The sequence below is a fragment of the Microvirgula sp. AG722 genome (assembly GCF_003269145.1).
In the GTDB taxonomy this organism is placed as follows: Bacteria; Pseudomonadota; Gammaproteobacteria; order Burkholderiales; family Aquaspirillaceae; genus Microvirgula; species Microvirgula aerodenitrificans.
Genome location: NZ_QLTJ01000001.1, coordinates 515,277 through 570,003, shown reverse-complemented (window position 1 = coordinate 570,003; position 54,727 = coordinate 515,277). Strand labels below are relative to the sequence as shown.

Here is a 54,727-nt window from a genome sequence, read left to right as displayed (position 1 = left end):
ATTCGTTTTCTGCCCGTCATCGCGCTGGCCTTCGTCACCCTTGCCCATGCCGGCGACAACAGCGGCGAATACAACCGCAACTATGAATGGAAGCCGGACGAGGTCAAGCAGGACACTGCCGTCACCCTGCCGGCCTGGGTCGCCGACGACGGCTGGCTGCCGTACAACGCCGGCCGCATGCACAAGAACCGTTATTTTGTCGCGCCGTCGTCAATCTCGCTGGTGGCCGACGGCAGCGTGCGCTATGCGCTGAAGGTGGTCAGCCCCGAAGGCGCGCAGAACTATCTGTATGAAGGCATGCGCTGCGAAAACAGCCAGACCATCCGCTATGCGACCGGCCGGCCGGAATCGAAGAGCTGGCGGATGAGCCCGAAGTCCGAATGGCGCAAGCTGATTCCCGGCGACGTGCCGCAGGTGCAACTGAAGTATGACGTGTTCTGCCCGGACCAGGACCGGCCGGTGGTGTCGGTCGAGCAGGCGGTCAAGCTGCTGCAGAACAACCGCTGACCGGTGGCGCTGGACATCCTGTACCGCGATGACGATCTGGTCGCGGTCCACAAGCCGTCCGGGCTGCTGGTTCACCGCTCGGACATCGACCGTCACGAAACGCGCTTCGCCGTGCAGAGCGTGCGCGACCAGCTCGGCTGCCGGGTCTACCCGGCCCACCGGCTCGACAAGCCGACTTCCGGCGTACTGCTGTTCGGGCTGACGCCGGCGGCGGGCCGGGCGCTGTCGCAGGCGTTCGAGGCGCAGACCGTCGACAAGCGCTATCTGGCGGTAGTGCGTGGCTGGCCGGACGAGGGCGGGGAAATCGATCATCCGCTGCGGCGCATCGTCGATCACTACGCGCCGGGCGAAGTCCACGACGACAGCCCGCCGCAGGCGGCGCTGACGCGGTTTCGCCGGCTGGCGACCATCGAGCTGCCATGGGCGGTCGACCGCTATCCGAGTTCGCGCTACGCGCTGGTCGAACTCGATCCGCAGACCGGCCGGCGCCACCAGCTGCGCCGGCACCTGAAGCACGTCAGCCACCCGATCATCGGTGATGCGACCTATGGCAAGGGCCGGCACAACCGCGCGTTTGCCGAGGCATTCGGCGTGTCGCGGCTGCTGCTGGCCTGCACGCGGATGTCGTTCGCCCATCCGGTCGATGGCCGGCCGCTGACCGTGGCGTGTCCGCTGGCCGCGGATTTCCTGCAGGTGGTCGACGCGCTCGGCTGGCGCGACGCGCTGCCGGACTGACATGGTCGGGTTACCGAGGGAACCGGGCAACCACGCCCGCAGTGCCCATCGTGGCGAGTCCCGGTATTCTCTCTCGTGACGGGTTCTGACTGGCGGTAAAAATGATGCTGAATCGGCTTGAAATCAAGAATTTTACTGTCTTTGCCGAAGCGGATCTCCGCTTTGGCAAGCAGCTCAACCTGATCGTTGGAGAGAACGGTGCAGGAAAGACACACCTGCTCAAACTGGCCTATGCACTTTTGGCCACCAGTTGGGAGGAAGGCAGCAAACCCCATGCGACCGCGCCGACCAAGACCGTGCTGCAGGCAAGCATCGCCGAAAAGCTGACCGGGGTATTCCGGCCGGAAGCATTGGGACGTCTGGCGCGGCGCAAACAGGGGCGTGAACGCTGCGACATCCAGTTCGCATTCGACCAGCCGGATCTGGATATAAATTTTGGCTTTGCGACCAACAGCAAATCGGAAGTCAGCATCGCGCAACTTCCCGAGCAATGGCTGAATGCGGCACCTTGCTACCTGCCGACGCGAGAATTGCTGACAATTTATCCGAACTTCCTTGCTGTTTACGACAATCATTATCTGGAATTCGAAGAAACCTGGCGCGATACCTGCCGTTTGCTGGGTGGGCTGTTGCAAAGAGGCCCCAAAGAAGCCCGTGTCAGGGAACTGCTGGAACCTCTGGAGGCCGCCATGCAGGGCAGCATGGAGCTGGACCGGAATGGACGCTTCTATCTGCGCAACGCCAGTGGGCGCATGGAAATTCCACTTGTGGCTGAAGGCCTGCGCAAACTGGGCATGCTGGCACGCCTGATTGCGACCGGTGCCTTGCTGGATCAGGGGTATCTGTTCTGGGATGAGCCGGAAGCAAACCTCAATCCTCGCCTGATCAGGCAGATCGCCAGAACCATTGTTGAATTAAGCGAGAACGGCATTCAGGTATTCATTGCCACGCACAGCCTGTTTCTGTTGCGTGAGCTGGAAATTGTGCTGGCAGAAAGGCCATCATCGCTCGATACGCGATTCTTTGGTTTGCAGCGGCTGGACAATAGCGTGACCGTCCAGCAAGGACCAAGTCTGTACGATATCGGTGACATTACCGTTCTCGAAGAGAGCCTGCTTCAGTCAGACCGTTATCTGGCAACGGGGGATTGAAAATGCTGACGCTGAATATCGACGGTCTGCTCTTTCACTTTCCCGCAGGCTGGCTGGCGAGCAAATATGATGAATGGACGTTTTACCGCAAACACTTCTCCCGGCAGCGGGGAGGCATCAAGGCCGTTGATGTATTGGCGCTGTCAGCGGAAAACGTCGCGTATCTGATTGAGGTGAAGGATTATCGTCACCCGGATACGGAACGGCCATCGGCGTTGCCGACAGCCATCGCCGACAAGGTGCTGCACACCCTGGCCGCCCTGCTGCCAGCCAGACTGAATGCCAACGAGCCGGCTGAGCAGGCGTTGTGCAAGGCGGTGCTGGGCTGCTTGAAACTGCGCGTGGTCGTACATATCGAGCAGCCTGCCCGGCACAGCCCGATCGTGGACCCTGCCGATATTCAGCAACAGCTCAAGCGGATGCTGCGGGGTATCGACGAGCATCCGAAAGTGGTCTGCACAGCAAAGCCGGGCAAGGTCGGCTGGAGTGTTGCCTGCTGAGGATGACGGGGCCGGTACGCGCTATCGCTGGCAGGCCCGATTTCATCTTCAGTCCGGGTTGTACACGTACGGCTTCTGCGCCACGGCCGAGGCGCGGAAACGGCGCTGCTCGTCGATATCCAGGTTGCGGTCCCACAGCGTCAGGCGGAATGCCTGCCGGTCGGCGACGACCTGCGGGTTCTTTTCCAGGAAGGCGTTCATGAACTGGGTCAGGTCGGACTGGTAAGCGGCCATGGCGGGGATCTCGTGTTGGGGACGGCTGACGGAAGCGGCATTGTACCGCAGCGCCGCCGTGTCGCGGCCCGACCGGCGCCACAACTGCCGTATACTCTGGGCTTTCCGTTCCATCGGGTTTCAAGGGGTTGTCATGAGCGATAACAAGGCGTGGTCGGGCCGCTTTGCCGAGCCGGTTGCCGAACTGGTGAAAACGTATACCGCCTCGGTGGGCTTCGACAAGCGCATGGCCGAGTTCGACATTCAGGGCTCGCTGGCCCACGCGACCATGCTCGCCCGCGCCGGCGTGCTGTCCGACGCTGATCTGGCCGCGATCCGCGACGGCATGGAAGCCATCCTGGCCGATATCCGCGCCGGTCGTTTCGACTGGTCGGTCGACCTCGAAGACGTGCACATGAACGTCGAAAAGCGTCTGACCGACAGGATCGGTGATGCCGGCAAGCGCCTGCATACCGGCCGCAGCCGCAATGACCAGGTCGCGACCGACATCCGCCTGTACATGCGCGACGCCATCGACCGCATCGTCACCCATATCCGCGAACTGCAGACCTCGCTGCTGGATCTGGCCGAGCCGAATGCCGCCACGGTGATGCCGGGCTTCACCCACTTGCAGGTCGCGCAGCCGGTCACCTTCGGCCATCACCTGCTGGCCTATGTGGAAATGCTCGGCCGTGACGCCGAACGCATGATCGACGCCCGTCGCCGCGTGAACCGTCTGCCGCTCGGCGCTGCCGCCCTGGCCGGTACCACCTACCCGATCGACCGCCACTACACCGCCGAACTGCTCGGTTTCGACGATGTGTGCCAGAACTCGCTCGACGCCGTGTCCGACCGTGACTTCGCCATCGAAGTCACGGCGGCCGGCAGCCTGGTCATGCTGCACCTGTCGCGGCTGTCCGAGGAACTGATCCTGTGGATGAGCCCGCGCGTCGGCTTCATCGATATCGCTGACCGCTTCTGCACCGGCAGCTCGATCATGCCGCAGAAGAAAAACCCGGACGTGCCGGAACTGGTGCGCGGCAAGACCGGTCGCGTCACCGGTCACCTGATGGGGCTGCTGATGCTGATGAAGGCGCAGCCGCTGGCCTACAACAAGGACAACCAGGAAGACAAGGAACCGCTGTTCGACACCGTCGACACCCTGGTTGATACCCTGCGCATCTACGCCGACATGATGCGCGGCATCACCGTCAAGCCGGAAGCGATGCGCGCTGCCGTGCTGCAGGGCTTCGCCACCGCGACCGACCTGGCCGACTATCTGGTCAAGAAGGGCGTGCCGTTCCGCGACAGCCATGAAGTGGTCGCCCGTGCGGTCAAGCTGGCCGATACCCGGGGCTGCGATCTGGCCGACCTGTCGCTCGACGTGCTGAAGGAGTTCTCGCCGCTGATCGAGCAGGACGTGTACGCGGTACTGACGCCGGAAGGCTCGCTGGCCCAGCGTGACCACGTCGGCGGCACCGCCCCGGCCCAGGTCCGGGCGCAGATCGCGCGCTGGCGCGGATTGCTGGCGTAACGGCCGCGCATGAACAAAGAGGGCGCCTTCCGGGGCGCCCTCAGGCTGTCCATCCACCCCGCCCACGAAGAACGGACGAGCGAAGCGGGGTTTCCCCGCGGCGGCGGGGACGGAAGAGGCCGGGTTCAATCAGGCAGACTGCCGTGCTCACGGCAGATCCTGTCAGTCGGGCATGCACCGACGCCACTGTGAATGTCGGTGCTCACCTTTATGAGCAGTCTGAGGGCGCCTTCCGGGGCGCCCTCTTTGCTGGTGGGCAGGACCTAACCGCTGTTGCGCAGTCCGGCGGCCAGACCGTTGATGGTCTGGTGGATTGCATGCAGGTGGCCGTCGTGCTCCGGCGCTTCGCGCAGCGCGCGCAGGAACTCGATCTGCAGCAGGTTCAGCGTGGTGAAGTACGGCAGGCGTGAAGCCAGGCTGCGTGCCAGCGTCGGGTTGTCGGCCAGCAGGTGGTCGGCGCCGGTGATGGCGAAGTACATGTCGCGCGACAGCTCGAATTCCTTGCGGATCATGCCGAACACCCGGTTGCCGAGCTCGGCGTCCGGCACCAGTCGTGCGTACTCGGCGGCGATGGTCATGTCGGCCTTGGCCAGCACCATTTCCATGTTCGACAGCGTGACGCGGAAGAAGGCCGAATCGCGGTACAGCGCCTTCAGGCGAACGATGCCCTGCTCGCCGTGGCGCTCGATAAACGCGGCCACCGCGCTGCCGACGCCGTACCAGCCCGGCAGCATCACCCGCGACTGCATCCAGCTGAACACCCACGGAATCGCGCGCAGATCGGTAATCGACGACAGCGTCTTGCGCGATGCCGGCCGGCTGCCGATGTTGAGCTTGGCGATCTCGTTGATCGGGGTGGCAGTCAGGAAATAGTCGATGAAGCCGTCGGTGTCGATCAGCCGCCGGTAGGCGTCATAGCTGTCGCGCGCCAGCTCGGCGAAGATCGACTCGTCGGTCGGGCAGGCCGGCACCGGCGCCAGACTGGCTTCCAGCGTCGCGGCGAGGATGGATTCCAGATTGCGCAGGCCGATGTCGCGGTCGGCATACTTCGACGCGATGACCTCGCCCTGCTCGGTGATGCGGATCTGGCCCTGCACGGTCCCGGCCGGCTGGGCGACGATGGCCTCGAAGCTCGGACCACCCCCACGGCCGACCGAACCGCCCCGGCCATGGAACAGGCGCATGCGCACGCCGGCCGTGTTGAAGACGGCGACAAGCTGTTTCTCGGCCGCATACAGGCCCCACTGGCTCATCAGGTAGCCGCCGTCCTTGTTGCTGTCCGAGTAGCCGAGCATGACTTCCTGCACATGCTGGCGGCTGGCGAGCAGCGCACGGTAGAACGGCAGCGCAAACAGCGACTGCATCACTTCGGCGGCGTTTTCGAGGTCGGTAATGGTCTCGAACAGCGGAATGATGTTGGCGCGCGCCTGCGGGGCGCCACTGGCGTCCAGCGGCAGCAGGCCGGATTCCTTCATCAGCAACGCCACTTCGAGCAGGTCACTGGCCTCGGCACAGTTGGAAATGATCAGGTTCGGCAGCGCGCCCTCGCCATAGCGGTCCTGCATGTCGCGGGTGGCGGCAAACAGGTCGAGTTCGCGGCGGGTGCCGTCCGAATAGTCGACGAACGGCGACATCAGCGGCCGGGCATGGGCCAGCTCGGCCAGCAGCCATTCGCGCTTGCCGGTTTCGTCGAGTCCGGCATAGCCGGGCTGGCCGGCGGCGGTGAACAGCTCGGCAACCGCGCCGCCGTACAGGTCGGCGTGCTGGCGCTGGTCGAGCGGCATCAGGAAGAAACCGAACACGCCCACCGCGCGGCGCAGCCGGCGCAGGCGGCCGTCGGCCAGCAGGCCGCTGCCGTGCGAGGTCAGCGAGTCGGCCAGCGCCTTCAGGTCGGTGGCGAAGGCATGGCGGTTCGGGTACGGCTCGCCATCGCCGAAGCGCGAGCGGAAGGCGACCTCGCGCTCATGGGCGGTGGCGGACAGCCGGGCGATGATGGTGGCGATCGCGCGGCGATACGGTTCCTCGTCGCGGCTGACGGCGGTATCGGGCGAGATCGCCGCCAGTTCGGCCACGGTGTCGCTGACCGCGACCAGCCGGTCCGACAGCGACAGTTCGCGGTACAGCCCTTCCAGCTCGTAGCCGTAGTGGTCGAACACCACCTCGGCCTGGCGGCCGAGCGCGTAGCGCAGCAGGCCGGCATTGACGTTCGGGTTGCCGTCGCGGTCACCGCCGATCCAGCTGCCGATGCGATAGAAGTTCGGCAGATCGAGCCGCACGCCATACGCGCGCTCGATGGTGTCCTCGGTCTGCGCGTACAGCGCCGGCAACGCATCGAGGAAGGTCAGCGGGTGATAGGCGATGCCGTTTTCGATCTCGTCCTTGACCGTCAGCTTGAACGGGCGGATTTCCGCCGTCTGCCACAGGGTCAGCAGTACGCGCTTGAGCTTGATTTCGAGTTCGGCGACTTCATCGTGGTCGAGCTCGGGCTGGCCGAGCTGGATCAGGAACTTGCGGATGGCACGCTGGCAGTCGAGCGTGGTCTGGCGCTGGACCTCGGTCGGGTGCGCGGTCAGCACCGGCACGATCTGGGCATGCTGCAGCAGCGACTCGACGTCGGCGGCGCGCACGCCGCGCTGCTTGAGCACGACCAGCGCCCGCTCCAGGCTGCCGGCCTGCGGCGGTGAGCCGGCACGCTTGTGGGCCAGCCGGCGCCGGTTGTGGTGCAGGTCCTCGGCCAGATTCTCCAGCTGGGCCAGCAGTCCACAGGCGCGCAGCAGCGTGTCGGTGACTTCCGGCGACAGCGTGGCCAGGTGGGCGCGACAGTCGGCCAGACTGTCGACATGGCTGGCCAGATCCGGCACGCTTTCGACTTCGTCCCAGATCGCGTCACCGGTCTGCTCTCGCACGACATCGGCCAGCAAACGGGCCAGACGCCCCCGGTCCCGCGTCAGCGGGACATCCTTGTCAAGTTCAACACTCATCGGTCTGCGTTATCCTTGCGGGTGATCGGTCGCCGTGCATGTTCCCTATCGAACATCCGGACGGCCATGATGTTGGATTGGAAACACGTTAACACAGGAAAAACCCTCATGACGCAACTCGTGATCGCCAGCCGCGAGAGCCCCCTGGCGATGTGGCAGGCCGAGCATATCCGCGACCGCCTGACCGGGCTGTATCCGGACCTGCAGGTGTCGATTCTCGGCATGACCACCCAGGGCGACCAGATTCTCGACAAGACGCTGAACAAGATCGGCGGCAAGGGGCTGTTCGTCAAGGAGCTGGAACAGGCGCTGGCCGACGGTCGTGCCGACCTGGCCGTGCACTCGATCAAGGACGTGCCGATGGAGCTGCCGGACGGTTTTGCGCTGGCGGCGATCTGCGAGCGCGAAGACCCGCGTGATGCCTTCGTGTCCAACTCCTACGCCAGTCTGGCCGAACTGCCGCCGGGCAGCGTGGTCGGCACGTCGAGCCTGCGGCGCGAATGCCAGTTGCGCGCGCGTTTCCCGCAACTGGACGTCCGGCCGCTGCGTGGCAATGTGCAGACCCGGCTGCGCAAGCTCGACGAGGGCGAGTACGACGCGATCCTGCTGGCTGCGGCCGGCCTCAAGCGGCTGAAACTGGACGCCCGCATCCGCGCCGAGCTGTCACCGGCGGACAGCCTGCCGGCCGTGGGCCAGGGGGCACTCGGCATCGAGATCCGTGCCGGCCGGCCGGACCTGATGGCCTTGCTGGCGCCGCTGAATCACCCGGTCACCTACGCCTGCGTCAGTGCCGAGCGGGCCATGAGCCGGGCGCTGGGCGGCAGCTGCCAGGTGCCGCTGGGCGGCTACGCGACCCAGGACGGCGACCAGCTGACGCTGCGCGGTTTTGTTGCCACCACCGACGGCCGCACCATGCTGACTGCCGAAGTCAGCGCGCCGGCCGAGTATGCCGATGCGCTGGGTCGTGCCGTGGCCAGGAAGCTGCTGGACCAGGGCGCGGACGACATCATGGCGGCGCTGCTGGACTGAACCCCCGCGCCAGCGGCCCGGGAAACGCCGCCGACGGCGGTTTTCCGGGCCGGCGGCGCGGCGGGAATGTGCGGAAATGTCAATAAATGTGACATTCGATAGCGGTTTTTGCCGATTTCGACCCGGCGGGTTTCGCATGTAACAGGCACGAGCGCCGGCTTTTGCTATCATGACGCTTCTCGATCGATCCAGAATCGCGTTTTCAGTCCATGCTCAATCGCCGTCCCCGCCGTTCCATGAACCAGATCAATGTCGTCCCGTATATCGACGTCATGCTGGTCCTGTTGGTGATCTTCATGGTGACCGCGCCCATGTTCGCCCCCGGTGTCGTCAATCTGCCCTCGGTCGGCAAGGCGGCGCAGGTGGAAACCGAACCGCTGCAGGTCACCGTCGACAAGGACGGCCGCTTCGGACTGGCCGACAAGGGCAACAGCAGCCAGTTCGACGATCTGGCCGGGCTGACCTCGGATATTCAGGGCCGTCTGGCCGACGGCACCAACCGCCCGGTGGTGATCTCCGCCGACAAGACGGTCGCCTATGAAAAAGTCATGGAAGTGATGAGCGCGCTGCAGAAGGCCAAGGTCGAACGCGTGGGTCTGCTGGTCAAATCGGAGCAATAGCGCCGATGACGGCTGCCAATACCCGCAGCACGAGCTTTGCTGTTTCGCTCGGGCTGCATCTTTTCATTCTGCTGCTGCTGACGCTGTCATTCCACCCGGAAACCCGGACGGTGAATGCACCGCCGGCTGCGGTTGAACTGTGGAGCGCGCCGCCGATGACGCGCGGCGTCGTCATGCCCGACCCGACCCCGGCACCGGTGGTCGCGCCCGAGCCGACCCCGACCCCCGAACCCGATGTGACGCCGGAAGTCCGGACGCCGGACATCGCCGTGGCCAAGAAAAAACCGGAACCGCCGAAGCCCGAGCCCAAGCCGGAAAAGAAGCCGGAACCTAAGCCGGAAAAGAAACCCGAGCCGAAGCCGGAGAAAAAACCGGAACCGAAGCCCGAGGCCAAACCGGAAAAGAAAGCCGACGCCAAAAAGGCGACCCCGGCCGAGCCGGCGAAAAAGCCGGCGGCGAAGAACGCCCGTCAGGGCAGCTTCGACGTCGATGACGAGCTGGCCGACCTCGGCAGCACCAATACCAAAGTCCGGCCGAACAGCAACCGCACCCAGGCTGGCAGCAAGGATGGCGTGCCCGGCGGCAGTGCCGGTGGCATCGGCGCCGGCGGCAGTGGCGGCAAGGGCTACGAAGGACTGGTGGTGGCCCGCGTGCGGCCGCTGGTCCAGGTGCCTGACGGTCTGAACGGCAACCCGACGGCGGTGGTGCAGGTGACCCTGCTGCCGTCGCTGGAAGTCCGCGACGTCAAGCTGGTGCAGTCGTCCGGCAACCCGCAATACGATGAGGCCGTGCAACGCGCGGTCATGGCAGCCCGTACCTTCCCGGCGCTGCCCGCCGGCATGTCCTTCTCGGACGTGCGGGTGATGAAGCTGAAATTCCGACCGAAATAAGGATGACGATGCGCACTCACTGGCTGACCCGACTGTTCGTTCCCGTGCTGATGCTGTTGGCTGCGGGCGTTGCCCGTGCCGAAATGACGGTGGAAATCGTCGGCGGCGGTACCAACCAGCACCCGATCGCGCTGCCGGTGTTTGCCGGCGAAAACCTTGCCCCGGGTGGGCTGACCCCGATCATCCGCAATGACCTGGCGCGCACCGGCGTGTTCCGCTTCATCGATCCGAACAGCGTCGCCAACAAGCCGACCGAACCGGGCCAGATCGCCTATCCGGACTGGAAGACCGCTGGCGCGTTCTCGATCTCGGTCGGCAAGGTCCAGCAGCAGGGCGACAAGCTCGCCGTCAGCTTCTGGCTGATGGACGTCGCGCAGAAAAAACAGCTGACCGGCGGCAGTTTCTCGATTACGCCGCGGCAGAGCCGCCAGCTCGCCCATACCATCGCCGACATGATCTACCAGGCGATTACCGGCGAGCGCGGCATCTTCGGCACCCAGATCACCTATGTCAGCAAGTCGGGCCGCGACCACTACGAACTGCGGGTGGCCGATGCCGACGGCGCCAATGAACAGACCATCCTGCGCTCGAAGGAACCGATCCTGTCGCCGTCGTGGTCGCCGGACGGCGGGCGCATCGCCTATGTGTCGTTCGAGACGCGCAAGGCGGTGGTGTACGTGCACAACCTGGCTGCCGGCACCCGCCGCGCCGTGGCGAATTTCAAGGGGTCGAACTCCGCGCCGTCGTGGGCGCCGGACGGTTCCCGCCTGGCCGTCGCGCTGACGCTGCCGGGCAACACCCAGATCTACCAGATCAACGCTGACGGTTCCGGCATGCGCCGGCTGAGCCAGAACGCGTCGATCGATACCGAGCCGACCTATACCCCGGACGGCAGCCGCATCCTGTTCACCTCGGACCGCGCGGGCGGCCCGCAGATTTTCAGCATGCCGGCGGGTGGCGGCGCGGCGACGCGCCTCACCTACGAAGGCAACTACAATGTGTCGCCGAGCGTCAGCCCGGACGGCAAGAGCTTCACCTTTGTCCGCCGCGAAGGCGGCCGCTACCGGGTGATGCTCCAGGATTTCGGCAGCAGCCAGGCCAACTACGTGTCGACCACGCAGTACGACGAGTCTCCGAGTTTTGCCCCCAACGGCAAGATGATCCTCTATGCGACCGATCAGGGTGGTCGCGGCGTCCTCTATACGGTGACCCGCGACGGCAGTACCAAGACGCGCCTGGGGGCCACGGGAGACGTGCAAGAGCCTGACTGGGGACCCTTCCCGCGTTGACACCGGCCTCAGGCCGGCATGACTGACACGAGAATCGCCCTTCTACCGAATTCCTCGTCACATAACCAAAGCATAAAGGAGCCCTAGCGATGCTGAAGCAAACCCTCACCGCTGTTGCCGTTGCCGCCCTGCTCGCCGCCTGCGCAAGCACCAAGCCGGCCGATTCCACCAACGCCAATGCCGGCGCCAACGCCGGCAACGGCGGCGCTGTCGCCGGCGGCACTGCCGGTCAGCAGATCGATCCGCTGAAGGACCCGAACAACGTGCTGTCCAAGCGCAGCGTGTTCTTCGGCTTTGACAGCTCGGCCGTCAGCAACGAGTACAAGCCGGTGGTCCAGGCCCACGCCGAGTACCTGAAGCAGAACAGCAACCGCAAGGTGCAGATCCAGGGCAACACTGACGCCCGCGGCAGCCGCGAATACAACCTGGCACTGGGTCAGCGCCGTTCGGAAGCCGTCAAGCAGATGATGCGCGTGATCGGCGTGCCGGAAGCCCAGCTGGAAGCCGTCAGCTTCGGCAAGGAAAAGCCGCGCGCCACGGGTAACACCGACGCCGACTTCGCCGCCAACCGTCGCGCCGACGTCGTTTACGACGGCGAGTGATCGCGTGCCGGCATCCTGATGCCGGCTGTGTTGCTGCCGGTCCCGCCCGCCGTTCGCGGCCCGGGACCGGCCGGCAATTCCCCGACCCGGATGCGGCTGTGGCAACATCCGGGTTGTTCGTTTTTACAGCGACCCTATCCGCCCATGATCCGACGCCTCCCTATTGCCCTCCTGCCGGTGCTGTTGGCCGCCGGCTGCGCCTCGACCACCGATCTCGACGTGACCCGCGCACAGATCGTGCAGCAGCAGCAGCGGCTGTCGCAGATCGAAACCAAGATTTCCAACGACAAGCTGCTCGACATGATCAATCAGGTCGGTTCCCTGCAGGCCGAAGTGGCCAAGCTCAAGGGGGACGTCGAGGTGCTGAACTACAATCTGCAGACCACGCAGAAACGTCAGAACGACCTGTACAACGACCTCGACCAGCGTCTGACGCCGCTGGAAGGCAAGACCGCCGCCACGCCGGCGCCGGGTGCCGACAGTGCCGCGCGCACTGACGACGGTGAGGCCGCCGCCGCACCGACGCCGACCGCCGATCCGGTCGGGGCCGAATACGACAAGGCGCTGGCGCAGCTGCGCAACCGCAATTTCAAGCAGGCGATTCCGGCGCTGAAGACCTTCATCAACGCCAATCCGACCGCGAAGCAGACACCGGACGCCCGTTACTGGCTTGGTGTCGCCTATAACGCCGAGCGCCAGTTCCAGCCGGCGATCGATACCTACCAGCGCTTTATCGAACTGAGCCCGACCCATGCCAGGGTGCCGGATGCCATGCGCAATATCGGCGGCTGCCAGCGGGATCTTGGCGACACGGCACGGGCGAAGTCAACCTGGCAGCAGCTGATCAAGAAATATCCGAACAGCGATGCCGCCCAGAAGGCGAAGCAGCAGCTGTCGGCACTGAAATAGACCGATGACGGCGTACGTGCGCGACGAGACGCCGGCTGATGCCGGTGCCATTGCCGCCGTGGTGACGGCCGCGTTCGACGGCCACCCGTACAGCGATGGCACCGAGGCAGCGCTGGTGACCCGGCTGCGTGCGGCCGGCGCACTGAGTGCCAGCCTGGTGGCGGTGGATGAGGCCGGCGAGGTGATCGGTCATGTGTCCAGCTCGCCGGTGGTGCTCGATGCCGATACCGGCGGCTGGGAAGGACTGGCGCCGCTGTCGGTGCATCCCGACCACCAGCGGCGCGGTGTCGGCAGCGCGCTGGTGCAGGCGCTGTTCGGGCGCTTGCGCGCGCAGGGTGCCGCCGGCGTGGTGGTGCTGGGCGATCCGGCCTACTACCACCGCTTCGGCTTTGCCGCCCGCGACGGGCTGCGCTGCGAGTTCGACGTACCGGCCGGTCACTTCATGGCCATGGCGCTGACGGCGAGCGTCGTGCCGGCGGCCATCGTCCACTTCCATCCCGTGATTGCCGCCAGTTGATGCGCCTGCTGCGTGCGCTGGCCGAGTTCGTCGTGCTGTTCGTCGGCCTGCTGCTGTATATCGTGATCGGCGTGCCGCGCGCGCTGTGGCAGGGCTGGCGCCGACGCTAGACGTCGCCGTCCTGCGCCTTCGGCAAGCGGGTGACCAGCAACTGGTCGATCTTGTAATTGTCGATGTCGACCACTTCGAACTTGTAGCCGGCGAAACTGACGCAGTCGGTCCGTTTCGGGATCTTGCGCAGCATGTACATCATGAAACCGGCCACCGTTTCGTAATGCTCGTCATCGGGGAAGGCATCGATGTCGAGCACGCGCATCACGTCGTCGATCGGCGTCACACCATCGACCAGCCATGACAGCTCGTCACGCTGAACGATCTGCTCTTCCTCGACGCTGACCAGATCGCCCATTACCGTGCTCATCACGTCGTTCAGCGTGATGATGCCGACCACCAGCGCATATTCGTTCAGGATCACGGCGAAATCCTCGCGCGCGCTCTTGAAGCGCGACAGGATCTCCGACAGCGTCAGCGTGTCCGGGATCAGCAGGGCCTGGCGCACGGTCGGTTCGGTCTTCAGCGAAATGCTCTGGCCGTTCAGCGCGCGCACCAGCAGATCCTTGGTATCGACATAGCCGACCACATTGTCGATTGCATCGTCGCAGACCAGGAACTTCGAATGCGGATTGGCGGCGATGGTGCGGCGGATCAGGTCGTTGTCGGCCAGCAGCGGCAGCCAGACGATGCTTTCGCGTGCGGTCATCGATGACGACACGGTCCGGCTTTCCAGCTCGAACACGTTTTCAATCAACTGGTGTTCGCCGGCGTGCAGCACGCCGGCCTCGGCGCCGGCTGCCATCACGGCGATGATATCGTCCGAGGTGATGTCGTCGGAGCGGGCCATCGGCACCTTCAGCAGGCGGAAAATCAGGTTGGCCAGGCCGTTGAACAGCCAGACCAGCGGCATGCACCCCTTCACGCAAGTCAGCATCGGCCCGACAATGCGCACCGCGATCAGTTCGGGGAACAGCAGGCCGAGCCGTTTCGGCAGCAGATCGGCGATCAGGATGAACAGGCTGGTCACGGTCAGGAACGACAGCACAAAGCCGATGGCGGCGACTTCCGGTCCCTGATAGAACAGGCTGACCAGCCGGGCGTAATACGGCGTGAATGCCGGTTCGCCGACGATACCGCCGAGAATCGCTACCGCGTTGACGCCAATCTGCACCACGGTAAAGAAATGGCCCGGCTTTGCCTGCAGGTCCAGCACGCGCTGGGCATTGACCATTCCTTCATCCGCCCACTGGCGCAGCCGGATCTTGCGTGCCGCCGCGAGCGAGATTTCCGAAATGGAAAAAAACATGCTGACGGCAATAAGGGCGGCGATAAGGAGAAGTTGCTGCAGAAAGCTCATAGGTAAGTCCGGGTCCTGTCCGACAGGGGGTCAATACCCATTCGGGAGTGCGTTGGAGACGACTACAGCATAACGTCGGATAGCCGGGTGCAGTCAATTTTCGGATGCCTGTCCGTGCCGTCGCTGGGTATCATCCGGGTTCGATCTTCCTGTCTGCGGATGCGCCATGTCCTGTGTCCTGTGTGAAACCCCGTCCTCGCCATTGCTGTTCGAAGACGCCCGGCTGCGCGTCATCCTGGTCGACGACGAGCCCGATTACCCCGGCTTCTGCCGGGTGCTGTGGAAGGCGCACGTGCGCGAGATGACCGACCTGGCCGCTGCCGACCGTGCCCACCTGCTCGACTGGGTGCTGCGGGTCGAGGCCGCGCTGCGCGCCGAGCTGAATCCGGACAAGATCAATCTGGCCAGCCTCGGCAATGTGGTGCCGCACCTGCACTGGCATGTGATTCCGCGCTTTGCCGATGACGCCCATTTCCCGGCGCCGGTCTGGGCCGCACGCCAGCGCGATGGCGTTGCCCATGACGTCGACGGGCTGGCGGCGCGGCTGCGCGCAAGACTGTCTGCAACGGAATAAGTTCGCCAGCGTCTACAATAGCGAACTTTCCGCTGTCGGCTGTCCGGTTTCTGATGTCCAAATCGTTATTTCTGTTCGCGGCCTGTTGCGTCGCGACGCTTGCCGCCTGTTCCGAACAGCAGGCGCGCGACCTGGCCCATGGTGCAATCGAGGAAGGCTCACGCCTGATCAGCGAACAGGTCGGCGAGTGGCTCGGCAAGACGCTGGACGGCGCGCTGACACCCGCCGCCGATCCGTCCGAACCGCAGGCGGTCGAGCTGGTGTCCGGCAACAAGGCCGTCGGCCATCGCAACTTCGTCAATGCCAAGAAAATCCTGCCGCGCATCTATGCCGGCATGGAAGAAGATTTCTACTGCGGCTGTCGCTACAGCGGCAAGGAAGTCGATGCCACCAGCTGCGGCTACCGGCCGCGCAAGAATGCCGAACGCGGCCAGCGCATCGAATGGGAACACGTGGTGCCGGCCTGGGTGCTGGGCCACCAGCGGCAATGCTGGCAGAACGGCGGTCGCAAGCAGTGCACGAGCAGTGACCCGCTGTTCCGGATGGCCGAGGGTGACCTGGTCAATCTGGTACCGGCGGTCGGTGAAGTCAACGGCGACCGCAGCAACTTCCCGTACAGCGTCTGGGCGCGCAACCCGGCGCCGGTGTACGGCAGTTGCCGGACGGTAGTCGACTTCCGCCTGCGCCGCGTGCAGCCGCGCGAGGAAGTGCGCGGGCGCATTGCGCGCATCCAGCTGTACATGCACCAGCGCTACCGGCTGCGCCTGTCCAGCCAGGACCGGAAACTGTTCTGTGCGTGGGCGAACGCGTATCCGGTCGATGACTGGGAGCTGCGCCGCAACGAGCGGCTGGTGCGCTGGCAGGGGGAAGGCAACCCGCTGGTCGGCGACACCACCCGTCTGGCGGCGCTGTGCGCGGCAGGCTGATCAGTCGGCCAGCAGGGCATCCCAGCGCGGGCCGAGCAGGCTGCGCTTGATGGTCGCATAGGCACGGCGGTTCTTCTTGGCCAGCTCTGCGGCCATGGCCAGCGAGGCCGGCTGCAATACGTCCGGCGCATGGGCGGCTTCGACCAGGCCGAGGCGGGCAGCTTCCTCGCCGCCGATGCGGGCGCCGGTCAGCGCCAGACGGCGGCGTACCGCCTCGCCGGGCAGATTGTTCACGCAGGCGACCATGGTCGGCGACAGCGCCAGGCCGAGATCGACCTCCGGGAAACACAGGAAGCCCCGGTCGGCGCGCATGGTACGGAAATCGCAGGCCGAGGCAATCAGCGCACCACCGCCAAAGGCGTGGCCGTTGATGGCCGCCAGCGTCGGGCAGCCGAAGCGGGCCAGACGCTGCAGCAGCTGGTCAAGCCGCGGCACGAAGGTGTTCAGCAGGAACGGCATGCCGCCCTGACTCTGGATATAGTCGAGATTGATGCCGTTGCTGAAGAATTTCTCGTCGTCCGCCGTGATCAGCAGCGCGACATTGCCGCTTGCCGCTTCGACCGTATCGAGATGGGCGTTGAACTCGTCGAGCGTGCTGTCATTGAGCATGTTTGACGCGTCGGCGTTCTGGAACGTGAGGACAAAAACGTCGCCGGTGCGGTCGAGGCGGAGTTGCGGCATCGGGGAATCTCCTTTGTGGATATCGATCCATCATGCCTCAAACGGTCGTTTGAATACAAGCGCAGCGCGTCGGAGGGCAATCGCTTGATAGAATGGGCCCAAATTACCTAATCCATGGCTAAGCAGACAGATGAACTCCGAATTTCTGGCCGGTCTGAACCCGGCGCAGCGCGAAGCGGTGACGACCCCGCATTCCGCACTGGTGCTGGCCGGCGCGGGCAGCGGCAAGACCCGTGTCCTGACCACGCGGATCGCCTGGCTGATCCGCGAGGGACTGGCCAGCCCGGCCGGCATTCTCGGCGTGACCTTTACCAACAAGGCCGCGCGGGAAATGCAGACCCGTCTGACTGCCATGCTGCCGGTCAACCCGAAACAGATGTGGATCGGCACCTTTCACGGGCTGGCCAATCGCCTGCTGCGCCTGCATCACCGCGACGTTGGCCTGCCGGCGACCTTCCAGATCCTCGACAGCCAGGACCAGCTCGCGGCAATCAAGCGGTTGCTGAAGACGCTGCAGCTGTCGGATGAGACCTACCCGCCGCGCCAGGTGATGTCGTTCATCAACGGCAGCAAGGAAAAGGGGCTGCGGGCGGACCGCTTTGCGCCGGCCGATCACTTCGAGGTCAAACTGACGGAAATCTGGCGGGAATACGACCGCCAGTGCCGGCGCGAAGGCGTGGTCGACTTTGCCGAGCTGCTGCTGGCCTCGTACGAACTGCTGTCCGGCAACACCGCACTGCGCCAGCATTACCAGAGCCGCTTCCGTCATATTCTGGTCGATGAATTCCAGGATACCAACCGCCTGCAGTACGCGTGGCTGAAATGTTTTGCCGGCGACGACAACACCGTGTTTGCCGTCGGTGACGACGACCAGTCGATCTACGCGTTCCGCGGCGCCGAAGTCGGCAATATGCGCGACTTCCTGAGCGACTACGCGGCCGGCGAGCCGATCCGGCTTGAACAGAACTACCGCTCGACATCGCGCATCCTGGCCGCCGCCAATGCGGTGATCGCCAACAACCGGGGCCGGCTCGGCAAGACGCTGTGGACCGATGCCGGCGAAGGCGAGCAGATCCGCGTCTACCGCGGCTGGAGTGATGGCGAGGAAGCCGAATTCATCGCCGAGGAGGCGCGGGCGCTGAAGCGCGAAGGCGTGTCGCTGGCCGACGTGGCGGTGCTGTATCGCAGCAACGCCCAAAGCCGGGCGCTCGAGCACGCGCTGTTCCAGGCCGGGCTGTCGTACCGGGTCTATGGCGGGCTGCGTTTCTTCGAGCGCCAGGAAATCAAGCATGCGCTGGCCTACCTGCGCCTGCTGGCCAACCCGGCTGACGACAATGCGCTGCTGCGCATCATCAACCTGCCGGCGCGCGGTATCGGTGCCCGCACGGTGGACGGCATCCAGATGGCGGCCCGCGACAGCGGCGACAGCCTGTGGCAGGCCGCCTGTCAGGTCGGGGGCCGTGCGGCGGCCAGCGTTGGCCGTTTTGTGCTGCTGATCGAAGAACTGCGCACCGCGGCCGACACACTGGGCTTTGCGGAGCTGGTCAGCCACGTGATCGACGCCAGCGGCCTGACCGCGATGTACCAGGCGGACAAGGACGGTAGCGAACGGCTGGAAAACCTGAGCGAACTGGTCAATGCCGCCGTGTCCTTCGTCCCGGACGATCCGGCACAGGCGATGGTCGAATTCCTTGCCCACGCGTCGCTCGAATCGGGTGACCACGAGGCCGCCGCTGGCGAGGAGGCGATCACGCTGATGACCGTGCATGCGGCCAAGGGGCTGGAGTTCGACAGCGTGTTCCTGACCGGGCTGGAAGAGGGACTGTTCCCGCACGAGCAGAGCTTTGCCGATCCGGACGGGCTGGAGGAAGAGCGAAGGCTGTTGTATGTCGCCATTACCCGCGCCCGCCGCCGGCTGACCTTGAGTTATGCTCAGACCCGCATGCTGCACGGACAGACACGCTATCCGCTGCCATCGCGCTTTCTGGACGAATTGCCCCCCGAACTGCTGCATCCGATCAATATCGAACCGGTCGTGCGCAAGCCGGTCGAAACGGCCGCCCCGTGGGCACCGACCGGGCGCAAGACGCGCACACCGGTCAGGACAGCCGCCCCCGAATGGGTCGGCGGTTTCCGGGTCGGCCAGACCGTGACTCATCCGAAATTCGGCCTGGGTGTCATTACCGACGCCGAGGCTGGCGGTGGCGAGTCGCGGGTAGAAGTGAATTTTCAGGACGCAGGACGTAAATGGCTCGATCTGCGCTACGCCAAACTGTCCGCTGTGTGAGATCCCTATGACCGATGACAAGCCCAACCGAAACAACGCCAGCTACCAGTCCATTTCCAGCGTCAAGGCGGCCAAGATCGCGCCGCGCGACGACAATCTGTACGCGAAGAAGCTGTTCCTGATTATCGACAACGTGCCCGAGATGCAGCGGGCGGTGTCGATGACCCTGTCGACCTTCGGCGCCAACAAGGTCGAGTACGCGACGCGGATCTCGGATGCATTCAACAAGCTCGGCCGCTTCGACTTCGATGTGGTGCTGTGCGACTACGACCTCGGCAACGGCTATGACGGCCTGCACCTGCTGGAGGAAATCCGCGAGCGCAACCTGATCAAGCAGTCTTGTGTGTTCATGATCGTGACCGCCGAGGCCCGCATCGAGCGGGTGGTCAGCGCGGCGGAACTGTCGCCGGATGCCTATCTGCTGAAGCCGTTTACCGGCGAGCAGTTGCGGGTGCGGCTCGAACGGGCGATGCGTCGCCGCGATGCGCTGCGCGTGGTCGACCAGTCGATCATGAAGGACGAGTACCTGAGCGCGATTTCCGAATGCGACAAGCGCATTGCCGCGCGCGATGAATTCCTGCTCGACTTCATGAAGCTGAAGGGCTCGCTGGAACTGAAGATCGGCGACTATCTCGGCGCGCAGAGCCTGTATCGCGACGTGCTGAAGATCAAGGCGCTGCCGTGGGCCAAGCTGGGTCTGGGCAAGACGCTGGTGTCGACCCGGCAGTACGACCAGGCGCGCGAGCTGTTCGAGGAAGTGCTCGAGGAAAACTCGCGCGTGATGGAGGCCTACGACTGGCTGGCGCGCATCTACGAAGCCAAGCACGACACGGCCAACGCCAAGAATACGCTGGCGACCGCGACCGACCTGTCGCCGGTGGTGGTGCGCCGGCAGAAGAAGCTTGGCGAGGCGGCGATGCAGGATGGCGACTTCGCCACCGCGCAGCAGGCGTTTACCCGCACCATCGACCTGGCCAAGTATTCGACCTACCGCTGTCCCGAGGATTATGCCGCGCTGGCGCGGGCGCAACTGGCGTCGAACGACGGCAAGGCCGCGCAACAGACCGTTGCCAATCTGCGGCGCGAATTCCGCAATGACCCGGTTGCGAACTGGGTTTCGACCGTGGTCGAGAGCGAAGTGGCGACCCAGGCCGGCCAGCCGCATCGCGGTCGCGAACTTCTTGATGACGCAATCGAAAAATATCGCGATCTGTCGCCTATGCTGAATGAAAACGCGCGTCTGGAACTGGTTCACGCCTGCTACAAGAGCGGGCGGGAAGACGCTGCGGTTCACGTGGTGCAGCAGATGGTGAAGAACAACCATGACGACGAGTTGCTGCTGGAACGGATCGAACAGGTTTTCAATCAGGTTGGTCGTCCGGAAGCAGGCAAGCAGCTGATTGCAGAGAATGTCCAGTCGGTCGTTGATCTCAACAACGAAGCAGTCCGGCTGGCGCAGTCCGGTGAAATCGAGGAAGCGGTGGCCCTGTTCAACAAGGCGGTGGACGAATTGCCGTCCAATTCGCAAATCATGCTGAACGCGGTCAACGCCATTCTCGCTTTCGTTCACCGCAAGGGCTGGCACGAAAGTCATGTGGCGAGGGCGCACGAATTACTCGAACGCGCCCGCCGGGCCGACCCCGCAAACGTCAAGTTCCAGCGCCTGCTTGTTGCCTATCGAAATCTCATCGAAAAGCACGGCAAAACCCAATGGATGCTCTGACCGCAATCGTTATTGACGATGAACCCCAGGCCCGCGAGCGGTTGACCCTGCTGTTGGCGGAGGCCGGTGTCGATGTGGTGGCGACACTGGCCGACGCCGGCGCGGCGCTTGACTGGCTGGGCAGCAACGGCAATCGCGCCGATGCCGCCTTTGTCAATGTCCAGATGCCACGAATGGATGGCGTCACCCTGGCCGGCAAACTGGCGGCGCTCCCCCATCCCCCCGCGATTGTGTTCGCGTCTTCCCAGCCACAGCCGCCTGCGTTCGCTGTCGACGGCCTGACCGTCGACCATCTGCTGAAGCCGGTGCGGCGCGACCGCCTGGCCGCCGTGCTGGCGCGGCTGATGTCGCGCCCGTCGTCCCCGGCGGGCGGCGCACCGGGGCACTTCAGCGTGATCGAGCGTGGTCATGTCAGACTGGTGCCGATCGAATCGGCGCTGTATCTGAAAGCCGAGCTCAAATACGTGACCCTGCGCACCCTGACCGGCGAGCACCTGCTCGACATGCCGCTGACCCAGCTCGAGGAAGAGTATGGTGACGCCGTGGTGCGCGTGCATCGCAACTGCCTGGTACTGCGGCACGCCATTGCCGGATTCGAGCGCAATACCGACGGCGCCTGGTATGTGATGCTGAACGGCTCGCCCGAGCGCGTGCCGGTCAGTCGCCGGCAGCAGTTCGTGGTCAAGCTGTTCCGCTGATCCGTTCCGGCTCTAAGTGTGACTTAAGCGCCCGGATCAAGAATCAGGAGCCGGCAGATCCGGTTTCCGGCAGGGCGTTCCGCTCCGCAGCCCGGGACCGGGGCTTGAAATCCTGCCCGGTCGACAGCATTCAATACCGGAGATATCCGGCACGGAGAAAAGTCCACAATGAGCAACAACTGGTTGAAAACCACCATTCTGATGGCAGGGATCATGGCACTGTTCATGGTCGTCGGCGGCGCCATCGGCGGCCGGGGCGGCATGCTGATTGCCTTCCTGGTCGGCGGCGGCATGAACCTGTTCGCCTACTGGAATTCCGACAAGATGGTGCTGCGCATGTACAACGCGCACCAGGTCGACGCCAGCACCGCGCCCGAATTTTACGGCATGGTGGCGGAACTGGCGCAGCGCGCCGGGCTGCCGATGCCCAAGGTCTACATCATCGACGAGGAGCAGCCGAACGCGTTCGCGACCGGCCGCAATCCGGAGAACGCCGCCGTGGCGGCCACCACCGGCATCCTGCGCCTGCTCGACTATCGCGAACTGCGCGGGGTGATGGCCCATGAACTGGCTCACGTCCGCAACCGCGACACGCTGATTTCGACCCTGTCCGCCTCGGTGGCCGGTGCGATCTCCGCCCTGGCCAATATGGCGATGTTCGCGTCGATCTTCGGCGGCCGTGACGACGAGCGCGGTTCCAACCCGATCGTGATGCTGCTGGTGTCGATCCTGGCGCCGATCGCCGCATCGCTGATCCAGATGGCAATTTCCCGTACCCGCGAGTTTGGCGCCGACCGCGGTGGTGCCGAAATTTCCGGCGATCCGCTGGCGCTGGCTGCCGCGCTGCGCAAGATCGAGTACTACGCGCAGGGGCGCTTCATGCCGGCGGCGGAGGCCCATCCGGAAACCGCGCAGATGATGATCATCAACCCGCTGGCCGGTGGCAGCAGCATCAGCGAGCTGTTCCGTACCCACCCGCAGACCGACGAGCGCATTGCCCGCCTGGAAGCGATCGCGCGCGGCGACTGGTCGTGACTGCCATCGCGCCGTATAATCCAAACTATTGATTATGAAAGCAGCCACGGGCAACCGTGGCTGTTTCTTTTGCCATGTACCAGAATCAGCTGCTCGCCGCCCGGATCCTCGACACGACCCTGGACGGTCACAATCTCAACGACGTGCTCGGCCGGCTTGCCGCCGGGGTCGACGGGCCCGAACGCGCCCAGTTGATCGACCTGACCCATGGCGCGCTGCGCCGTTACGGCAGTCTGCGCGCCCGCCTCGACCGGCTGCTGTCGCGACCGCTGACCGAGCCGCTGATCGACCGGCTGCTGATCGTCGCGCTGTACCAGCTGGAAGCGACGCGGGCGGCGCCGTACGCCGTGGTCGACCATGCGGTCCGTGCCGCCGAGAAACTCTCGCCGCGGCTCAAGTCGCTGGTCAACGCGGTCCTGCGCAATGCGCAACGGCGCAAGGACGAACTGGATGCCGAGCTGACGCGCGACCCGGTCGCCTTCTGGAACCACCCTGAATGGTGGATTGCCCTGGTGCGCCAGGCCTGGCCGCGTGACTGGAAGAAAGTGCTCGACGCCGCCAACCAGCATCCGCCGATGACGCTGCGGGTCAACCGGCGCCAGATCAGTGCCGATGGCTACCTGCATGAACTGGCCGATGCCGGTATCGAGGCCGAGTCGCTGGGCGGCGATGCCGTGCGCCTGCTGCGGCCGGTGCCGGTGGACCGCCTGCCGGGTTTCCAGAGCGGACGGGCCTCGGTACAGGACGCGGGCGCCCAGCGTGCCGGCAGCTGGCTGGACGTGGCCGACGGCATGCGCGTGCTCGATGCCTGCGCCGCGCCGGGCGGCAAGACCGGTCAGTTGCTGGAATGCCACACCCTGGATCTGGTGGCGCTGGACCACGACAGCGAGCGCCTGCGCCGGGTGACCCAGAACCTCGAACGGCTGTCGCTGCAGGCGACGCTGGCGACCGGTGACGCGGGTGCGCCGCAGGGCTGGTGGGATGGCCGGCCGTTCGACCGCATCCTGGCCGATGTGCCGTGCTCGGCCTCCGGCGTGGCACGCCGTCATCCGGACATCAAGTGGAACCGCCGCTCGAACGATATCCGCGCCTTTGCCGCAACGCAGCGCCGCATCATGGACGCGCTGTGGGGTCTGCTCGCCCCGGGTGGTAAAATGCTTTACGCTACCTGTTCGATTTTCCCGGGGGAAAACCGCGAACAGATCGACGCGTTCCTTGCCCGTCATGACGACGCCGGCCTGGAGGGCGACGAGCAACTGCTGCCCGACTCCGACCATGACGGTTTCTATTACGCCAGGATCGCCAAGCGCTGAAAGGCTTTGCATGTCCCGTGGCCTTGCGCTACTCCTGACCCTGTTTCTTTCGCTCGCGGCGCTGATGCCGCTGGCGGTTCACGCCGCCGATCCGGCGCCGGTCGAATCCAGGATCGCGCAACTGGTCATCAGCGATGGCGCACTGGCCGTCAACAGCCGTTTTGCCCTGCACCTGAACCCGACCCTGTCTGATGCGCTCGAACAGGGTGTCATGCTGACCTTTCGCCTCGATTTCGAACTGACCCGCCCACGGACCACCGCCTGGTGGCGCTCGCTGGGCGACTGGTTCGAGCCGACCGCCACCCAGCGCTACCGACTGTCCTGGCACCCGCTGACCCGGCAGTACCGCGTCGGCATCGGCCAGGGCAACCTGTACCTGAGTTTTGCCCGGCTTGACGACGCCCTGGCCATCATCGGCTCGGCGCGCAGCTGGCGTGTGCTGCCACGCTCGGTCGTCGGTCGCTCGCCGCTGAAAGACTTCGCCGGTCGCATCCGGCTGACGCTCGACACCACCCGGCTGCCGAAGCCGTTCCAGCTGAACATCATCAAGTCGAACGACTGGGCGCTGGATTCGGACTGGATTCCGCTGACCAGCGGGCAGGGCGAAGGAGACGACTGATGCGCCCCTGGCTGATTGCGCTCGGCGTACTCGGGCTGGGCCTGCTGTACCTGCTGGCCATTGCGTCCGGCAGCACGTCGAGCCTGACCGATTACTACTGGTGGATTTTTGCGCTGAACGGGCTGCTGGTGCTGGGGCTGGTGGCGGTGCTGGGGCGCGAGCTGTGGCGCATGCGCCGTGCCGTGCGCGAACGCGTGTTCGGCGCCAAGCTGACGCTGCGCATGACCAGCATGTTCGCGCTGGTGGCGGTGCTGCCGGGCATTCTCGTGTTTACCATGTCGGTCCAGTTCCTGAACCGCAGCATCGAAAGCTGGTTCAACGTCCAGGTCGAAAGTGCGCTGGACCGCGGGCTGAACCTCGGCCGCTCGGCGCTGGATGCGCTGCTGGCCGATCTGGCCGCGCGCAACAGCGTGGCCGCCCGCGAACTGGCCAACGCCACGCCGGCCCTGCAGGCCGAACGGCTGGACCGCCTGCGCTCACAGCTGGGCATTCGCCAGCTGGCGCTGTTCGACAGCCGCGACCGGCTGATCGCCTATTCGTGTCCGGACAACAACATGTCGCCGCCTCCGCCGCCGGCGGCGAGTTTTGGCGGTGCGCTGGATGCGACCAGCGAGTGGCGCGGCATCGAGGGCGGCGGCGGGGCGACGCTGCTGCTGAAAGTGGCCCAGCGCATCAACCGCATCGGCTACGGCGATACGGTCACGCTGGTGGCCGTGCAGCCGGCGCCGCAGCAGCTGGCGGTCGATGCCGAGCAGGTCGAAGCGACCCGGGCCGATTACCGCAAGCTGGTGCTGGCGCGGGACGGGCTGAAGGAGTTCTACCGGCTGACGCTGTCGCTGACCCTGCTGCTGTCGCTGTTTGCGGCCGTCGGGCTGGGGGCATTGCTGTCGCGCCGGCTGTCGGCACCGCTGTCGGCGCTGGCTGCCGGCACGCGGGCGGTGGCCCAGGGCGACTTCTCGCGCCAGCATCCGATCTACCGCCGCGACGAGCTCGGCATCCTGACCGCGCTGTTCAACCGGATGACGCGGCAACTGGCCGATGCCAAGCAGGCGGAAGAGGCCGCGCGCGAGCAGATCGAGGCCAACCGCGCCTATCTGGAACGCATTCTGGCCGCGCTGTCGAGCGGCGTGCTGGCCTTCGATGCCGACCTGCGGCTGACGGCTGCAAACCAGAGCGCGTCGCGCATTCTCGACTGGGACCTGAACATGCTGGCGCTGACGCCGCTGCCGGAATGGCTGGCGTGGGCACCGGCGCTGGAAGCCTTCGTGTCGTCGGTCTACTCGAGGCTGGACCGTGACGAAAGCGACTGGCAGCAGCAGATCGAACTCAGCGACGGCCGGCTGCTGCTGGTGCGCGGCGGCCTGCTGCCGGATGGCGCCGGGCGGGTGGTGGTCTTCGACGAAGTGACCGATCTGGTCCGTGCCCAGCGCGATGCGGCCTGGGGCGAGGTTGCCAAGCGGCTCGCCCACGAGATCCGCAACCCGCTGACACCGATCCAGCTGTCGGCCGAACGGCTGGCGATGAAGCTCGGCAACAAGCTCGATGCGCACGACGCCGATTTCCTGCAACGCTCGACCGATACCATCATCAAGCAGGTGGCGGCGCTGAAGGGCATGGTCGACGCCTTCCGCGACTACGCGCGCGCGCCGGCCAGCCGGATGGCGGCCACCGACCTGAATGCGATCGTGCGCGAAGTGATGATGCTGTACGAATCCAACCCGTCGGTACGGATGGATCTCCACGACGGCGAACTGCCGATCCTGGCCGATGCCGCCCTGCTGCGCCAGGTCATACACAATCTGGTCGTGAACGCGCAGGATGCCACGCTTGACGTTGCCGAGGCGATCATAGAAATTAGGACGTTCATTGCAGATCAACAAGTTGTGATGACGGTGACCGACAATGGCGCCGGCTTCCCGCCCGAAATCCTGCCGCGCGCATTCGATCCCTATGTCACCAGCAAAGCCAAAGGCAGCGGCCTGGGGCTGGCGGTGGTCAAACGAATCATTGAAGAGCATAAAGGCAGTATCAGTGCCGGCAATGTGTCGCCCCATGGCGCACAAATGCGGGTGATGCTGCCCCTATCGGAGACACCATGCGTAGCAGTGACATCCTGATCGTTGACGACGAGGTCGGCATTCGAGAGCTGCTTTCCGAGATCCTGCTCGACGAAGGCTATACCGCCGCCGTGGCCGAGAACGCCGAAATGGCCCGGCAGTTGCGCAACCAGGTGCGCCCGGCGGCCGTGCTGCTCGATATCTGGATGCCGGATTGTGACGGCGTCACCCTGCTGAAGGAGTGGGCCAAGTCCGGCCAGCTGAACATGCCGGTCATCATGATGTCCGGTCATGCCAGCATCGACACCGCGGTCGAGGCGACCCGCATCGGCGCGTTCGATTTCCTCGAGAAACCGATCGCGCTGGCCAAGCTGCTCAGCACCATCCAGCGTGCGCTGAAGTATGGCGACATGCAGGCGGCGCAGGCGCTGGACCTGAACAAGCTCGGCAAGAGCGCGCCGGTCCAGGAACTGAAAAAGAACCTCGAACGCGTTGCCGCGCTGAAGACGCCGGTGCTGCTGTCCGGCGAGCCGGGGGTCGGCTTCGAGCTGGTCGCGCGCTTCCTGCATGCGCAGAATACGCCGTGGGTCACGGTCGCCAAGCCGGAGACGCTGGCGGATGCGCCGCTCGACCTGCTGCAGAAAGCCAACAACGGCGTGCTGTGGCTGGGCGACATTGCCTACCTGAACAAGAAGGCGCAGCAGGGGCTGCTGTTCCTGCTGTCCAAGCTTGATCGCTACAACGCGCGCGTGGTCTGCGCCTGCAGCCGGCCGCTGTCCGACCTGCTGGTCGATCCCGAGTGCGACAACCGGCTGCTGACCACGCTGGCCAGCGTGATCGTGCCGATTCCGGCGCTGCGCGAGCATGCCGAGGATATTGTCGATCTGGCCAACCAGATCGTTGCCGAACTGGTCGAGAGCAAGCAGACCCCGCTGAAGCGCTTTACCACGGCGGCGCTGAACGCGTTGCGCCAGTACGAGTGGCCGGGCAACCTCGAACAGCTCAAGGGCATCGTCAAGAGCCTGGCGCTGACGGTCGAGGACGACGAGATCGACGCGCCCGACGTCCTGCGCGTGCTGTCGCAGTTCAAGGTCGAGAAGCCGATCGAGGAGCTGGGCTTTGACTTCAACCTGCCGCTGCGCGAGCTGCGCGAACAGATCGAGCGTCGCTACTTCGAGCATCACATCTCGCTGGAGAAGGGCAATATGAGCCGCGTGGCGCAGAAGGTCGGGCTGGAACGCACCCACCTGTACCGCAAGCTCAAGCAGCTCGGCGTGCGCTTCCAGCGCAAGGTGGTCGAGGAAGCCTGACCCTCCGCCGAATGGCGGACTGCGCCAGACGGCAAAACCCGGCACAATCCCGGCATGGACGACACGCAACTGATCCGCTATTCGCGGCATATCCTGCTGCCCGAGATCGACATCGACGGCCAGCAGCGCCTGCTCGACAGCCACGCCCTGATCGTCGGTGCCGGCGGCCTCGGCAGCCCGGTGGCGCTGTACCTGGCCGCCAGCGGCATCGGCACCCTTACCGTCTGCGATGACGACGATGTCGATCTGACCAATCTGCAGCGCCAGGTCGCGCATGCGACCGACCGCATCGGCGTCAACAAGGCCGCCAGCGCGCGCCAGTGCATGCTGGAGCTGAACCCGGACATCGTCGTGCACGACGTGGCCGAGCGGCTCGATGGTGCGGCGTTGCTGGCGCGGGTGGCGGCAGCCGACATCGTGCTCGACTGCTGCGACAATTTCGCCACCCGGCATGCAGTCAACCGTGCCTGCGTCGCCACCGGCACGCCGCTGGTTTCCGGCGCGGCGGTGCGCTTCGACGGCCAACTCGCAGTGTTCGACTACCGCCAGCCCGACATGCCGTGCTATCACTGCCTGTTCCCGGACGAGGGCGATGCCTCCGACGGCCCGTGTGCGCTGTTCGGCGTGCTGGCGCCGCTGGTCGGGGTCATCGGCAGCCTGCAGGCGATGGAGGCGATCAAGCTGCTGGCCGGCATTCCGTCGGAGGCCGTCGGCCGCCTGCAGCTGCTGGACGGCAAAAGCGGTGAATGGCGGCGCATGCGGCTGGTCCGCGACCCGGCCTGTCCGGTCTGCGGCACACAGGCTGCCGTTCCTTGATCTGGTGGCCTACAACCGGCGCGCCGAACGCGCGATAATCGGCACTTCATTGCGGCGGCTGGCTTGACCGGACCGCCGTTCGTCTTGTCTGGAGAATTACATGCAGTCGGTCATTCACGCCGCCACGCGCATCGTGGTCAAGGTCGGTTCGAGTCTGGTTACCAACGATGGCGCAGGGCTGGACCATGCCGCGCTGGATCGCTGGGCCGGGGAAATCGCCGACCTGATGCGGCGTGGCAAGGCGGTGGTGCTGGTCAGTTCCGGCGCGGTCGCCGAGGGGGTCAAACGCCTCGGCTGGAACGCCCGTCCGACGGCGCTGCACGAGAAGCAGGCCGCCGCCGCCGTGGGCCAGATGGGCCTGTGCCAGGCCTATGAACAGGCGTTTTCCGCCCACAACCTGAAAACCGCCCAGGTGCTGCTGACCCATGAGGACCTGACCCACCGTACCCGTTATCTGAACGCGCGCTCGACACTGAACACGCTGCTGGCGCTGAACGTGGTGCCGATCATCAACGAGAACGACACCGTGGTGACCAGCGAAATCCGCTTTGGCGACAATGACACGCTGGGCGCGCTGGTGACCAACCTGATCGAAGCCGATGCGCTGGTGATCCTGACCGACCAGCGCGGTCTGTACACCGCCGACCCGCGCAGCAACCCGGCGGCCGAGTTCGTCCATGAGGGGCAGGCCGGCGACCCGGCGCTGGAAGCCATGGCCGGCGGCGCCGGCAGCAGTGTCGGCACCGGTGGCATGCTGACCAAGATCCTTGCCGCCAAGCGCGCCGCGCGCAGCGGCGCCGCGACCGTGATCGCCAGCGGGCGCGAAGCGAACGTGCTGTCGCGGCTGGCTGATGGCGAATCCATCGGCAGCCAGCTGGTGGCGACCTCGGACCGGATGATCGCCCGCAAGCAGTGGCTGGCCGACCACCTGCGGCTGGCCGGTGCGCTGGTGCTCGACCGTGGCGCCGTGCGCGCGGTGGGCGAGCAGCACACCAGCCTGCTGTCGATCGGCGTCAGCGAGGTGCAGGGCGACTTCCTGCGCGGCGATGCCGTGGCCTGCGTCGACGAGGACGGCAACGAAGTGGCGCGCGGGCTGGTCAACTACTCGTCTGACGAGTCGCGGCTGATCATGCGCCATCCGACCCGCGATATCGAGGCGCTGCTCGGCTATGTCGGTGAACCGGAACTGATCCACCGCGACAACATGGTCAACGTCTGACGCTGCGCCGGACGTCCGATGCAGGCACTGCGGCCGTCTGTTGACGGCCGCGTCGGCATGTCCCCCCGTTTTTCCCACCCACCCCGCCGGCCCGGCCCGCTCCGGGCTATGCCGGCACAGGAGCCCACCATAATGAAGAAGCTCGTTCTCGCCGCCACGATCGTTGCCCTGTCCGGGAGCGCCCTGGCGAGGGATGTGCTGCGCGTTTTCAACTGGAACAACGAAATCGCCCCGGTGACGATCAAACGTTTCGAGGCACAGTGCAAGTGCGATGTGCAGGAAGACTATTACGGCGACAGCGAGGAAATGCTGGCCAAGCTGGCCGCCGGTGCGACCGGCTACGACATGGTCGTGCCGACCACCTATGCGATGCAGGCACTGATCAAGCAGGGCAAGACCCAGCCGCTGGACCGGGCGAAACTGCCGAACTTCGCCAACCTGAATGCCGGCTACCTGAAGCTGAATGCCCCGTTCGACCCGGGCAATGCCGTCGGCGCGCCGCTGCTCGCCAGCATTACCGCCCTTGGCTACAACAGCGAGAAAATGCGCGCCCTCGGCATTCCGACCGACAGCTGGGCAGCGGTGTTCGATCCGAAATACCTGGGCAAGCTCAAGGGACGGGTGACCGTGCTCGACAGCCAGCGCGAGCTGATGAGCGCGGCACTGATGTATCTGGGGCGTGACGCCAACAGTACCAGCCCGGCCGACCTGCAGGCCGCCGCCGCGGTGATCCGCAAGGCCAAGCCGTACTGGGCCGCGTTCAACAATCAGAGCTATATCAAGGAACTGACGGTCGGCAATATCTGGCTGGTGCACGGCTTCACCAACGACTTCTTCCAGGCGATGCACGATGCGAAGGCAGCGAAGCGCAACTTCACCATCGGCTACAACCTGCAGAAGGAAGGCAATATCCTCGGGCTGGACAACCTGGTGATCCTGAAGAACGCGAAGCGTCCGGACCTGGCGCTGCAGTTCATCAACTTCCTGCTGGACGGCAAGAATGCGGCCGACGTGTCCAACATCATGGGGTCGGTCAACCCGAACCGGGCAGCGCTGAGCTACCTGCAGCCGGAGATCAGGGCCAACAAGGTGATCATGGCCGATCCGTCCCGCGACAGGCTGGTACTGCTGAAGGACCTTGGCGCAAAAGACCGGCGCGAGCTGAACCGGTTGTGGACCGAAATCAAGGCACGCTGAGACGGACCTGAGGCCGGGGCGCCGACGGCATTCAGCCCGCTGGTGCCTCCGGCTGCGCCGGTCAGGCGGCGATCGCCTGGTCGATCAGCTGTCTCAGTTCCCTGAAATCGGGTTCGCCGAGATAGCGCTTGATCACCTGGCCGTCCTTGCCGACCAGGAAGGTCGACGGGACCAGCTGGATGCCGCCCCAGGCCTCGGCCAGCTTGCCGTCGCTGTCGAGCACGATCGGGAACGGCAGCTTGTTCTCGGTGACAAAGGTCTGCACGTAGTTGGGCGGGTCGTAGTTCATCGCCACGGCCAGGGTTTCGTATTTCCCCTGCGGCGCCAGCTGCTGGTAGATCTGCCTGAATTCGGTCATTTCCTTCACGCAGCCGGGACAGCTGGTGGCCCAGAAATTGACCAGCACGACTTTGCCTTTCAGCGAGTCGGTCGTCATCTTCCGCGCATCCATCGACGTGTAGGTCACCGATGGCGCCGGATCGCGGCTGGTCAGCGCATAGCCGGCCACGGCCACAACCGCGAGCACCAGGACGGCGGCAATCGCCTTCTTCATTCAGATTCCCCTTGCAGTGGCCGCCGGGTTCAGTCCTCGGCGGCGAGCCGGTCCATCAGGGCGCGGATCTCGCCCTCGATGGTGACGGCACGATTCTGTTTGCTGTCGAACAGGACGAAGGTCACGTCGGCTTCGGCCACCACCGTGTCGCTGCCCTGCAGGCGGATCACCTGGCGGATGACGGCCGAGCGGTTGCCGACGTCCCTGACCGCGGTATCGACGGTCAGGATCTCGTTCATCAGTGCCGGGCGACGGTAGCTGATGTTGATATTGACGACGACGAAGGCCAGACCGGTCTGCATGAAGCCGTACAGATCGGTGTGCACATCGAAGTAGGCCCAGCGCGCTTCCTCGAGAAATTCCAGGTAGCGGGCGTTGTTGACGTGACCGTACAGGTCGAGATGATAACCGCGAACCTTTATGTCGGTCTGATGCATCGGAGTCTCCTTTGTCGAATGGCGGGGGGTGGCCGTGCGGCCACGAACGAGTTCAAACGCTCGTTTTCCCGCCATTACAGCACAGTCGGGTTGCCGCCGGGCAAGCCTTATTCGGCATCCGGCAACTCGATGTCATCGTAGGCTTCGCGTTCCAGCGGCTCATCGCACAGGTCGGTCAGCACCGACGACAGTTCGATCTCGAACCACTGCGAGAACAGGTTCTGCGTGCGCTTTTCCGGCCACAGCGTGTCGTCGGCGCACCAGTCGGCCAGCTCCGCCTCGAAAATGTCCGGCCAGCGCTGCTTCAGTACGGCGCGCAGATCGTCGTAGTCCTCGATGGCCGGCACCAGCAGCGCATTGCTGTCGCGGCGCAGATTGACCAGGTTGACCTCGTCGGCATCGATTTCGAACGGCAGGCCGAGCAGCCAGTCGACGAACGGTTGTCTGGGCTTGACGATGATGACGCTGCGATTGACTTCGTACATGGGGCTCTCCGCAAAACGCCATTGTAAGCGCTGCGGCAACCGGGCTGCGAGAGGGGAACGCTCAGTTTCCGGCTGCGAACTGGTTGTCGCGGGTGAAGTTCCAGCTGCGGATGATGGCCAGCTGGTCGTAGTCGCGGGCCAGTGCCGGCGGGAACGGGGCAAACGGTGCCGCCAGCCGGACGATGCGGATTGCCGCGTCGTCCAGCTCCGGATGGCCGGAGCCGCGCTGGATGCGGACATCGATCAGCGACCCGTCGGCGCGAATGTCGACCCGCAGCTTCAGACGGCCGTAGACCCCCTTGTCACGGGCATCCTGCGGGTAGTTCAGGTTGCCGACGCGTTCCATCTTCCGCCGCCAGTCCTCGGCATAGCTGGCGAAGACCGCATCGCGGGTCGTGGCGCTGATGACGGCGCGACGGGAGGCGGCACCGGCCGCCGGTGGTGCCGCCGTGTCGCTGTCCGCCCGCGCCAGAGCCCTGGCGTCGGCCAGCAGGTCGCCGGTAGTGAACGAGGGGGTGCCGGTTCGCGGTGTTGCCTGGTGTGCCGGAACGTGACGCGATGGACGGGGTGCCGGCTCGCTGGCAGGGATGTCGGCGGTCTCGGGTCTGGTGCGGGGGGCTGGTTCGCGGACCGGGCGGTCGGCTTTGGCTTTCGGTGCGTCATGGCGCCGCTGTGGCGTGCTGTCCGGCCTGACCGTTGCCGGCGTCGGCGGCGCGGCGACGGTGGCGCGAACCGGCTTGTCGTGCGCTGCGCCGGCGCTCAGCACGACTTCGAGCGGCACCGGGTCGGCCGGCAGCGGCAGTGCCGGCTGCCAGCGGATGCCGATGACAATGGCCACATGCACGGCAAACGACACCCCCACCGCCAGCCAGAGCGGCGCGTGTCGGGGCGATGAGTCGTAGGTGAGATCCGGGTGCACGATGGTCGGGACGTCCTTGCGCGGCGTACGCCCTCCGGCCGTGCAGCTCAGGACGCGGGGGGCGAGATGGCGGTCATTTTAGCATGGGCGTCATTCGATGCCGTCAGCCGCGCGGTCATGGCGCCGGCTGACAGCGGTTCGCCGACCGCAATGCCCTGCACATGCCGCAGGCCGAGCCGGGCCAGCATCGGCAGTTCGTCCAGGTGCTCGACGCCCTTGGCTGTCAGCGGCAGCCCCAGCGCGCACAGGAAGGCCGCCAGCGCCGGTACCGCGCGTCCGTCGGCAAGCAGGTGCTGCAGGCGGGCGCGGTCGAATTTGAGCCTGACCAGCGGCGGCTGGCACAGCAGCAGCAGGTCGAAGGCGGAGGCCCCGAAATGATCGACCACCACGCGCACGCCGAGGGCGGACAGTGCCGCGAACTGACGGCGGGTATGGACGATATCCTGCACCAGCGAGGCCTCCGGCACCTCGATCTCCAGCCAGGCCGCATCCAGCCGGTTGTCGGACAGCGCCTTGGCGATATGCTCGGTCAGTGCCGGATCGGCAAACTGGCGCGGGCTCAGGTTGACTGCGACCGGGCACTGGATCAGGCCGTTGTCGCGCCAGTGGCGGGCCTGTCCACAGGCGGCGTTCAGGGTCCAGCTGGTCAGTTCGGTGGACAGGCGGATATCGTCGGCGAGTGCGATGAAATCGGCTGCCGGTCGCAACAGGCCGGCCTCGTCACGCCAGCGCAGCAAGGCCTCGATGGCGATGACCGAACCGGTCCGGATATCGTGTTCGGTCTGGTACCACAGTTCGAAGTCGAAAGTCTCGATCGCACGGCGCAGCGCCTGCTCGCGTTCGCGCCGTTCGATCACTTCGGCCTGCATGGTCGGGGCGAAGAAGCGCCAGCCATGCCGGCCGTGGGTCTTGACGAAATACATGGCGGCATCGGCGTGGCGCATCAGCAGATCGCTGTCGCTGCCGTCCTGCGGGCTCAGCGCCACCCCGATCGATGCCGGCGACTGGACCTCGTCGCCAGCCAGGCTGAACGGCTCGTTCAGCGTGGCCAGGATCTTTTCCGCGACCTGGGCGGCATCGCCCGGGTCGGGAATCCGGCTCAGCAGCACGACGAACTCGTCACCGCCCAGCCGGCCGATCACATCGCTGGCGCGGACCACGCCGCGCAGGCGCTGGGCCACCTCGCGCAGCAGGAGGTCGCCGGCGGCATGGCCGAGGCTGTCGTTGACCTGCTTGAAATTGTCCAGATCGATGAACATCAGCGCATTGCTGCTGCCGTCGCGCTGCGACTGCAGCAGTGCCTGCTCCAGCCTCTCACTGAATGCGGCCCGGTTGATCAGGCCGGTCAGCGGATCGTGCTCGGCGAGGAAGCGGATACGGGCCTCGGCACGGCGCCGTTCGGTCAGGTCGGTCAGCGTGATGAACAGATGGCGGGTTTCGCCCAGGGCATCGGTGACCGGTGTCTGACGCTGCCAGCAGGCGAGCAACTGCCCGCTGGCGGTCAGGAAGGGCCGTTCGCCTTCCCAGGCCTGATTGTCCGGCGGCGTTTCGCAGTGGCATTCCGGGCCGCTGAGGCGGGCCAGCGACGCGCCGATGGCCTGGGTGCGGGACATGCCGGTCAGGCGTTCGAACGCGTGGTTGACCTGCAGGATGTTGCCCCGGGTGTCGCAGATCACCATGGCGTCCGAACTGTGCGACAGCACATGGGCGGCCAGTTGCAGCTGCTCGACCGCCTGATGCTGGGCACTGACGTCGACATAGGTGCCGACCCAGCGCAGGACGCGCCCGTCCCGGGTCGATTCGATCGGTTCCATGGTCGAGACCATCCAGCGCCAGTTGTCGCCGTCGCGGATGCGGAATTCGCTGCGGCGCGGAATATCCCTGAACGCCTGCATGGCGCAGAAGGCATCGGCGATCTTCTGCCGGTCTTCCGGATGGATGCGGTCGATCCAGTCAGTCCGGATCGGTGAAATGTCGTGCTCGCCGGCGACCGGATAGTCGAAAAAGCGGGCCATGGCCTCGTTGCCGCTGGCGCGGTTGCGGGCAAAGTCCAGATCGACGTAGCCGATGCCGGCAGCGCTGAGCGCGGACTCGATGCGGCGTTCGCTGTGCAGCGCCGTGGCCTCGGCGTGCACCAGCCGGTCGATGTCGCTGATCATCGCCAGATAGTGCGCCTCGCCGCCGAGATCGAGCCAGGACGCACAGACCAGCGCCCGCCAGCGGCTGCCGTCGCTGTGCCGCATCCAGAATTCCTGCGCCAGCGGCTGATCGAGGGTGGTGACCAGCGTGTCGCGGTCGGCCGGATTGTCCCACAGCCACAATTCGATCGAACTGCGGCCCAGCATTGCCTGTCTTTCCACGCCGAACATCTCGCACATGCGCGGATTGCAGTCGACGATATGGCCGTCGGACGCGCGGATGATCGCCACACCGGACGGCATCAGCATCAGTGCCCGCGACAGGATGGCGCCCTGGTCCCGTTTCTGCGCCTCGGTACTGGCCAGCAGGTTTTCCAGTTGCTGGTTGCGGGCGCGCAGCGCGGCGACCAGCACGGTCACGATCTGGCCCATCGCCGCACCGGTCAGCAGCAGCAACTGATCGGTCATCTGCTGCTGGAACGACTGGTGCTGCGTGCCCCAGCCGAGCAGCAGGCCGGCCTGGACCAGCAGGCACAGCAGCGCAACCTCGCGCTGGCCGAAGCGCAACGCCATCCAGATCACGGTGATGAAGTGCAGGTAGATGAATGCGTGGTAGGCCAGCGGTTCCGGCTGGTTCAGGACCGGCAGTACGCTGGCCAGGGTGACGGCCAGGATCAGCGCAAGTTCCTGCTGCCGCCGGCCGGCCGGCCATGGCGTGCCGCGCCAGGCGATCAGCAGCGGAGGCAGCACCGCCAGTGACAGCAGATCGGCATTCCACCACGGCAGGATGGCGCGGGTCAGCGCGCCCCATGGCAGCAGGCCGCTGCCCACGCAGATGGCAATTGACAGCAGGGCAGTGGTCAGCGTGATGGCGCCGACCGTCAGCAGGGCCAGGATCAGGTCGCCGAGATCGAGGCGATCCCAGTGCCGGTGGCGCCAGCGCCCGAACAGGGTGCCGATCAGCCCGCTGTGTCCGGCTGACAGCAGCGCCAGCAGCAGCAGTGCCGGCCACAGCGCCAGCGGCGTCTCCGGCAGCATCGGCAGCGTCATGCCGAAAGCCAGCGCCGGCAGCATGCGCCAGCCACCCCACAGGATCGCGACCAGGGACAAGCCGCTGGGCAGCCAGATAAAAGCGATGAATCCCATGCTGAACGGGAATTGCAACGAAATCCAGCTCGCCGCGGCGGCGCCGAGGGTGGTGAACAGCAGTGAGGTAATGCCGGTTGACGTGCTGGCGACAGACAGGAAGGAAGGGGCTCGCATACAGGGACCGCCCGCGCGCTGCATGATGATGGACACCCTTTGTTGTAAATGGTGGATGCCCATGCCATAAGTCGCGAGCGACGGACGGTCATTTCACTCGTGGCATTTTCCTGCCGCGACGGCGCTACAATTGCAGTCCGCCATGGGCCGGAACGGCAGGAACATGTCGCGGTGAGCAGGGTGGGCGGGCCCGCCGCCAGCCTGCCGCTGCCCACTGTCCCCCGCCCTCGCTGCCGCGGGGAAACCGCGTTGCGCCCGCCCGCGCTGCGCGCCGGTTTGATCCGTCGTGCATGAGGCGGCGTTGACGGCGGGCAAGAAAAAAGCCCGCAGGCAGGCGGGCTTGGCGGTTACCGGTTACTGTCGCGCTCAGTCGAGCAGGCTGCGCAGCATCCAGGCGGTCTTTTCGTGCACTTCCAGGCGCTGGGTCAGCAGGTCCAGCGTCGGCTGGTCATTGGCGGCCTCGACCGCGGCGAACTGGCCGCGGATGGTACGACACACGGTTTCATGGCCATTCACCAGCAGTTCGATCATTTCGGTGGCCTTCGGCACGCCGTCGGTGTCCTTGATCGACGTCAGCCTGGCGAACTCGCCGTAGGACGCCGGGGCCGGGAAGCCCAGCGTGCGGATGCGTTCGGCGATCTGGTCGTTGGCGATCCACAGCTCGTTGTACTGTTCCTCGAACATCAGGTGCAGGGTGCGGAACTGCGGGCCGGTCACGTTCCAGTGAAAGTTGTGCGTCTTCAGGTACAGGGTGAAATTGTCTGCCAGCAGGCGCGAGAGTCCGCTGACGATGGTGCCGCGATCTTCCTTGCTGATACCGATATCCATAATGAAACCTCCCTGTTGAGTGCTGATAAAATTCGCAACCGCGAAGCAGAACGGATACGACATGAACTGGTTGACCACAGGCCCCGATTTTGCGCGGCTGACACTGCATGTCCAGCCCGGCGCCAAAAAGACCGAGACCGCCGGCCTGCATGGCGAGGCGCTGAAAATTCGTCTGGCTGCCCCGCCGGTGGACGGCAAGGCCAATGCCTGCCTGCTGGCGTTTCTGGCCGAACGCTGCGGCGTGTCCCGCGCGGCGGTCCGGCTCAGGAGCGGCGACAGCAGCCGCCGGAAAGTGGTCGAGCTGGCCGGGCATTTCGAAGCGTCCGACCTGGCCCGACGATTGTTGCCTTAAGGTTTACGATCGGTCAATTGCGTAGGCTGTTCGTCGACACGGGTGTATTCGCCATCGATGGTGCCGTCGTCGCGCTGTGGCGGCCGGCCGAACGGGTCGGCACGGAAATCGCCGCCAATCGGGCCGGCCATGATTTTCGGCCCCTTGAACGGCAGCAGCAGGAGCAGCGCCAGGACGTCGCTGATGACGCCGGGAAAGATGAACAGCAGGCCGGCGAACACATAGCGCAGTGGCCACAGCAACTGCCACAGCGATGTCTGCTGACCATTGCGCATGACCGACGACAGCGTCAGCAAGGCGCCGAGCTGCTGGTTGCGCAGGATCAGCACGCCGATGACCGCACCGGCGAGCAGGGCCAGAAACACCGGGCCCCCGCCAAAGCGGCCGGCCAGGGCGATCAGGGTGGCGAGCTCGATGAGCGGGAACGCCAGAACAAGCAGAAAAAGGTATTTCATGGATGAGAGCAGTCGGTTGAGCGAAGTGCTGGTCGGGCTGGTCAATGTGCCAGATATCGAGTGTGCGCGTCTTGTTGCCAAAGAACTGGTCGGCTCGCGGCTGGCCGCCTGCGTGAATCTGCTGCCCGCCGTCGAATCGGTGTATCGCTGGGAGGGCCGGGTGGAAACCGCCAGCGAAGTGACGCTGGTGATCAAGACCGTGCGGGCTGCCTGGCCGGCGCTTGAGCGGCAGGTGCAGGCACTGCACCCGTACGCGGTACCGGAAATCCTGGCGCTGCCGGTCACTGCCGGCCTGCCCGCCTATATAAACTGGGTCGCCAGTGAGTCCATTTCAAGCACTGACGCGTGATAAACCACAGAAAAAACCTGCGCATGCCCTCCGTACTGAATCCTAGAACCCTGATCCGCATCGTGCTGGCCTTCGTGCTGGGACTGTGTTCGCTGTCCGCGCTGGCGGTCAATCCCGACGACCTGCTGCCACCGGAACGTGCCTTTGCGCTGACGGCCACCCGGCAGGGTGACACGGTCACGCTCGACTGGCGCATTGCCGACGGCTACTACCTGTACAAGGAGCGCATCCGGGTCGCGACCGAGCCGGTGCTGGAACTGGGGACCACGCTGGCCGACGGCACCCTCAAGCAGGACGCGTTCTTCGGTCGCTCGGAAATCTACCATGGCCGCAGCCAGGCGATGGTGACGCTGCCGGCCGGCGCACCGCGTCCGCTGGTGCTGGTGGTGTCGCAGCAGGGCTGTGCTGATGCCGGCGTCTGCTATCCGCCAGAGACGCGGCGGCTGACGCTCGGCGCCGACGGCGTGCCGGCCGGCGGTGAGCAGGGCGATGACCTGCTGTCGCGCTTCGTGTCGGCAGCCGGTCTGGGCAGTGCGCCGGCCACACCGGCTGCCGCACCGGCAGACACGGGCGGGCTGGCAAAACTGGGCTGGATTGCGCTGCTCGGCAGCTTCTTTGTGGCCGGCCTCGGGCTGGCCTTTACCGCCTGTCTGTATCCGATGCTGCCGATCGTGTCGGCCATCGTCGCCGGCCAGGGTGAGGCGGCGCACGGCTGGCGCGGTTTTGCGCTGGCCATGGCCTATGTGCAGGGACTGGCACTGACCTATACCGTGGTCGGCGTCGCCGCCGGGCTGACCGGCAGTCTGCTGACGGTCTGGCTGCAGCGGCCGGAGGTCGCCATCGTGGCTGCCGTGCTGCTGCTGGTGTTCGCGCTGGCGATGTTCGAGGTGATCAATGTGCAACTGCCGGCCAGCCTGCAGGCGAGAATGGCGTCGGCATCGAACCGGATGACCGGCGGACGCCTGCTGTCAGTGTTCGCGATGGGCGCGCTGTCGGCACTGATCGTCGGCCCGTGCGTGGCGCCGCCGCTGGCGGTGGCGCTCGGCTATATCGGCGCCAGTGGTGATGCCGTACGGGGGGGCGCCGCGCTGTATGCGATGGCGCTGGGGCTTGGCGCGCCGCTGCTGCTGCTCGGTGCAGCCGGCGGCAAGCTGCTGCCGAAAGCCGGCGGCTGGATGCAGGCGGTCAAGGGTGTGTTCGGCGTGCTGATGCTGCTGCTGGCGATCTACCTGCTGTCGCCGTGGCTGCCGGCTCCGGTGGCCCTGCTCGGCTACGGCGTGGTGCTGGTCGGTGCGGCGGTGTTTGCCGGCGCGTTCGACGCGCTGCCGGCGGGTCATCATGGAGGCCGCCGATTCCTGAAACTGCTGGGCCTGCTGGCGGCGATTACCGGCGTGATCCAGCTGGTCGGCGGCCTGGCCGGTGCCGACGATCCGTTGCGCCCGCTGCTGCCGCTGACTGCGCGCGCGTCTGCCGCGACCGTCACGGTTTCCCATCCGGCCTTTACCCGGGTGGACAGCCCGGCGGACTGGGAGCGCTTTCTGGCTGCCAACCGCGGCCGCCCGGTCATGCTCGATTTCTATGCCGACTGGTGCGTCAGCTGCAAGGAGATGGAACGGGACACGTTCAGCGATCCGCGCGTGGCCACCGCGCTCGGAAAGTTCGCGCTGGCGCAGGCCGACGTGACCGCCAATTCGCCGGCCCACCAGCAACTGCTGAAAAACTTCGGCCTGTACGGACCGCCGGGCACGATTTTCTTTGACATCAAGGGCATGGAGCGCGACCGGGTCATTGGCTACCTGCCGCCGTCGCCGTTTTTCGACCGGGTGCAGGCGCTGCTGCGCTAGCGTGTCGACAAAAAACACTTGACGAGGTGTCCGGAGGCTCGTTATATTGCGCCCCTCTGTTGGGGTTGTTAGCTCAGTTGGTAGAGCAGCGGACTCTTAATCCGTAGGTCGAAAGTTCGAGCCTTTCACAACCCACCAGTTTCCCCGGCAACGGTTCTTCCGTGGCCGACGGGTTGTTAGCTCAGTTGGTAGAGCAGCGGACTCTTAATCCGTAGGTCGAAAGTTCGAGCCTTTCACAACCCACCAATTTTCCCGACATCGGTACCCTCGATGTCGTGGGTCGTTAGCTCAGTTGGTAGAGCAGCGGACTTTTAATCCGTTTGTCGCAGGTTCGAGCCCCGCACGACCCACCAATCGCTTCAAGCATCAGGCCTGGTCTTCGTGACCGGGCCTTTTTGTTTTTCATTGTCCGTTGCATGGGCAAGCAGCGCGGCAGTGAACTGCAGAAAATCATCCAGATGCAGGGTGATGATGTTGATCGTGATCGGTACCAGCAGGCTCTGGTAGTCATGAGCGGCAAGATTGCGGAAACCCACCATGCGTTTCAGCTTCCCGGCCAGTCCGGTTTCCAGCCATTCCGCTTGCGCCAGCAAGGTGAACACATCGCGGGCGCTCTGCGGGATGCGGAGTCGTTCGCGCCGGATCAGATGGTGGCCGGCGCCGAGCGCTGCTTCGCAGGCGCGCTGGATATTGAGGACGGCAGCATCCTGGCGCGTGTAATCGGTGTCGAAGCCCGCACCGGCAGCGGCGTACTCCTCGCGGGCACGTCCGACGCAGCGCTCGATCGTGGCGACCTTGTTCAGCAGTACATCATCGACCATATACGCGCCCTTCCGTGGCGATATCGTGCAGCAGTCCGGCCCTTGCCTCATCCAGGGCGATTTTTTCGCTCATGACAAAACACTCGAACAGTCCTGCCTCCGGTTCCCGGGCCCACAGGCGTCGCCCGGTCGTCAGCACCTGATACTGCATGACCGTACTGGCTGCTCTCAGGTCCAGCAGGTCGACTGGCCAGTCGCTCAGTCCGGCCAGCTGTCCGGCCAGCTCCCATAATTGCAGCGGATCGGCGTAGCCGTCGACCAGCACGGCGAGGTCAAGGTCGCTGTCCGGCCTGGCCGTGCCCTGCATCCGGCTGCCGAAGGCATAAATGCCCATTACGCCAGGCAGGGCATCGCGAAGTCGTTGGCACACGGCTTCAAGGCGACTATCTGGCAGGGCTGAATCGGGCATGGGCATCTCCTCTGCTGCATCTTAACGCGCATCCCGTCACTGGGCCCATTGCGGGGGAGGTCCACGCCGTGCGAGCGCGGGGTTGCCTGCACTCTTTTATTCCCATTCCAAATAAACAATCCACTTAATCTGCCAGCAAGGTTATATGGGTCCGGTAGCATGACTTTCCTTCGACTGTTGTTGTCAGGGAAAGAAATGAACGTGTTTTTCAGCAAGCGTACCGGGGTCGTGAGCGCCATTGCCGCCGTGGCCATGGCCGGTCTGGTGGGGGCGTGCTCGAAGCCGGTGGAGGCGCCAGCTGCCGAGGGGGCGGCGCCGGCCAGTGGTGGCACGCTGGTCTATCTGGAGCAGCAGCCGCATACCAGTCTGTATCCGCCAGCGGGGGGCTTCTACCCGAACGGCGGCATCCTGAACCAGATCACCGACAAGCTGACCTGGCAGAATCCGGCCACGCTGGAGATCGAGCCGTGGATTGCCGAGTCGTGGACGGTCAACGACCAGGTGACCGAGTACACGTTCAAGCTGCGCCCGGGCGTGACCTTCTCCGACGGTTCGCCGCTGGATGCGGCCGCGGTGGCGAAGAACTTCGATACCTACGGGCTCGGCAACAAGGCGCTGAAGCAGCCGGTATCCGAGGCGATCAACAACTACGAGCGCAGCGAGGTGCTCGACCCGCTGACGGTCAGGTTCCACTTCCGCAAGCCGTCGCCGGGATTCCTGCAGGCGACATCGGTCATCGGCTCCGGTCTGGTATCGCCGGCGACACTGGCGCGGCCGTTCGAGGAGCTGGGTGACGCGACGCGGATCATCGGTTCCGGTCCGTTCGTGGTCAGCAGCGAGACGCTGGGCAAGGAGCTGACGCTGACTGCGCGCAAGGACTACCGCTGGGGGCCGGTCAGACTGGCGCATCAGGGCCGGGCGCGGCTTGATGCGATCAAGGTGGTGGTCACGCCGGAGGACAGCGTGCGCATCGGCGCGCTGCTGGCCGGTCAGGCCGGCTTTATCCGCCAGATCCAGGCCTATGACGAGAAGCGGGTGCAGGCGCAGCGGTTCCCGGTGTATGGCGCGGCGACGCGCGGCGTCAACAACAGCATCAACTTCCGTCCCGACAATCCGCTGGTGGCCGACCTGCGCGTGCGCCAGGCGCTGCTGCACGCGACCAATGCCAGGGAAATCGTCCAGACCCTGTACTCGGCCAATTATCCACAGGCGACCTCGGTCATCGCGGCCGGTGCGGCCGGTCATGTCGACCTGTCGGCCAGCCTCGGCTTCGACGACGGCAAGGCAAAACGGCTGCTGGACGAGGCCGGCTGGCTGACCGGTGCCGACGGGCTGCGCCACAAGGAGGGCAAAACACTGGCGCTGACCGCCTACGAGTCGCTGCCACAGCCGCAGAACAAGGAAATGCTGCAACTGGTGGCGCAACAGTGGCGCAAGGTCGGGGTCCGGCTCGACATCGTGGCCGGCGATGCCGGCAGCAAGACCCTGGACAACCTTGATCCGGAAAAGGCGCCGGTCTATCCGACCATGGTCGGCCGTGCCGATCCCGACGTGATCAAGAGCCAGTACTACCCGGGCAACCGCAATGCGCTGCTGCAGAAGGGTGGCGTCAGCGACAAGGTCCGGACCTTCGAAGATGCGCGGCTCAACCGCCTGCTGGACGACATCGCGGCGGAAACCGACCGCAAGCAGCGGCTGGCGCTGGTCGGCGAGGTGCAGCGCTACCTGATCGATCAGGCCTACGTGATCCCGATCTTCGAGGAGCCGCAGGTCTATGCCGGTGCGCCATGGGTCCGCGATACCACCTTCGAGGCGGTCGGCCGGCCGAGCTTCTACACCACCTGGCTTGCGCCGCACTGACCGGAAGGAGCCTGCATGTCGACAAGCCATTCCCTGCCGGGCCGGCTGGGCCAGGCGCTGCTGGTGCTGTGGGCGACCTTCACCCTGTCGTTCCTGCTGCTGCAGGCGCTGCCCGGTGACGCGATCCTGATCAAGTTCCTGAATCCGGACCTCGGACTGAGCCCGGAGCAGGTGGCCGACATCCGTGCGTCCTACGGGGCGGACAGCCCGCTGGCGGAGCAGTACCTGCATACGCTGGTCAACTTCCTCGGCGGTCATTTCGGCTACTCGGTGCAGGCCGGCGTGCCGGTCAGCCAGAGCCTGGCCACCAGCCTGCCGCCGACGCTGCGCCTGGCCGGGCTGGGCTTCCTGCTGGCGGCGGCGCTGGCGGTGGTGCTGGCCGTCCTGTCGACCACTGCGCGTGGCGCGTGGCTGCGCGAGGTCATCCGTTCGCTGCCGTCGCTGTTCATTTCGGTGCCGGTGTTCTGGCTTGGCATCATGCTGATCCAGGTGTTCTCGTTCCGGTTCGGGCTGATTCCGGTCATCAATCCCGGCCCGTGGGAAGGGCTGGTCCTGCCGACACTGACACTGGCACTGCCGATTTCGGCGCCGCTGGCCCAGATCCTGATGCGCAATATCGACGAGGTGCTGACGCAACCGTTCGTCGCCGTGGCGCGGGCCAAGGGCGCCACGCGCAACGGCGTGCTGTGGCGGCACGTAGCCCGCAATGCGGTGCCGCCGACGCTGACCATGGCCGGCATCCTGTTCGGTGAGTTGCTGGCCGGCGCGGTAGTCACCGAGGCCGTGTTCGGTCTCAACGGCCTCGGCAGCCTGACCCAGCAGGCGGTCGGCAATCAGGACACGGCCGTGCTGCAGGCCATTGTCGTGTTTTCCGCCACCGTCTTTGTCGTTATCAACCTGATCGTGGATCTGTTGCTGCCGGTGCTCGATCCCCGATTGCGCCGCGAGGCGGGAGCCGCATCATGAATACCCCCCTTCTGGCGCGTGTCGCGCTGACCTCTTCCGGCGGACGTGCCGTCCGCCCTGTCCTGCAGCGTGCCGCAGCCCGGCTGCGCCGGGTGCCGCCGACGCTGGCACTGGCCTGGCTGGTGATGCTGCTGGTCGCACTGTGGGCGCTGGCGCCGGGCCTGTTCACGCCTCACAGCGCGACCCAGGGCGTGGCCGGCCAGCAACTGCTGGCGCCCGGCGCCGGTCATCTGCTGGGCACCGATGCGCTGGGGCGCGATCTGTATGCCCGGCTGGTGTACGGCGCCGTCCATTCGCTGTCCGGCGCCTTTGTCGCCGTGGCGGTGGGGCTGCTGTTCGGCACCCTGCTCGGGTTGATTGCCGGTGCGCTCGGTGGCCGGACCGATGCCGTGATCATGCGCATCGTCGATGTCCTGCTGTCGGTGCCGGCGCTGCTGCTGTCGCTGAGCATCATCATCCTGCTCGGCTTCGGCACCCTGAATGCGGCCATTGCCGTTGGCGCCGCCTCGGTGGCCAGCTTTGCGCGGCTGGCGCGCTCGGAAAGCGTCCGCGTGCGCCGTTCGGATTATGTCGAGGCGGCATTCGGCAGCGGGGGCCGCTTTTCCGCCGTGCTGTGGCGGCATGTGCTGCCCAATTCGCTGACCTCGGTCATCGCGCTGGCGGCACTGCAGTTCGGCTCGGCCATCCTGTCGATCTCCACCCTGGGCTTTCTCGGCTACGGCGCTCCGCCGCCGACGCCGGAATGGGGGCTGCTGATTGCCGAGGGCCGCAACTACATCGCCAGCGCCTGGTGGCTGACGACGGTACCCGGCCTGCTGGTGGTGGCGGTGGTGGTCGCGGCCAACCGCATCAGCGTGGGCATGAGAAAGGAGTTGTCATGACGGTTCCGGTGCTTGAACTCGACCAGGTGTCTATCAGCTATCGCGATGGCGACCAGTGCCGGCGCGTGGTGCACGAGGTGTCGTTCTCGGTCGGTCCCGGCGAGGTGGTGGCCCTGGTCGGCGAGTCCGGCTCGGGCAAGACCACCACGGCGCAGGCGGTGATCGGCCTGCTGGCCGGCAATGGCCGGCTGGAGCAGGGCGCGATCCGGCTGAATGGCACCGATATCGCCGGCTGGTCGCCGGCGCGCTTCGACAGCATCCGCGGCCGTGTGCTCAGCCTGATCCCGCAAGACCCGACCAGTTCGCTGAATCCGGTACTGACCATCGGCGAGCAGGTGGCGGAAATCCTGCGCATTCACCGTCACGGCGACCGCAAGGCGATCGCCGCCCGGGTCATTGAACTGCTGGCCCACGTCGGCCTGCCACAGCCGGAGCGGCGCGCCCGCCAGTACCCGCACCAGTTGTCCGGCGGCATGAAGCAGCGGGTGCTGATCGCGATTGCCATTGCGCTGCGGCCGGCGCTGATCATTGCCGACGAGCCGACCAGCGCACTGGATGTGACGGTGCAGCGGCGCATCCTCGACCTGATCGACTCCCTGCGCCGCGAGCAGGGCACCGCCGTACTGCTGGTGACCCATGACCTCGGCGTGGCGGCCGACCGCGCCGACCGGCTGGTGGTGATGCAGAACGGTCGCATCCAGGAACAGGGCCCGACCGCCGCACTGCTGCGCAAGCCGCAAAGCGCCTATGCCCGCAAGCTGCTGGCCGATGCCCCGTCGTTGTCGACGACGGCGTTCCGGCCCGCCGTGTCCGGTGATGACGACGATATCGCCATCGAGGTCGATGAACTGGTGCACGAATTCGCGTCGGACGGTCGCCATGACCGCTTCCGTGCGGTCGACCGGGTGTCGTTCCGTGTCCGCCGTGGCACGACCCACGCCATTGTCGGCGAGTCCGGCTCCGGCAAGACCACCACCCTGCGCAATGTGACCGGCTTCCTGCGCCCGACATCGGGCCGGGTGCGGATCGACGGCATCGATCCGGCCACCCTGCGCGGTGAGGCGCTGCGGCAATTCCGCCGCCGGATCCAGCTGGTCTACCAGAACCCGTTTACCTCGCTCGATCCGCGTCAGACCGTGTTCCGCATTATCGAGGAGCCGCTGCTCAATTTCGAACCACTGCCGCGCGCCGTACGCGAACGCAAGGTGCGCGACATGCTGGCGCGGGTCGGCCTGCCGCCGGCGGTGCTGGCGCGCTATCCGCATGCACTGTCCGGCGGCCAGCGCCAGCGGGTGGCCATTGCCCGTGCACTGGTGCTGGACCCCCGGGTGCTGGTGCTGGACGAGGCGGTGTCGGCGCTCGATGTCACGGTGCAGGCGCAGATCCTCGACCTGCTGGAGACCCTGCAGCGCGACCTCGGCCTGACCTATCTGTTCATTTCCCACGACCTGGCAGTGGTCAGGCAGATCGCCGACACGGTGTCGGTGCTGCATGGCGGCCGCCAGGTCGACTGCGGCCGGGTCGAGGACGTGTTCCTCCGCCCCGGCAGCGACTGCACCCGCGAGCTGCTGGCCGCCATTCCCGGTCAGGGCCATCCGCGCCCTGTCCTTCATCCTTCACCTTGCCTGGAAGCCGCATGACCTTATCTCCCCCTTCCGATGTCATTGACCAGCTGGCCGGCGTCCAGCCGGGCGACGCCATCGACCGATTGCGCTCGCAGCGCCCGCAGGCGCGACTGCACGCACAGCAGAGTTATCTGGCGCTGTTCGCGCCGGCCGCGCCGGTGCCCGGCCAGGTCGATGCCGATGAACGTTTCGCCATTGCCGCCTTTGTCGCCGCCCTGCATCGCCAGGGCGATGCTGCCCGCTTTTACGCCGACGCCCTGGCGCAACGGGATGCCGGGCTGGCGGTTGCTGTCGCGGCCATCGCGGCACAGGCGGCAGGCCAGGGCCCGTACGGGCACTATCCGGCCGGTCCGCTGAGCGTCGAGGATGTCGACGGGCCGCGCTGGCGGGCCGACCCGGCGCAGCGCCTGCTGCTGGGCGAGCGCCTGGCGGCGGGTTTCGGGCATGCGCACCTGCTGGTGTTCCATCCGCGTGACGCGGCAGCGGCCGATCTGCAGGCACTGCTCGACACCGGCTGGTCGGCGACCGACATCGTCATCCTGGCGCAGATCGTGGCCTTCCTGGCCTTCCAGATCCGCGTCGTTTCCGGCCTGCAGGTCCTGGCCGCCCACCTTTCCCCGCAGCGAGCCCTGGCATGACCGACACCCTGCTGACCCATCCGGACAACCGGCCGCCGCTGGCCTTTACCCGTGAGCAACTGGAATGGCTGCCGTGGCTGGAACCGCTGCCGGAAGCGGAACTGACCGATCGTCACCGCGCCGGGCTGGTCGATGCCGCCCGGGCCAGGTCGGCGTACTTCCGCCTGCTGGCGCGCGACCCGGACACCCTTGGCGCGCGCACCCGGACCGACAAGGACATTTTCTACAACCCGGATGCCGGCCTGCCGCGCGCCGAGCGCGAACTGTCGGCCGCGGCGACATCGCGCTACAACGGCTGCCTGTACTGCGCGTCGGTCCATGCGCGCTTCGCCGCCCATTTCTCGCACCGTGACGACGACGTGCAGCGTCTGCTCGATGACGGCGTGAGGGCGGATCTGGGGGAACGCTGGAACGCCATCGTCGCCGCATCGATCGCGCTGTCGGCCACCCCGTCGACCTTCGGTGCGGCGGAGACCGCACGGCTGCGCGCGGCCGGGCTGGACGACCTGGCCATTGCCGACGTCATCCATGGTGCCGCATTCTTCAACTGGGCCAACCGGCTGATGCTGAGCCTGGGCGAGCCGGAGGCGCCGGCCGTCGTCTGAGTACTGCGGCATTCACACCAATGGCCAGGCCCGCATCACCGGATGCGGGCCTGGCCATTTTTCATGCTGCGTGCGGTTACGACACCAGCTCGCTGTCGTCCTCGTAGGCCGGGAAGGTGGCCGGCGCCCATTCATTGCCGAGCAGCTCCGGATCGTCATAGTGCTGCAGCGCGGCGAAGTGCAGCGGCGCATCTTCCAGCAGCAGGCTGGCGGCCAGCCCCTCGGCCAGGCGCTGGGCGCCGACACTGATCTGCGGGATGTCGCCGGCACCGGCGCCCTGGGACAGGGCGGCCGGGTAGCAGAAGGCATGGATGCGTTCCAGACCGGGGCAGGCGCCATCGGTCTTCTGCCGGAACTCGAACAGGCTGCCCACGTCCGGCGAACCGGCCAGCTCGGCGTCTTCCAGCCCGGCCGGTGGCTGGTAGCGGTCCTGCCACAGTCGCACATGCGGCGCGATGGCGGCGTATTCCGGCCGCTGCTGCCAGTCGGTGCGGAAGCCGGTGCAGAAAATCACGAAGTCGGTCGCCAGCGGTCCCCGGGCGGTGTCCAGCCGCAGGGCGCCGTCGGCCCGCTGTGACGCCGAGCGCACCGGTGTGCCGAAATGGAAATGGGCATTGGCATGGCGCGACACGCGCAGCGTGCTGTTGTGCGGTGGCGGAATCTGCTGCTCGTTGATGTAGTGACGCCAGCGCCATTTCCACTCGTCGGCCAGTTGCCAGTAGCCGTGCAGCATGCCCGGGCTGCCGGCACCCTTGCTTTTGTTGATGCGCGGCAGGTCATCGCGGCGGATCAGCAGATCGACGCGCGCGGCACCGGCTTCCAGCGCGGTGGCGGCGCTGTCCATGGCCGAGGCGCCGCCGCCGATGACCACCACCCGCCGGCCGCGCAGTGCGGCGACGTCGTAGTCGTCCGAGGAATGGGCCCGGCGGTCGCGCGGCAATTGTGCGGCCCAGTCCGGCAGCCAGGGGCCGCCGAGGCCGTCATGGCCGGTGGCCAGCACCACATGCCGGGCCAGTACTTCATACGGCCGGTCCTGCTGCTGCTCGTCGCGCAGCTGCAGCGAGACCAGCTTGCCGTCCGCGCGCGGTCGCACGTCGACCACCCGCTGGCGGTTGCGTACGTCCAGCTCCAGCACGCGGCGATACCAGCGCAGGTAATCCATCCACTGCAGGCGCGGAATCTTGTCCAGGGCCTGCCAGGCCGCCAGTCCGAACTGCGCTTCGTACCAGGCGCGGAAGGTCAGGGCCGGCAGACCGAGCGCCGGGCCGGTCAGTTCCTTTGGCGAGCGCAGGGTTTCCATGCGCGCCGTGGTTGCCCACGGCCCCTCTAAACCCTGCGGCGCACGGTCGAAGGCAATCGCCTGGATGCCCTGGTGCTTGAGCGCGGCGGCCAGCGTCAGCCCGGCCATGCCGCCACCGATGATGGCCACGTCGAGCACGCCGCGTCCGCGGGACGGTACCCAGGCTTTTGCCGGGCGGCACAGCCAGTCGAGATCCTGTCGCAGCCGGGCTTCCAGTGCGTCGAGGGAGGGGGGGTGTGGCCACGACGATGGCGTGGCGGCGGGGGAAATCGGGGTCATGACGCGTTCGGTCCGGATGCAGAATTCAGGTCCGTGATCATTCGCTGCCCCCCGGCAAACGACAAACATTTAAAAATGCTGTGCAAATGAAGGAAATGCACAAGCCGGTGGCGGCCGGGGCTGCCGATTTGTCTGCCGGCGGGGTTCTGCTACAGTGATTCCTCTTTCTCCAGGGCCCCGCCATGATCCAGAAACTTTGCCTCGCCGGACTGCTGGCCGGCGCCACGCTGGCCGTCCATGCGGCCAATCCGCCGATTGAAGACCAGATCTATCGTGCCCAGGTCGTGTTCCAGCAGGCACGCGACGGCATGAGCAATGCCGAGCGTCGCCTGCAGACCGCCACCACGGCCAAGGACACCGCCGACAAACGGCTGATCGATGCGCAGAATGCGCAACAGACGGCGCAGAACGAATTGTCCGCGGCGCAACTGCAAATGGAGCAGGCGCGCCGCAACTATGACGCGGCCTCGCAGCAAGTGAACACGCTCTGGCAGCAGCGCTGAGCGCTGGCGTCAGCCTGCCTGCCGGGCGAAATAGTCCTGCAGCGCGGCGATGGCGTGGCGGACCTTGGCCGGCTGTGCGTCCCGGCGCGGCGTGACCGCGTAGATGCCCATCTGCGGCAGGCTCCAGCCCGGCAGCACGCGCACCAGTTCGCCGCGCGCCAGCTCGTTGCGGATCTCCGTTTCCGGCTGCACCGACAGCCCGAGCCCGGCACAGGTGAAGGAACGTACCTGCAGGATATTGTTGCTGCGGACCCGGGGTTCGACCCGCAGGGTGAAGGTCTGGCCATCCGGACCGCTGAAGCCGGGCATCTGTGCGCCCTGACCGACATCCAGCAGCAGCCAGGTGTGCCGGACCAGCTGTTCCGGCGTCAGCAAGGGCGGATGGCGCGCCAGGTAGGCCGGTGAGGCCACCAGCAGGCTGTCGCAGCGCGCCAGCTGGCGGGCGATCAGGGTCGAGTCTTCCAGTTGCCCGACCCGCAGCGCGAGATCGATGCGCTCGCCGATCAGGTCGATGCGTTCATCGCTGACGATCAGGGTCAGGGTCAGGCCGGGGTTGGCCGCCAGCAGCGGCGCCAGCGCGTCGCTGATCATCCGGCCGACAAAACCGACCGGGGCAGTCATGCGCAGCTCGCCGTTCAGTGTGTCGCGCAGCTCGGCCAGCCGCGTCCGGGCCCGCCGTGCCGCCGCCAGCATGTCGGCGCAGCCGTCGTAGAACATCTGCCCGGCCTCGGTCAGGGTCAGCTTGCGCGTGGTGCGGTACAGCAGGGTGACCGCACAATCGCGCTCCAGCTGGGCGATCTGCTGACTGACTGCCGACGGCGTGATGCCGAGCACGCGCGCGGCGGCACGCATCGATCCCTGCTCGACCACGGTGGCGAAGATCGCCATGCTGCGCAGCGCGTCCATTGTTAAGTCCTGCTAAACAGATAAAGCGAATGTCGACGGCTAATCAGCCCGGTGTCAAGGGTCTACCATGCATCATCACCTGGAACTTACCGGAGACATTCATGAAAATCGCCCTGATCGGCGCCACCGGCTTTGTCGGCACCGCGCTGCTGACCGAATTGCTGCAACGTGGCCATCAGGTGACGGCCCTGGTCCGTCACCCGGAAAAGCTGCCGCAACACCCACAACTGCATGCCGTCCGTGCCGATGCGCAGGATGCGGCGCAGGTCGCCGCCGCCGTGGCCGGCCACGACGCCGTGCTCAGTGCCTTCAATCCTGGCTGGGGCAACCCGGATATCTACGCCCAGTTCGTCTCCGGTTCGCGCGCCATCGCCGCCGGCGTCAAACAGGCTGGCGTCGCGCGTTACCTGGTGGTCGGCGGCGCCGGCAGCCTGGAAATCGCCCCGGGCGTGCAACTGGTCGATACCGACGATTTTCCGGCCGAATGGAAGCAGGGTGCGCTCGGTGCGCGCGACGTGCTGACCGAATTGCGTCAGGAAAGCGTGCTCGACTGGGTGTTCCTGTCGCCGCCGGTGTTTCTGGAACCGGGCACGCGCACCGGCCAGTACCGCGTGGGGGGCGACCAGGTGCTGATGGGCGAAGCCGGTCCGGCGCGAATCAGCGTGGCTGATCTGGCAGTGGCACTGGTCGACGAGGCGGAGACGCCGCGCCACCATCGCCAGCGCTTTACCGTCGGCTACTGATCGCCAGGCCGGGCGGCGATCACTCGCTCGAAGCCGCGCTGCGCCAGGTCGATGCCGCGCGGGTCATTGAGCAGGCGCAGGTCGTGATGCGCCGCATACAGCAGCCCGCGCAGCTCGAAGGCGGCCTGCACACAGTCGAAAGCCGGCGGCAGCTCGCCGCTGGCGATCGCCAGCTCCAGGGCACGGATCAGTGCATCACGCTGCCAGATCTGGCCGTCGACCAGTGCGGTGCGGATCGGCCCCGGCTGGTCGTCGAACTCGGAGGCGGCAGCCAGCAGCGGGCAACTGCCGGCAAACGGGCCGTGCGCAATCCAGTGCAGCCAGCCATCGAACAGCGCGCGCAGGCGCACCAGACCGCGCGGATGCGCCAGTGCCGGGCGCACGATATCGTCGACAAAGCGCGCCTGCACGGCACGGACGGTGGCCAGTTGCAGCTCTTCCTTGGACCCGAAGTGGGCGAACAGGCCGCTTTTCGACAGGCCGCTGCGTTCGGCCAGCGCACCCAGCGTCAGACCGGAGATGCCGACTTCGCTGGCCAGATCGCTGGCCTGGCGCAGAATCAGCGCCCGGGTGTCATCGCCCTTGCTCATAAATGGCTTGCCCTTTCGTTCCGTCTCACATAAAAATAGCACGACCGTTCTTTTTTGGAGGCCGTTCATGTCCCGATACCACAAACAGGTCGAGATCCGCTGGTCGGATATCGATGCCAACCAGCACATGCGGCATACCGCCTACGCCGATCTGTGCACCCATACCCGCCTGGAGTGGCTGCAGGATGCCGGCTTCGGTGCGGACCGCTTTTTCCAGCTTGGATTCGGTCCGGTCATTTTCAAGGAAACGACCGAATATCTGCGCGAAGTGAAACTCGGCATGCGACTGGATATCGACGTGGTGCTGGTGGCCTCGTCAGCGGACCATCAGCGCTGGGTGCTGCGTCAGCAGATGGTGCGCGACGACGGCAAGCTGGCGGCGCACTACGAAGTCGCCGGCGCGTGGCTGGACCTGTCGACGCGCAAACTGACCACCCCGCCGGCCGAGCTGCAGGCCATCTTCGATGACATGCCGCGCAGCGAGGATTATCACGAACTGCCGCAGTCGCGCGTCAAGCCTTGATATTGATGCTGATGCCGGCGCCGGACATCGACTCGTTCAGCGAGGCGAGGATCTTGTCGGCATCGCGCGCCGAAGCGTCGTTCGGCGCGGCGCGGCGCACATCCTTGACCATATTGCGCAACATCTGCATGACTTCGCGGATCTTGGCCGCATCTTCCGGCGACAGGTTCAGCTTCTTTTCACTGGACGGCGACAGCGAAATCCGCGAGGTCTGATCAGTGCCGGCGGCGCGGTTCGCGTCCTGCTCGGCCTGGGTGGCGGTGGCGCCGGCGGTGCCTGCCGCAGCCGCGGTGGCGGCTTCCTTGCCGGTGTCGTCGCCGCTGCTGCCGTCTTCCTCGCCGCCCTCGTCGCTGGTGGCGGCAGCCGGCTCGCTGTCGACCGGCACCTCGGCGGCGGCCTGCGCGGCAGCCTCATCGCCTGCGCCGGCGGACTCGCCACCGGTCTCGGCCGCTGCGGCGGCTGAGGCCGCGCCGGAGGCATCGGCACTGGCGCTGGCCGACGCCCCGCCATCGCTGCTGCCACCGGACACGCTGCCACTGCTGGCCGACGACGAGTCCCCGCTCGACTGGCCGAGCTGCTGGGCAATCTGCTTGAGCTCGCGCGCCATTTCCTTCAATTGCGGCGCCATGGCCTTCTTCTGTGCCGGCGTCATGCCGATCATCAACTGGCGCATCAGGCGCACGCGTTCCTTCAACTGCTCCAGCCGCTGGCGTGCCATGGCCTTGGACTGCTCGCTGGCCTGACTCCTGGTGGTGCGACTCAGCGTGTTCAGCGACAGACTGGCCTTGCGTGCCTCGTTGCTCAGCGTGACACGCACATCCTCGACCAGCGGCGCCAGCACACTCTGGCGTTGCGCCTGCGCCGATGCCGTCGCATCGGTTTTGGCACTGGCGCTCTGGGCGGCGGTCGTCTGGGCGGTGTTGGTGTTGATCAGCATGGCATTCTCTAGCTGTTTCCAATATCCGCTATATCGACCACATGGCACCATTCTTGGGCGTCAACTGCTGGCCGGTCCCGATTTCAGTCGGCTTCGGCCTTGCCGGGCCGGTCGCTGTGGCCGAGCGGGCGGTCCGGAAACAGGCGGTCGCGCACGCGCTGCTTGATGGTCTTGA

Annotated in this window: 55 protein-coding genes and 3 tRNA genes (2 of these 58 only partly in view); 40 read left to right on the top strand and 18 right to left on the bottom strand. The window is 65.9% G+C overall.

From position 1 onward, the window contains the following. The 4 genes from DFO50_RS02715 to DFO50_RS02700 form a co-directional block, all read left to right on the top strand. A protein-coding gene (locus DFO50_RS02715) for a CNP1-like family protein (protein ID WP_028498587.1) crosses the window boundary here: on the top strand, window positions 1-507 show its 3' portion. It extends 9 nt beyond the left edge of the window; only the last 507 of its 516 coding nucleotides appear in the window; the start codon falls outside the window, past its left edge; the stop codon is at window positions 505-507. 3 nt (window positions 508-510) lie between these two features. Further along, complete coding sequence (locus DFO50_RS02710; protein WP_199489718.1) at window positions 511-1,242, top strand: pseudouridine synthase; 732 nt, start codon at window positions 511-513, stop codon at window positions 1,240-1,242. 101 nt (window positions 1,243-1,343) lie between these two features. Then, complete coding sequence (locus tag DFO50_RS02705; RefSeq protein WP_199489717.1) at window positions 1,344-2,393, top strand: ATP/GTP-binding protein; 1,050 nt, start codon at window positions 1,344-1,346, stop codon at window positions 2,391-2,393. A gap of 2 nt (window positions 2,394-2,395) precedes the next feature. Continuing rightward, on the top strand, window positions 2,396-2,893 hold the full coding sequence (locus tag DFO50_RS02700; protein ID WP_107888905.1) for a hypothetical protein: 498 nt from the start codon (window positions 2,396-2,398) through the stop codon (window positions 2,891-2,893). Window positions 2,894-2,941: 48 nt separating this feature from the next. On the opposite strand, the gene DFO50_RS02695 is transcribed toward DFO50_RS02700, so the two are convergent. Then, window positions 2,942-3,127: a DUF3460 family protein gene (locus DFO50_RS02695; protein WP_028498585.1), complete on the bottom strand. Its 186-nt coding sequence runs from the start codon at window positions 3,125-3,127 to the stop codon at window positions 2,942-2,944. A gap of 133 nt (window positions 3,128-3,260) precedes the next feature. On the opposite strand from DFO50_RS02695, the gene argH reads away from it, so the two are divergent. Then, complete coding sequence (gene argH, locus DFO50_RS02690) at window positions 3,261-4,640, top strand: argininosuccinate lyase (protein ID WP_028498584.1); 1,380 nt, start codon at window positions 3,261-3,263, stop codon at window positions 4,638-4,640. Between the two features lie 263 nt (window positions 4,641-4,903). Here the strand turns inward: argH and ppc are convergent, their stop codons facing one another. Continuing rightward, on the bottom strand, window positions 4,904-7,621 hold the full coding sequence (gene ppc / locus DFO50_RS02685) for a phosphoenolpyruvate carboxylase (RefSeq protein ID WP_028498583.1): 2,718 nt from the start codon (window positions 7,619-7,621) through the stop codon (window positions 4,904-4,906). Window positions 7,622-7,729: 108 nt separating this feature from the next. Between ppc and hemC the strand changes: the two genes are divergently transcribed. From hemC to DFO50_RS02650, 7 genes are all read left to right on the top strand, one after another. Then, window positions 7,730-8,650, top strand: a complete 921-nt coding sequence (gene hemC, locus DFO50_RS02680) for a hydroxymethylbilane synthase (RefSeq protein ID WP_107888903.1) — start codon at window positions 7,730-7,732, stop codon at window positions 8,648-8,650. Between the two features lie 236 nt (window positions 8,651-8,886). Continuing rightward, a complete protein-coding gene (gene tolR / locus DFO50_RS02675; RefSeq protein ID WP_233495167.1) occupies window positions 8,887-9,270 on the top strand; it encodes a protein TolR in 384 nt (127 codons plus the stop codon). A gap of 5 nt (window positions 9,271-9,275) precedes the next feature. Then, entirely contained in the window at window positions 9,276-10,160 is an 885-nt protein-coding gene (locus DFO50_RS02670) for an energy transducer TonB (protein ID WP_036385481.1), read from the top strand. Window positions 10,161-10,162: 2 nt separating this feature from the next. Next, entirely contained in the window at window positions 10,163-11,449 is a 1,287-nt protein-coding gene (tolB, locus tag DFO50_RS02665) for a Tol-Pal system beta propeller repeat protein TolB (protein ID WP_084299909.1), read from the top strand. Window positions 11,450-11,538: 89 nt separating this feature from the next. After that, window positions 11,539-12,051 (top strand): peptidoglycan-associated lipoprotein Pal, encoded by a 513-nt coding sequence (gene pal, locus DFO50_RS02660; protein ID WP_028498578.1) that lies wholly within the window; start codon window positions 11,539-11,541, stop codon window positions 12,049-12,051. Between the two features lie 144 nt (window positions 12,052-12,195). After that, window positions 12,196-12,960 (top strand): tol-pal system protein YbgF, encoded by a 765-nt coding sequence (gene ybgF, locus DFO50_RS02655; protein ID WP_233495166.1) that lies wholly within the window; start codon window positions 12,196-12,198, stop codon window positions 12,958-12,960. Window positions 12,961-12,964: 4 nt separating this feature from the next. Then, window positions 12,965-13,477 carry a GNAT family N-acetyltransferase gene (locus tag DFO50_RS02650; RefSeq protein WP_107888901.1) on the top strand — a complete coding sequence of 171 codons (513 nt, stop codon included), beginning with the start codon at window positions 12,965-12,967 and terminating at the stop codon, window positions 13,475-13,477. Between the two features lie 106 nt (window positions 13,478-13,583). Here DFO50_RS02650 and DFO50_RS02645 read toward each other — a convergent pair whose 3' ends face one another. Beyond that, on the bottom strand, window positions 13,584-14,888 hold the full coding sequence (locus DFO50_RS02645) for a hemolysin family protein (protein WP_028498575.1): 1,305 nt from the start codon (window positions 14,886-14,888) through the stop codon (window positions 13,584-13,586). A 166-nt stretch (window positions 14,889-15,054) separates the two neighbouring features. Between DFO50_RS02645 and DFO50_RS02640 the strand changes: the two genes are divergently transcribed. Next, the gene (locus DFO50_RS02640; RefSeq protein ID WP_028498574.1) at window positions 15,055-15,462 is read left to right on the top strand and encodes an HIT family protein; all 408 of its coding nucleotides are present in this window, start codon (window positions 15,055-15,057) and stop codon (window positions 15,460-15,462) included. Between the two features lie 53 nt (window positions 15,463-15,515). Then, window positions 15,516-16,388 carry an endonuclease gene (locus DFO50_RS02635; protein WP_084299907.1) on the top strand — a complete coding sequence of 291 codons (873 nt, stop codon included), beginning with the start codon at window positions 15,516-15,518 and terminating at the stop codon, window positions 16,386-16,388. Here the strand turns inward: DFO50_RS02635 and DFO50_RS02630 are convergent, their stop codons facing one another. Beyond that, window positions 16,389-17,069, bottom strand: a complete 681-nt coding sequence (locus DFO50_RS02630; RefSeq protein ID WP_112691984.1) for an enoyl-CoA hydratase/isomerase family protein — start codon at window positions 17,067-17,069, stop codon at window positions 16,389-16,391. A gap of 130 nt (window positions 17,070-17,199) precedes the next feature. Here DFO50_RS02630 and DFO50_RS02625 point away from each other — a divergent pair, with 130 nt between their 5' ends. The 11 genes from DFO50_RS02625 (at window position 17,200) to DFO50_RS02575 (ending at window position 31,343) form a co-directional block, all read left to right on the top strand. Beyond that, entirely contained in the window at window positions 17,200-19,356 is a 2,157-nt protein-coding gene (locus tag DFO50_RS02625; protein ID WP_028498571.1) for a 3'-5' exonuclease, read from the top strand. Between the two features lie 7 nt (window positions 19,357-19,363). Further along, entirely contained in the window at window positions 19,364-21,079 is a 1,716-nt protein-coding gene (locus tag DFO50_RS02620; RefSeq protein WP_028498570.1) for a response regulator, read from the top strand. Next, window positions 21,067-21,777, top strand: a complete 711-nt coding sequence (locus DFO50_RS02615; protein ID WP_028498569.1) for a LytTR family DNA-binding domain-containing protein — start codon at window positions 21,067-21,069, stop codon at window positions 21,775-21,777. The genes DFO50_RS02620 and DFO50_RS02615 overlap by 13 nt, the downstream gene beginning before the upstream one ends. A gap of 168 nt (window positions 21,778-21,945) precedes the next feature. Continuing rightward, entirely contained in the window at window positions 21,946-22,812 is an 867-nt protein-coding gene (gene htpX, locus DFO50_RS02610) for a zinc metalloprotease HtpX (RefSeq protein ID WP_028498568.1), read from the top strand. Between the two features lie 74 nt (window positions 22,813-22,886). Then, window positions 22,887-24,125: a 16S rRNA (cytosine(967)-C(5))-methyltransferase RsmB gene (rsmB, locus tag DFO50_RS02605; protein WP_112691983.1), complete on the top strand. Its 1,239-nt coding sequence runs from the start codon at window positions 22,887-22,889 to the stop codon at window positions 24,123-24,125. Window positions 24,126-24,135: 10 nt separating this feature from the next. Continuing rightward, a complete protein-coding gene (locus DFO50_RS02600) occupies window positions 24,136-24,744 on the top strand; it encodes a DUF4390 domain-containing protein (protein ID WP_036385479.1) in 609 nt (202 codons plus the stop codon). Then, complete coding sequence (locus tag DFO50_RS02595; protein WP_028498565.1) at window positions 24,744-26,861, top strand: ATP-binding protein; 2,118 nt, start codon at window positions 24,744-24,746, stop codon at window positions 26,859-26,861. The genes DFO50_RS02600 and DFO50_RS02595 overlap by 1 nt, the downstream gene beginning before the upstream one ends. Further along, window positions 26,840-28,111 carry a sigma-54 dependent transcriptional regulator gene (locus DFO50_RS02590; protein ID WP_028498564.1) on the top strand — a complete coding sequence of 424 codons (1,272 nt, stop codon included), beginning with the start codon at window positions 26,840-26,842 and terminating at the stop codon, window positions 28,109-28,111. Before DFO50_RS02595 ends, DFO50_RS02590 begins: the two co-directional genes overlap by 22 nt. Window positions 28,112-28,165: 54 nt before the next feature. Then, the gene (locus DFO50_RS02585; protein WP_112691982.1) at window positions 28,166-28,927 is read left to right on the top strand and encodes a molybdopterin-synthase adenylyltransferase MoeB; all 762 of its coding nucleotides are present in this window, start codon (window positions 28,166-28,168) and stop codon (window positions 28,925-28,927) included. Window positions 28,928-29,027: 100 nt separating this feature from the next. Then, entirely contained in the window at window positions 29,028-30,146 is a 1,119-nt protein-coding gene (gene proB, locus DFO50_RS02580; RefSeq protein WP_028498562.1) for a glutamate 5-kinase, read from the top strand. A gap of 132 nt (window positions 30,147-30,278) precedes the next feature. Next, on the top strand, window positions 30,279-31,343 hold the full coding sequence (locus tag DFO50_RS02575) for a PotD/PotF family extracellular solute-binding protein (protein ID WP_107888899.1): 1,065 nt from the start codon (window positions 30,279-30,281) through the stop codon (window positions 31,341-31,343). A 61-nt stretch (window positions 31,344-31,404) separates the two neighbouring features. Here DFO50_RS02575 and DFO50_RS02570 read toward each other — a convergent pair whose 3' ends face one another. The 6 genes from DFO50_RS02570 to DFO50_RS02545 all read right to left on the bottom strand — a co-directional run bounded on the left by DFO50_RS02570 (window position 31,405) and on the right by DFO50_RS02545 (window position 37,966). Next, window positions 31,405-31,896 (bottom strand): peroxiredoxin, encoded by a 492-nt coding sequence (locus DFO50_RS02570; protein WP_112691981.1) that lies wholly within the window; start codon window positions 31,894-31,896, stop codon window positions 31,405-31,407. Between the two features lie 29 nt (window positions 31,897-31,925). Next, window positions 31,926-32,333, bottom strand: coding sequence for a thioesterase family protein (locus DFO50_RS02565; RefSeq protein WP_233495165.1), 408 nt, complete (start codon window positions 32,331-32,333; stop codon window positions 31,926-31,928). 107 nt (window positions 32,334-32,440) lie between these two features. Continuing rightward, window positions 32,441-32,818, bottom strand: coding sequence for a hypothetical protein (locus DFO50_RS02560; protein WP_028498558.1), 378 nt, complete (start codon window positions 32,816-32,818; stop codon window positions 32,441-32,443). Between the two features lie 61 nt (window positions 32,819-32,879). Next, the gene (locus DFO50_RS02555) at window positions 32,880-33,737 is read right to left on the bottom strand and encodes an energy transducer TonB (protein ID WP_146745000.1); all 858 of its coding nucleotides are present in this window, start codon (window positions 33,735-33,737) and stop codon (window positions 32,880-32,882) included. A 47-nt stretch (window positions 33,738-33,784) separates the two neighbouring features. Further along, window positions 33,785-37,138 (bottom strand): diguanylate cyclase domain-containing protein, encoded by a 3,354-nt coding sequence (locus DFO50_RS02550; protein WP_158537392.1) that lies wholly within the window; start codon window positions 37,136-37,138, stop codon window positions 33,785-33,787. Between the two features lie 366 nt (window positions 37,139-37,504). Further along, window positions 37,505-37,966 carry a Dps family protein gene (locus DFO50_RS02545; RefSeq protein WP_028498556.1) on the bottom strand — a complete coding sequence of 154 codons (462 nt, stop codon included), beginning with the start codon at window positions 37,964-37,966 and terminating at the stop codon, window positions 37,505-37,507. Between the two features lie 61 nt (window positions 37,967-38,027). Between DFO50_RS02545 and DFO50_RS02540 the strand changes: the two genes are divergently transcribed. Then, window positions 38,028-38,318 (top strand): DUF167 domain-containing protein, encoded by a 291-nt coding sequence (locus DFO50_RS02540; RefSeq protein ID WP_028498555.1) that lies wholly within the window; start codon window positions 38,028-38,030, stop codon window positions 38,316-38,318. Here DFO50_RS02540 and DFO50_RS02535 read toward each other — a convergent pair. Next, the gene (locus tag DFO50_RS02535; RefSeq protein ID WP_028498554.1) at window positions 38,315-38,773 is read right to left on the bottom strand and encodes an FxsA family protein; all 459 of its coding nucleotides are present in this window, start codon (window positions 38,771-38,773) and stop codon (window positions 38,315-38,317) included. The genes DFO50_RS02540 and DFO50_RS02535 overlap by 4 nt on opposite strands. On the opposite strand from DFO50_RS02535, the gene cutA reads away from it, so the two are divergent. The 5 genes from cutA to DFO50_RS02510 all read left to right on the top strand — a co-directional run bounded on the left by cutA (window position 38,772) and on the right by DFO50_RS02510 (window position 41,319). Continuing rightward, on the top strand, window positions 38,772-39,122 hold the full coding sequence (gene cutA / locus DFO50_RS02530; RefSeq protein WP_036385476.1) for a divalent-cation tolerance protein CutA: 351 nt from the start codon (window positions 38,772-38,774) through the stop codon (window positions 39,120-39,122). The two genes, DFO50_RS02535 and cutA, sit on opposite strands and share 2 nt — an antisense overlap. Window positions 39,123-39,145: 23 nt before the next feature. Continuing rightward, window positions 39,146-40,966: a protein-disulfide reductase DsbD gene (gene dsbD, locus DFO50_RS02525; RefSeq protein WP_112691977.1), complete on the top strand. Its 1,821-nt coding sequence runs from the start codon at window positions 39,146-39,148 to the stop codon at window positions 40,964-40,966. A gap of 62 nt (window positions 40,967-41,028) precedes the next feature. Then, window positions 41,029-41,104 (top strand) — tRNA-Lys (locus DFO50_RS02520). Between the two features lie 32 nt (window positions 41,105-41,136). After that, window positions 41,137-41,212: transfer RNA gene (locus DFO50_RS02515), tRNA-Lys, on the top strand. A gap of 31 nt (window positions 41,213-41,243) precedes the next feature. After that, window positions 41,244-41,319 (top strand) — tRNA-Lys (locus DFO50_RS02510). Between the two features lie 6 nt (window positions 41,320-41,325). On the opposite strand, the gene DFO50_RS02505 is transcribed toward DFO50_RS02510, so the two are convergent. Next, window positions 41,326-41,787 (bottom strand): DUF86 domain-containing protein, encoded by a 462-nt coding sequence (locus DFO50_RS02505; protein WP_051528718.1) that lies wholly within the window; start codon window positions 41,785-41,787, stop codon window positions 41,326-41,328. Then, the gene (locus tag DFO50_RS02500; RefSeq protein WP_036385474.1) at window positions 41,777-42,196 is read right to left on the bottom strand and encodes a nucleotidyltransferase domain-containing protein; all 420 of its coding nucleotides are present in this window, start codon (window positions 42,194-42,196) and stop codon (window positions 41,777-41,779) included. Before DFO50_RS02500 ends, DFO50_RS02505 begins: the two co-directional genes overlap by 11 nt. 195 nt (window positions 42,197-42,391) lie before the next feature. Here DFO50_RS02500 and DFO50_RS02495 point away from each other — a divergent pair, with 195 nt between their 5' ends. Genes DFO50_RS02495 through DFO50_RS02470 form a run of 6 tightly spaced genes read left to right on the top strand, consistent with a single transcriptional unit; the run spans window position 42,392 to window position 48,771 of the window. Then, window positions 42,392-44,056 (top strand): TIGR04028 family ABC transporter substrate-binding protein, encoded by a 1,665-nt coding sequence (locus DFO50_RS02495; protein ID WP_084299899.1) that lies wholly within the window; start codon window positions 42,392-42,394, stop codon window positions 44,054-44,056. Between the two features lie 15 nt (window positions 44,057-44,071). Further along, window positions 44,072-45,022, top strand: a complete 951-nt coding sequence (locus DFO50_RS02490) for an ABC transporter permease (RefSeq protein WP_112691976.1) — start codon at window positions 44,072-44,074, stop codon at window positions 45,020-45,022. Next, a complete protein-coding gene (locus DFO50_RS02485) occupies window positions 45,019-45,903 on the top strand; it encodes an ABC transporter permease (protein WP_112691975.1) in 885 nt (294 codons plus the stop codon). The genes DFO50_RS02490 and DFO50_RS02485 overlap by 4 nt, the downstream gene beginning before the upstream one ends. Then, window positions 45,900-47,543: an ABC transporter ATP-binding protein gene (locus DFO50_RS02480; RefSeq protein WP_112691974.1), complete on the top strand. Its 1,644-nt coding sequence runs from the start codon at window positions 45,900-45,902 to the stop codon at window positions 47,541-47,543. The genes DFO50_RS02485 and DFO50_RS02480 overlap by 4 nt, the downstream gene beginning before the upstream one ends. After that, window positions 47,540-48,166: a CMD domain protein gene (locus DFO50_RS02475; RefSeq protein ID WP_112691973.1), complete on the top strand. Its 627-nt coding sequence runs from the start codon at window positions 47,540-47,542 to the stop codon at window positions 48,164-48,166. Before DFO50_RS02480 ends, DFO50_RS02475 begins: the two co-directional genes overlap by 4 nt. Further along, entirely contained in the window at window positions 48,163-48,771 is a 609-nt protein-coding gene (locus DFO50_RS02470) for an alkylhydroperoxidase domain protein (RefSeq protein WP_112691972.1), read from the top strand. The genes DFO50_RS02475 and DFO50_RS02470 overlap by 4 nt, the downstream gene beginning before the upstream one ends. Window positions 48,772-48,847: 76 nt before the next feature. Here the strand turns inward: DFO50_RS02470 and DFO50_RS02465 are convergent, their stop codons facing one another. Beyond that, complete coding sequence (locus tag DFO50_RS02465; RefSeq protein ID WP_112691971.1) at window positions 48,848-50,350, bottom strand: SidA/IucD/PvdA family monooxygenase; 1,503 nt, start codon at window positions 50,348-50,350, stop codon at window positions 48,848-48,850. Between the two features lie 182 nt (window positions 50,351-50,532). Here DFO50_RS02465 and DFO50_RS02460 point away from each other — a divergent pair, with 182 nt between their 5' ends. After that, a complete protein-coding gene (locus DFO50_RS02460) occupies window positions 50,533-50,853 on the top strand; it encodes a hypothetical protein (RefSeq protein ID WP_028498544.1) in 321 nt (106 codons plus the stop codon). A 9-nt stretch (window positions 50,854-50,862) separates the two neighbouring features. Here DFO50_RS02460 and DFO50_RS02455 read toward each other — a convergent pair whose 3' ends face one another. After that, window positions 50,863-51,759 carry a LysR family transcriptional regulator gene (locus DFO50_RS02455; protein ID WP_028498543.1) on the bottom strand — a complete coding sequence of 299 codons (897 nt, stop codon included), beginning with the start codon at window positions 51,757-51,759 and terminating at the stop codon, window positions 50,863-50,865. Between the two features lie 101 nt (window positions 51,760-51,860). Between DFO50_RS02455 and DFO50_RS02450 the strand changes: the two genes are divergently transcribed. Continuing rightward, on the top strand, window positions 51,861-52,502 hold the full coding sequence (locus DFO50_RS02450) for an NAD(P)-dependent oxidoreductase (protein WP_028498542.1): 642 nt from the start codon (window positions 51,861-51,863) through the stop codon (window positions 52,500-52,502). Here DFO50_RS02450 and DFO50_RS02445 read toward each other — a convergent pair. Then, entirely contained in the window at window positions 52,496-53,092 is a 597-nt protein-coding gene (locus tag DFO50_RS02445; protein ID WP_158537391.1) for a TetR/AcrR family transcriptional regulator, read from the bottom strand. The two genes, DFO50_RS02450 and DFO50_RS02445, sit on opposite strands and share 7 nt — an antisense overlap. A gap of 67 nt (window positions 53,093-53,159) precedes the next feature. Between DFO50_RS02445 and DFO50_RS02440 the strand changes: the two genes are divergently transcribed. Further along, window positions 53,160-53,615 (top strand): thioesterase family protein, encoded by a 456-nt coding sequence (locus tag DFO50_RS02440; protein WP_158537390.1) that lies wholly within the window; start codon window positions 53,160-53,162, stop codon window positions 53,613-53,615. Here DFO50_RS02440 and DFO50_RS02435 read toward each other — a convergent pair. Together DFO50_RS02435 and DFO50_RS19450 are read right to left on the bottom strand one after the other, a co-directional pair. Continuing rightward, the gene (locus tag DFO50_RS02435) at window positions 53,605-54,552 is read right to left on the bottom strand and encodes a hypothetical protein (protein ID WP_107888885.1); all 948 of its coding nucleotides are present in this window, start codon (window positions 54,550-54,552) and stop codon (window positions 53,605-53,607) included. The two genes, DFO50_RS02440 and DFO50_RS02435, sit on opposite strands and share 11 nt — an antisense overlap. Window positions 54,553-54,635: 83 nt before the next feature. Next, window positions 54,636-54,727, bottom strand: the end of a protein-coding gene (locus DFO50_RS19450; protein ID WP_028498538.1) for a SelT/SelW/SelH family protein. The gene runs 208 nt beyond the window's last position; only the last 92 of its 300 coding nucleotides appear in the window; the start codon falls outside the window, past its right edge; it ends in the stop codon at window positions 54,636-54,638.

Coding starts and splice junctions, on each gene's coding strand:
- DFO50_RS02705 (WP_199489717.1), top strand. CDS start 1,344: ATGATGCTGAATCGGCTTGAAATCAAGAATTTTACTGTCTTTGCCGAA.
- DFO50_RS02700 (WP_107888905.1), top strand. CDS start 2,396: ATGCTGACGCTGAATATCGACGGTCTGCTCTTTCACTTTCCCGCAGGC.
- DFO50_RS02695 (WP_028498585.1), bottom strand. CDS start 3,127: ATGGCCGCTTACCAGTCCGACCTGACCCAGTTCATGAACGCCTTCCTG.
- argH (WP_028498584.1), top strand. CDS start 3,261: ATGAGCGATAACAAGGCGTGGTCGGGCCGCTTTGCCGAGCCGGTTGCC.
- ppc (WP_028498583.1), bottom strand. CDS start 7,621: ATGAGTGTTGAACTTGACAAGGATGTCCCGCTGACGCGGGACCGGGGG.
- hemC (WP_107888903.1), top strand. CDS start 7,730: ATGACGCAACTCGTGATCGCCAGCCGCGAGAGCCCCCTGGCGATGTGG.
- tolR (WP_233495167.1), top strand. CDS start 8,887: ATGAACCAGATCAATGTCGTCCCGTATATCGACGTCATGCTGGTCCTG.
- DFO50_RS02670 (WP_036385481.1), top strand. CDS start 9,276: ATGACGGCTGCCAATACCCGCAGCACGAGCTTTGCTGTTTCGCTCGGG.
- tolB (WP_084299909.1), top strand. CDS start 10,163: ATGACGATGCGCACTCACTGGCTGACCCGACTGTTCGTTCCCGTGCTG.
- pal (WP_028498578.1), top strand. CDS start 11,539: ATGCTGAAGCAAACCCTCACCGCTGTTGCCGTTGCCGCCCTGCTCGCC.
- ybgF (WP_233495166.1), top strand. CDS start 12,196: ATGATCCGACGCCTCCCTATTGCCCTCCTGCCGGTGCTGTTGGCCGCC.
- DFO50_RS02650 (WP_107888901.1), top strand. CDS start 12,965: ATGACGGCGTACGTGCGCGACGAGACGCCGGCTGATGCCGGTGCCATT.
- DFO50_RS02645 (WP_028498575.1), bottom strand. CDS start 14,888: ATGAGCTTTCTGCAGCAACTTCTCCTTATCGCCGCCCTTATTGCCGTC.
- DFO50_RS02640 (WP_028498574.1), top strand. CDS start 15,055: ATGTCCTGTGTCCTGTGTGAAACCCCGTCCTCGCCATTGCTGTTCGAA.
- DFO50_RS02635 (WP_084299907.1), top strand. CDS start 15,516: ATGTCCAAATCGTTATTTCTGTTCGCGGCCTGTTGCGTCGCGACGCTT.
- DFO50_RS02630 (WP_112691984.1), bottom strand. CDS start 17,069: ATGCCGCAACTCCGCCTCGACCGCACCGGCGACGTTTTTGTCCTCACG.
- DFO50_RS02625 (WP_028498571.1), top strand. CDS start 17,200: ATGAACTCCGAATTTCTGGCCGGTCTGAACCCGGCGCAGCGCGAAGCG.
- DFO50_RS02620 (WP_028498570.1), top strand. CDS start 19,364: ATGACCGATGACAAGCCCAACCGAAACAACGCCAGCTACCAGTCCATT.
- DFO50_RS02615 (WP_028498569.1), top strand. CDS start 21,067: ATGGATGCTCTGACCGCAATCGTTATTGACGATGAACCCCAGGCCCGC.
- htpX (WP_028498568.1), top strand. CDS start 21,946: ATGAGCAACAACTGGTTGAAAACCACCATTCTGATGGCAGGGATCATG.
- rsmB (WP_112691983.1), top strand. CDS start 22,887: ATGTACCAGAATCAGCTGCTCGCCGCCCGGATCCTCGACACGACCCTG.
- DFO50_RS02600 (WP_036385479.1), top strand. CDS start 24,136: ATGTCCCGTGGCCTTGCGCTACTCCTGACCCTGTTTCTTTCGCTCGCG.
- DFO50_RS02595 (WP_028498565.1), top strand. CDS start 24,744: ATGCGCCCCTGGCTGATTGCGCTCGGCGTACTCGGGCTGGGCCTGCTG.
- DFO50_RS02590 (WP_028498564.1), top strand. CDS start 26,840: ATGCGTAGCAGTGACATCCTGATCGTTGACGACGAGGTCGGCATTCGA.
- DFO50_RS02585 (WP_112691982.1), top strand. CDS start 28,166: ATGGACGACACGCAACTGATCCGCTATTCGCGGCATATCCTGCTGCCC.
- proB (WP_028498562.1), top strand. CDS start 29,028: ATGCAGTCGGTCATTCACGCCGCCACGCGCATCGTGGTCAAGGTCGGT.
- DFO50_RS02575 (WP_107888899.1), top strand. CDS start 30,279: ATGAAGAAGCTCGTTCTCGCCGCCACGATCGTTGCCCTGTCCGGGAGC.
- DFO50_RS02570 (WP_112691981.1), bottom strand. CDS start 31,896: ATGAAGAAGGCGATTGCCGCCGTCCTGGTGCTCGCGGTTGTGGCCGTG.
- DFO50_RS02565 (WP_233495165.1), bottom strand. CDS start 32,333: ATGCATCAGACCGACATAAAGGTTCGCGGTTATCATCTCGACCTGTAC.
- DFO50_RS02560 (WP_028498558.1), bottom strand. CDS start 32,818: ATGTACGAAGTCAATCGCAGCGTCATCATCGTCAAGCCCAGACAACCG.
- DFO50_RS02550 (WP_158537392.1), bottom strand. CDS start 37,138: ATGCGAGCCCCTTCCTTCCTGTCTGTCGCCAGCACGTCAACCGGCATT.
- DFO50_RS02545 (WP_028498556.1), bottom strand. CDS start 37,966: ATGGATATCGGTATCAGCAAGGAAGATCGCGGCACCATCGTCAGCGGA.
- DFO50_RS02540 (WP_028498555.1), top strand. CDS start 38,028: ATGAACTGGTTGACCACAGGCCCCGATTTTGCGCGGCTGACACTGCAT.
- cutA (WP_036385476.1), top strand. CDS start 38,772: ATGGATGAGAGCAGTCGGTTGAGCGAAGTGCTGGTCGGGCTGGTCAAT.
- DFO50_RS02535 (WP_028498554.1), bottom strand. CDS start 38,773: ATGAAATACCTTTTTCTGCTTGTTCTGGCGTTCCCGCTCATCGAGCTC.
- dsbD (WP_112691977.1), top strand. CDS start 39,146: ATGCCCTCCGTACTGAATCCTAGAACCCTGATCCGCATCGTGCTGGCC.
- DFO50_RS02505 (WP_051528718.1), bottom strand. CDS start 41,787: ATGGTCGATGATGTACTGCTGAACAAGGTCGCCACGATCGAGCGCTGC.
- DFO50_RS02500 (WP_036385474.1), bottom strand. CDS start 42,196: ATGCCCGATTCAGCCCTGCCAGATAGTCGCCTTGAAGCCGTGTGCCAA.
- DFO50_RS02495 (WP_084299899.1), top strand. CDS start 42,392: ATGAACGTGTTTTTCAGCAAGCGTACCGGGGTCGTGAGCGCCATTGCC.
- DFO50_RS02490 (WP_112691976.1), top strand. CDS start 44,072: ATGTCGACAAGCCATTCCCTGCCGGGCCGGCTGGGCCAGGCGCTGCTG.
- DFO50_RS02485 (WP_112691975.1), top strand. CDS start 45,019: ATGAATACCCCCCTTCTGGCGCGTGTCGCGCTGACCTCTTCCGGCGGA.
- DFO50_RS02480 (WP_112691974.1), top strand. CDS start 45,900: ATGACGGTTCCGGTGCTTGAACTCGACCAGGTGTCTATCAGCTATCGC.
- DFO50_RS02475 (WP_112691973.1), top strand. CDS start 47,540: ATGACCTTATCTCCCCCTTCCGATGTCATTGACCAGCTGGCCGGCGTC.
- DFO50_RS02470 (WP_112691972.1), top strand. CDS start 48,163: ATGACCGACACCCTGCTGACCCATCCGGACAACCGGCCGCCGCTGGCC.
- DFO50_RS02465 (WP_112691971.1), bottom strand. CDS start 50,350: ATGACCCCGATTTCCCCCGCCGCCACGCCATCGTCGTGGCCACACCCC.
- DFO50_RS02460 (WP_028498544.1), top strand. CDS start 50,533: ATGATCCAGAAACTTTGCCTCGCCGGACTGCTGGCCGGCGCCACGCTG.
- DFO50_RS02455 (WP_028498543.1), bottom strand. CDS start 51,759: ATGGACGCGCTGCGCAGCATGGCGATCTTCGCCACCGTGGTCGAGCAG.
- DFO50_RS02450 (WP_028498542.1), top strand. CDS start 51,861: ATGAAAATCGCCCTGATCGGCGCCACCGGCTTTGTCGGCACCGCGCTG.
- DFO50_RS02445 (WP_158537391.1), bottom strand. CDS start 53,092: ATGAGCAAGGGCGATGACACCCGGGCGCTGATTCTGCGCCAGGCCAGC.
- DFO50_RS02440 (WP_158537390.1), top strand. CDS start 53,160: ATGTCCCGATACCACAAACAGGTCGAGATCCGCTGGTCGGATATCGAT.
- DFO50_RS02435 (WP_107888885.1), bottom strand. CDS start 54,552: ATGCTGATCAACACCAACACCGCCCAGACGACCGCCGCCCAGAGCGCC.